Origin of the sequence: Caballeronia sp. AZ1_KS37, from assembly GCF_023631165.1 — a bacterium.
Lineage (GTDB): Bacteria > Pseudomonadota > Gammaproteobacteria > Burkholderiales > Burkholderiaceae > Caballeronia > Caballeronia zhejiangensis.
On record NZ_JALQDP010000015.1, the window covers coordinates 1 to 57,453 of the forward strand.

Below are 57,453 nucleotides of genomic sequence, written 5' to 3' on the forward strand. Positions count from 1 at the left end.
CGGAATCAGACGCTACATTCACTACTACAATCACCACCGCATCAAGCTGAAGCTGAAAGGGCTGAGTCCTGTGATGTACAGAACTCAGCCCTTAGCGGCCTAGCCCAAAACTGTCCAACTTTGCGGGGTCAGTTCATTCATCGGCGGGGATTTTTTTCGACTGTTCAGCCGGATCACGCCGTCTTGTACTGATTGCGCGCCTCGGGCGACCGATACAGCACGAGCGTCGCGATCAGACCGCACACCGCGGCAAGTCCCATCCACAGTCCGGGCGCGGCCTTGTTGCCGGTCGCGTGGATCAGATACGTCGAGATCGCGGGCGTGAAACCGCCGATGGTCGTCGCGAGGCTATAGGCCATCGAGAAGCCGGTCGTGCGTACATCGACGGGCATTACTTCGGTCAGCGCGACCACCATCGCGCCGTTGTAGCTGCCGTACAGGAACGAGAGCCACAGTTCGCACATCAGCAGACGCACGAACGACGGCTCCGCGACGAGCCATTGCACGACCGGATACGACGTCAGAATGGTGAGAATCGTAAAGACGAGCAGCACCGGGCGGCGGCCGACGCGATCCGAGACCGCGCCCATCAGCGGCAGCCAGACGAGATTCGAGATGCCGACGCATACGGTCACGACGAGCGCATCGATCGCGGAGAGCTTCAGCACTTCCTTGCCGAAGGTCGGCGTGTACGCGGTGATCATGTAGAACGACACCGTCGTCATGATGACCATGCCCATGCCGGCCAGCACGACGCCCCAGTTCTGCCCGATCGAGCGCGCGATCTCGCCCATGCTCGGACGATGCTTCCGCGCGAGGAACTCGTCTGTTTCACGCAGCGAGCGCCGCACGATGAAGAGAAACGGCACGATCAGGCAGCCGATCAAAAACGGCACGCGCCAGCCCCACGCGGTCATCTGCTCGGGCGGAAGGAGCCGGTTCATGATGACGCCGATCAGGGCGGCGAACACGACGGCGACCTGCTGGCTGCCCGACTGCCACGAACAATAGAAGCCCTTGTTGCCCTTGGTCGCGATTTCGGACAGATACACGGAGACGCCGCCCAGCTCCACGCCGGCCGAGAATCCTTGCAGCAGCCGCCCGCCTAGTACGATGACCGGCGCGAGCGCACCGATGGTCGCGTAGCCCGGCACGAGCGCGACGCACGCCGTCCCGACGGCCATTAGCCCGAGCGTGAGGATCAGGCCCTTGCGCCGGCCGTGATGATCGATATAGGCGCCGAGCACGATGGCGCCGACCGGCCGCATCAGAAAGCCCGCGCCGAAGACGGACAGCGCGAGCATCAGCGAGGCGAATTCGTTGCCGCTCGGAAAATAGGTTTTGGCGATCGCCGAGGCGTAATAGCCGTAGACCATGAAGTCATACATTTCGAGGAAGTTTCCGCTGACGACGCGAAACACCGTCTTGAACTTCGACTCGTTGGCGGGTGCTACGTGGGCTGTGGACATGAATTTCTCGAAAGAGCTGTGGGCGCACTTCAGTTTTTGGTTTCGGCGTGGCCGCAAGACCGTAGACGGTCGCCGTGCTCGGCCGGCCGCGACGACGGGACGACTTGTGCCATCTTTTGTAAGCGCAACGTCGACAATCTTAACGCCGCGCCGCTCGCGACTGTACACAACTTCGCGCAATATCGCCGAAATAAAGCTTAAAATACGATTACGTATGCCTAACTTTTAACTGACAGCACCTCAAAAGATGAACGCGAATATCAGGCTACGCACGGCGACCGCCGAAGACACCGCCCTCATCGCCTCGATGCACGCGTCGAGTTGGGCGTCGGCGTATCGGGGCATCCTGCCGGACGAGTATCTCGATCGCGATCTGAGCGCGGAGCGCGCCGAACACTGGATCGCGCGCATGAAGGATGTCGCGGCCGGCGCGGCGACCGTGTTCATCGCGGAGCACGAGGGCGAGCCGGTCGGCTTCATCTGTCTCGTCGAGCCGGATGCGGCGGGCAGCGTGCTCGTCGACAATCTGCACGCGCTGCCGGGACATCGCGGCCTCGGCACCGGCACCGCGATGCTCGAGGAAGCGGCGCGTTGGGCACGCGCGCGCGGGGCGCGGGAACTGTATCTTTCCGTGCTCGAACAGAACGCCGCGGCGATCGGCTTTTACGAATCGCGCGGCTGGCAACTCGCGGCGCGCGAAGCGGATCACATGGCGGGCGTCGCGCTTTTCTCTCTTCGATACGTGTATCCGCTCGACTGAGCACACGAGGATCGGCTCGGTCAATAAGCATTCCTGTCAAAAATCGACAATAGGAATCTTCTGGTCGTCGGGGACGTGACCGTTTCGTATGATCGCGGGTCGAATTTCGGCGATTCTCGCGTCGAACCCGCGGTGCTGTCTCCATACACCACGATGGTCCGGGTGAGTTGTCGCGTTGCCCACGCCCGGGCGCATGCATGTGGAATCTTCATGTCCGAACCCTTGATCGTAGTGGAAGGCAATCTGCGTCTGCCGGCGCTGCGCGTGCTGAAGGATCCGTCCTTGAAATTCGGTTGCGAGTGGACGCCCGCGTGCGCGCGACCTGTCCAGTCGGAATCCGAAGTCGCGCTGTTCGCCGCGCGCTTCGCCACGGCTTATGTGCCGGCGCTGAGCCTGTCCGACACCAGCTCGCCCTATCGCGCCACGAGCCTGTGGGGCGTGTTCGGCAAAGAGGACATTCCCCGCGCGATGCTGCGCCTCATGCAAGGCTCGAATGCCCCCAGCAACGCCAGCGACTCGCGCACCGATCCCATCCAACTGGCGGTCAACGCTCCGAAGACCGCGCGGACCTATCGCCTGAGCGCGCCGGTCGCGACTGCGATCGCGGCGGCTTGCGGCGTGTTCATCGTATGGCTCGTGCTCGGATATCCGTCGGACTCGAAGCGCGACGCCGCACCGGCCGCGCAGAGCGAGACGCGCACGCAGCAAGCCGAGCCCGCATCGGCTCCGGCGCCGGTCGCGGCGACCGCCGTATCGACGGCCGATCAACCCGCGACGGACGCGCAGCCTTCGGTCGCGGAGCCTCCCGCCTCGCTCCCGGCCGCAACCGCCAATGACTCCGTCGCGCCAGGAATCGTGACTGCTGACAATCCGAAGTCACCTGCGGCATCGACGGCAGGACCGGAAAAGAACGGCGGTCGTGTGCGAGCCGTACTGACGCCGCGAGGGAAGCCGGCCTTTTACCGCATCCCTGCGTCGGACGCGCGCGTCGTGAAGCAGGAATCGGCGCGACCGGCGCGGGCGACGCGGGTCGAAAAAATCGCGAGCCGGTCCGCCAAGCACGGACCCGCGCGGCGCACGCGCTCGACGCCGGCCGCAACAATCGCGAGCCAGTCGAAGGCGTCGGAATCGACGAATCCGGCCACGCTCTACGCGATGCTTCAGCACTCACCGACACTCGACAGCAACGCGGCCTCGTCCGGTCGCGCATCCGCGAACAGCGCGCGCTGAAGCGCGCAATACGCATCAGAACGATCAACCATTCCCGGCCACGACGCCAACATGAAGCAACTACGTCATCATCTCCGTTACGCGACGCTCGCCCTCGCCTTGTCCCTGTGTGGTTTCCTTGCGCCTTTCGGCAGCACGTTCGCGGCGCCCGCAACGGCGGCGAAATCCGCCGCAAGCGAGCCCGCGCAACCCGCGCCCGTAGACCTCTCCGACTTGACCGCCAACTCGAACGCGCCGCGCGTCGAGGGGAACATCGCCGAGTTGCAGAGTCTCGTGCAGGCGGGAAGCCTCACCGAGTTGCGCGCCACGCGCAACGGCAGTTACGGGGCGCGGCTCTACTTCCTCGCGCAGGAAATGCTGTATTACGTCGCGCTGTCGCAGGACGCGCGCTTGTGGCGCGTCGTAAAGACACAGGACGCGGCCCGCGCGGAAACGATCTACGCGCAGTTCTCACGCAAGAGCTTCGAGCTTGCCGATGGCGAAATCCGCCGCGCGCAATTGCAGGCGCAGAAAGCGCTGCTCGATCGCGTGATCGCGAAATCGGCGGATCGCGCCAACCGTCTCACCGCCGATCTCGAACTCGCGCAGCAGCAGGATTCGCAGGTGTCGCAACGTCAGCAGCAATTGCAGGCCGAATCGGCCGTGCTGCAGACGGACAAGCTCGAAGCCGAACGCAAGCTGCGCACGCTGCAGTTGCAGGTCGAGCAGCTTCAAAAGCAGACGGAAGCCGGACTCGCGCCGGTGAGCGCGTCGCCGTCGCGTTGATCTGCGCGATACGCATCTGAAAACGAAGAAGGCCCGCTCGATCCGAGCGGGCCTTCCTGCTTGGCGACGTCGAAAACGCGTCTCGCGTCAGAAGCGTGTTTCGCGCGCGACGCGCAGAAACGTATCGAGCAGCGGCGTGCAATCGAGCAGTTCCGCGCCGCCCGCGCGATGAAACTCCGGATGCCACTGCACGCCGACGACAAACGGCGCCTTCCGGTAGCGCACCGCCTCGATGATCCCATCGGAGGCCGACACCGCCTCGATGTTCAGATCGCGCCCGATCGTCTTCACCGCCTGATGGTGGATCGAGTTGACGATCGCCTCGCGCTGGTTGGGGAACATGTTGACGAGCGTGGAGCCTTCGGGGAAGCGGATCGAATGCCTATGCTGGTCGTACTGCTCGTTGACGTGGATGCCGGCCGTGGGCACATCGGTGGCGATGTCGCCGTAAAGCGTGCCGCCGAACGCCACGTTGATGAGCTGACAGCCGCGGCACACGCCGAGCACCGGCTTGCCCGACTCGACGAACTCATGCAGCAACTCCAGTTCGTACATATCGCGCACGCGGTCGCCCGGCCATTCGGGACGCGTCGTCGCTTCTTCGTACGACTGCGGCGAGACGTCCGCGCCGCCTTGCAGCAGCAGGCCGTCGAGATGCTTCGCGTAGTCGCGCAGACGGATATTGCTCGTGTGCAGCATGCCCTGATTGCCGACCGTCGGAATCATGAACACGAGCACGTCGCGCGACATCACCCAATGCGCGATGGATTCCTCGAGATATTGCAGCGTCTTGCCGCGCAACCCTTTCGCGCCCGGCTCCGGATGAAAGATCCGCGCCGACACGCCGATGCGCAACGTGCGCTGAGTCATGCGCTGTCCCGCGCGATCGAAAATCTGCCGCGCGCGCGCCGCGATCACGCGGCCAAAGACGGACCACGCCGAATCGGATTGCTTGAGATACGCGGGTTGAGGCTGCGCGGACGTCTGCTCGGTGGCGGGCAGCGGCGGCGGATTGAGCTTGCCGAAGTCCGGCGCCTCGGTGAATTCGGGCGGCAGAACGGTGGCGCGGCCAGTCGGGGAATCGGACGACGCGGATTGCGCGTTCGCGGTGCTGGCGGCTTCCGCATCGGTCGCGGCCTCGAAGTTTTCGGCGAGGCTCGCACGCGGTTTCGCCGATGCGCGCTGCTTCTCGCGCACCGCGGCTTCCTGCGCGGCGGTCGCGCTAGCCGCCGATGCGCGCGCCTCGCGAGCGTCCTGCAGCGCGTCGTCGCGGCGGGCTTGCGCCGTGTCGGCCGGCTCGACGTTCGACGCGCTCGAAGGCGCATCCGTCGATGCCCGTTCGGTCGCGCTCGCCTGCGGACCGGGCGCCGAGGCCGCGGCGGCGGCTTCGGGCGAGGCCGTCGGGTTCGCGCTGCGCGGGGCGGCTTGTGAATCGGCGCCGCTGCGGCGGGCGTCGGTGCTGCTTGCGTCGTTGGACGTTTTGTTATCGCTCATTCCTGATTCAGGCGCTCGAACGCCATAAGGAGAGTGGACAAACCCCGATTATCCGCCTGAGACCTGCACGGGGCAAACCAGCACACATTTGGTCACATTGGCTCACATTATCGCGGGAACCCGGTGCGGGCCGCTGTCGGGGCTATCCCGTGACGAAAACCCTCAATGGTCGCGCGGCTCCTCGAAGGTCTCGCGCAAGGCGATCTGCATCGTCGCGTGGATTTTCACGCACCAGCGCCACAACACGGTCAGCAACAGCGCGACGCACACGAGCACGCCGACCATCAATCCGAACGGCGGCAGGATCCCGCCCGACAGTGCCGCGACGAGCAGGAAGACGCCGAACATCGCGACGATCGGAATGAGCCCGGAAATCGCCGAACGGATCGCGCTCGTGAAGCGCCCCGCTTTCGCGGGCTGCACGCTCACTTCGGCGAGCAGCAGCGCGAGCGATCCGAGCTTGCGATACACCGCGACGAGAAACGGCAGCGCGATCACCAACGCGGCGCCCCACAGCACGACGCGCTGCGCGTTATCGGTGTCGAGCCAGCGCGCGAGATAGCCCGACGCGAACGGCGCCGCATACGACGCGCCGAGAAAAATCGCCGCGACGAGCGCGAGATTCACCGCGATCTGCATGACGATGCGCCGCGTCATCGAGAAAAGCGTCGGGCCGCCGGACGCGGGCGTCAGGCTCGCGAGCCACTGCGAATACAGGCCGAAGGTATGCGCGAGCGGCGCGGGCATCGCGCGGGAAAGGCGCATCGTGAGCGGATCGGCGGCGCGGATCAGATACGGCGTGAAGAGCGTCGTGAGCGCGGACACGGCCACCGCGATCGGATAGAGAAAGCTGCTCGTGACCTTCAGCGACAGGCCGAGCGACGCGATGATGAACGAGAACTCGCCGATCTGCGAGACGCTCATGCCGACGCGCATCGACGTGCGGCCGTCCTTGCCGGCGAGAAACGCGCCGAGCCCGCACGACACGATCTTGCCGAGCACGACGGCAATCGTGATGACGGCGATCGGCCACGCGTAGTCGACGAGCACCGTCGGGTTCAGCAGCAAACCGATGGTGACGAAGAAGATCGCCGAGAACATGTCGCGCACCGGCGCGATCAGATGCTCGATGCGCGCGAGATGCCGCGACTCCGCCATGATCGCGCCGATGAGAAACGCGCCGAGCGCGATCGAATAATCGAGCTTCACGACGAGCAGGCAGAAGCCGAAGCAGAAGCCGAGCACGGTGACGAGCAGCATCTCGTCGCTCTTCGCCTTCGCGACGTAGTTGAGCGCGCGCGGCACCGTGAGAATGCCGACGACCAGCGACACCGTCATGAAAAGCAGCAGCTTGCCGAGCGTGACGACCGCGACGCCAGCGCTTACGGACCCCGTCTGCGCGATGCCGGAGAGCAGCACGAGCATCGCGATCGCGAGTATGTCTTCGACGATCAGAATGCCGAACACGATCTGCGCGAAGTGCTCGCCCTTCATGCCGAGTTCGGAAAGCGCCTTCACGATGATGGTTGTCGACGAGATCGCGAGCATCGCGCCGAGAAAGAGCGAGTCCATCGAGCTCCAGCCGAACCATCGCCCGATCTCGTAGCCGACCCAGATCATCAGCACGATTTCCGAAAGCGCGGCGACGAAGGCGGTCGCACCGACCTTGAAGAGCTTGCGCAAGCTGAATTCGAGCCCGAGCGAAAACATCAGGAAGACGACGCCGAGTTCGCCGAGCGTCTGGATGGTCGCTTCGTCGTGGATCAGATTGAACGGCGGCGTGTACGGCCCGATGATCACGCCCGCCGCGATATAACCCAGCACGACCGGCTGCCGCAGACGGTGAAAGAGCACCGTCACCACGCCCGCGATGGCCATGATCACTGCGAGATCCTGAATGAAGCCGATCGCGTGATGCATCAACTATTTCCTTACAAAATGATAATGGGATAGCCGATGTTACCGCACGGACGCGGATTCCTGCCCTCCGGCAAGCGATCTTTTGGACGCGCATCGCGCTGGTGCAAGCGCAAAGAAAAGGCCCGCGCAAATGGCGGGCCTCGATGAAAACGAAAGAACAACGGCGCTCAGACTGCCGCTTCGTTTTCCTCGCCGGTGCGAATGCGGATCACGCGCTCGACATCGGCGACGAAGATCTTGCCGTCGCCGATCTTGCCCGTGCGCGCGGCGCCGATGATCGCGTCGATGACCTGATCGGTTTGATCGTTCGCGACGACGACTTCGATCTTCACCTTCGGCAGGAAGTCGACGACATACTCTGCACCACGATAAAGCTCGGTATGCCCCTTCTGACGGCCGAAGCCCTTCACTTCCGTGACCGTGAGACCGGTCAGGCCCACTTCGGCCAGCGCTTCGCGAACTTCGTCGAGCTTGAACGGTTTGATGATGGCGGTGATGCGTTTCATGGCGTGCCTCGCGTAAAGATCGATTCAAGGGGTTCGAAAAAAGGTCGTGTCCCGCGCGGGACAGATGTTTTCGATTCTAGCCGCGTTTCATCGAGCAGGCGGTCCGTATATTCGCGAGGACGTCGGATATCACTCCTTCGTCGGCACGCGTTCGAGGTCCGCGAGCCACACCGTCGCCTGGCCGTCGCTCGGCGCGCGCCAGTCGCCGCGCGGCGAAAGCGAGCCGCCCGAGCCGACCTTCGGCGCGTTCGGCACGCATGAGCGCTTGAACTGACTCGTGCGGAAGAACCGATCCAGGAAGATGCGCAGATTTTTGCGGATCGCGCCGATGTCGTATTGATTCCGCGTAACGGTCGGGCCTTCCGGCCACGCGCCCGCATCGCGATCGCGCCATGCATGCAACGCGAGAAACGCGACCTTCGTTGGTGCAAAGCCGAAGCGCAACGTGTAGTACAGATTGAAGTCCTGCAATTCGTACGGGCCGATCACGCTCTCCGTCTTCTGCTCCACCACGCCGCTCGTCTTGCCGGGGATGAGTTCCGGGCTGATATCGGTGGAGAGGATGTTTTCGAGCACATCGGTTCCGCTTCCGCCGATCTGTCCCGACTCGGCAACCCAGCGCACCAGATGCGTGATCAGCGTCTTCGGCACGCTCGCGTTCACGTTGTAGTGGGACATGTGATCGCCCACTCCGTAGGTGCACCAACCAAGTGCGAGCTCGCTCAGATCGCCCGTGCCGATGACGATCGCATGGTTGAAGTTCGCAAGCCGGAACAGATGGCTCGTGCGTTCGCCCGCCTGCACGTTCTCGTACGTGATGTCGTATTGTTCGGCGCCCGTGCTGTGCGGATGGCCGATGTCGGCGAGCATCTGCACGCAGCTCGGACGAATGTCGATCTCGCTCGCCGTGCAGCCGACGACTTCCATCAGCTCGCGCGCCTGCTTGAGCGTGCGGTCGCTGGTGGCGAAGCCGGGCATCGTATAGGCGAGGATGTTCGAGCGCGGCAGACCGAGGCGGTCCATCGCTTTCGCGCACACGAGCAGTGCATGCGTCGAGTCCAGCCCGCCCGATATGCCGATGACCACCTTCGACATCCCCGACGATTGCAGGCGTTGCAGCAACGCCTGCACCTGAATGTTGTAGACCTCGTTGCATCGTTCGTCGCGGCGCGCGGCATCGGCGGGCACGTACGGAAAGCGCGCGACCCGGCGTTCGAGCGGCAGCTTTTCATCGTCGGGAATCGATAGTGGAAATTCGATCACGTCGAATTGCGCGACTTCGCCGGCGTGGCGATGCGTCGAGCGGCCGAACGTGGTTTGCCGCATGCGTTCGCGCGAGAGGCGTTCGAGATCGATATCGGCGTAAATGAGGTGCGACTGGTCCGAGAAGCGCTCGGACTCCGCCAGCAGCTCGCCGTTTTCGTAGATGAGGCCTTGCCCGTCCCAGGCGAGATCGGTGGACGATTCGCCATTGCCCGCCGATGTGTACAGATACGCCGCGACGCAACGCGCAGACTGCTGCCCGACGAGCTGATGCCGATAAGCCGACTTGCCCACGACGATATTCGACGCCGACAGATTCACGAGCACGGTCGCGCCCGCAAGCGCCGCGAACGACGACGGCGGAATCGGCACCCACACGTCCTCGCAAATCTCGACGTGAAACCGGAAGAGCGGAAGATCCTCGATCTGAAACAGCAGCGACGCGCCGAACGGCACGTCCTGACCGCATAGCGTGACCGTGTTTTCGGCGGCGGCATCGGCGGGACTGAACTGGCGCGCCTCGTAGAACTCGCCGTAGTTCGGAAGATAGCTCTTCGGCACGACGCCGCGAATAAAGCCGCCGGCGATGACGATCGCGCAGTTGAAGAGCTTATGCTCGGCGCGCACCGGCGCGCCGACGATCATCGCGATATCGAGTTGCTTCGATGCGTCGAGAATGCTTTGCAGCGCGTCTTCGCACGCGTCGAGCAACGCGCGCTGATGGAAGAGATCGTCGCAGGTATACGCGGACACCCCGAGCTCGGGAAACGCGACGAGCACCGCGCCGTGCGCGGCGGCTTCTTTCGCGAGTTCGATCGTCTGCGCCGCGTTGAACGCGGGATCGGCGACCTTGCAGGACGGAACGCCGACCGCGACGCGCGCGAAATCGTGGCTGTACAGGTTGAAGAAATTTCTGCTCATGGCTGACATGGATGTGCGCGAGTTGCAGCGAAGGGGGTCGAATCGATTATCGCATCTCAGGTTTTCTTCCTGAACGGCGTGTGCGCTTCGAGTTCCTCGATGTGCTGATCCATCGCCTGCGTTTCGGCATCGAGAAATTCGGCGATCGCGTGCGCGAAACGCTGATCCGCGATCCAGTGCGCGGACCATGTCGGCGTCGGCAACAGTCCGCGCGACATCTTGTGCACACCCTGCGCGCCGCCCTCGAAACGCGCGAGCCTATGTTCGATGCAATACGCGATGCCCTGCATGTAGCACGTCTCGAAGTGCAGCCCGGAGACGAACTCCCGCGTGCCCCAATAGCGGCCGTACATCGTGTCGCCGCCGATCATGTTGAGCGCGCACGCGAGGCGCTCGCCGTCCACTTCGGCGATGACGAGCAGCATGCTGTCGGGCGCATCGGCGTGAATGCGGCCGAAGAACTCGCGCGTCAGATACGGCGCGTTCCAGTGCTCGCGATACGTGTTGTCGTAACAGTCGTAGAAGAAGTCGAGCGCGGCATCGTCGATTTCGCCACCGCGCAGCCACTTGTACGTGACGCCCGCATCCGCCACGCGCCGGCGATCCTGCTTCACTTTCTTGCGCTTGTCGTGGCTCATCGTCGCGAGGAAGGCGTCGAAGCTCGCGTAGCCATCGCCGGGCAGATTCTCCCAGTGGAACTGCACGCCTTCGCGCAGCATGTAGCCCGCGTCGGTGAGCGCCTCGACATCCTGCGCGTGTGGAAACAGCACGTGCAGCGACGACAGTTCGAGTCGCCGCGTCAATTCGATCGCGCCGCGCGCGAGCAGCACGCGATCCTCGTGATGCGCGGCGATGAGGCGCGGGCCCGTGACCGGCGAAAACGGCACCGCCGACAGCGCCTTCGGGTAGTAGCGCAGACCGTGGCGCTCGAAGGCATCGGCCCAGGCGTGATCGAACACGTATTCGCCGCGCGAATGCGACTTGATGTAGAGCGGCATCGCGCCGGCAAATTCGCCGCCGCGCTTCAGTATCAGATGATGCGCGCGCCAGCCGGTGCGCTTGACGGCGCACTCCGTCTCCTGCAACGCCGAGAGAAACGCGTGACGCACGAACGGGTTTTCGCCGGCGAGCCGGTTCCAGTCGTCGGCGGCGATGTCGGCGAGCGCATCGACCACATGAATTTCGACCTCGCGATTCAACAGGCTACCTCGCTGTGATTGACCGACGAGCACGCCCGAACCATCGCAGAGCGCGCCCGAAAGCGGCTATTCTCGCGCAAGTCGCAGCGGCGCGCCGATGCGGACAAAACGCCCCGGCGCGGTGCTTTCGGCGATAATGCGCGGCAAATCTTTCATCGTTCTCCCATGCCCTGGTTTCTGTACCTGATCGAATGCGCCGACGGCAGCCTCTACACGGGCATCGCGACGGACGTCGAGGCGCGCTTCACCGCGCACGCGAGCGGCAAGGGCGCGCGCTACACGCGGGCGCGAAAGCCGGTGCGCGTGCTGGCGTCGTTCGAACTGGCGGGGAAATCGGAGGCGCTGCGCGCGGAATATCGCGTGAAGCAACTGACCGCGCAGCAGAAGCGCGCGTTGATTGCGGGGGAAAGGACGCTGGAGTCGTTGTTGCCTCAGACCGAAGCAAGCGAAGAAGAAAAAAAAAACGCCGCCGCGTGGGTGACACGCGGCGGCGTTTTGTCGGAGAACGCGTTTACTTCTTGTAGTTCGCGACGCCTTCCGAGATTTCCTTGTGCGCGGCGTCGATGCCGGCCCAGCCTTCGACCTTCACCCACTTGCCCTTTTCGAGCGCCTTGTAGTTCTCGAAGAAGTGCTTGATCTGGTCTTTCAGATACTCGGGCACGTCGTCGATCGACTTGATGTTTGCCGTCATCGGGCAGACCTTGTCGTGCGCCACCGCGACGAGCTTCGCGTCCACGCCCGATTCATCGGTCATCTGCAGCATGCCGACCGCGCGCGCACGCACGACCGAGCCCGCCAGCAGCGGATACGGCGTGATGACGAGCACGTCGACCGGGTCGCCGTCGCCGGAGAGCGTCTGCGGAATGAAGCCGTAGTTCGCCGGATAGCGCATGCCGGTGCCGACGAAACGGTCGACGACGAGCAGGCCCATGTCCTTGTCCGCTTCGTATTTGACCGGATCGCTCTGCGCGGGAATTTCGATGATGACGTTGAAATCGTGCGGGAGATCTTTGCCGGGAGGTACGTTGTTGAAGCTCATGAGCGCTCTCTGGAGAAGTTGAGATCGGAGATGGAATCGCACGGGCGGACGGTGTCTTGCGGCCCGTCGCGCTTGTCTGCGCGTGATTTCGCCATTATAGCCAATCGACCCCGCACGCCCGACGCACGTTCCCGGTTGGCGCGATAATCGGTTTCCGGCTCCAGAACATCCGATTTCAGGAGACATGCATGGAAGACGCGAAGCATTTCATCGATAACCGCTGGATCGCGGCATCGGGCAACGAGACGATTCCGGTCGTCGATCCGTCCGATGGCCAGGTCTTCGCGCAGATCGCGCGGGGCACCGCGGCGGACATCGACCGCGCGGTCGCCGCCGCCCGCGCGGCCTTCGACGGCGGCTGGGGCGCGACGAGCGCGGCGGAACGCGGGCGCATCCTCGCGCGCCTGTCGATGCTGATCGGCGCGTGCCACGAGGAGATCGCGCAGGTCGAGGCGCGCGACACCGGCAAGCCGCTGAAGCAGGCACGCGCCGACGCCACCGGCATCGCGCGGTATTTCGAGTTTTACGCGGGCGCCGCCGACAAGCTCCACGGCGAAACCCTGCCCTATCAGCACGGCTACACCGTGCTCACGATCCGCGAGCCGCACGGCGTGACCGGGCATATCGTGCCGTGGAACTATCCGCTGCAGATTTTCGGGCGCAGCGTCGGCGCGGCGCTCGCCGCGGGCAACGCGTGCGTCGTGAAGCCGGCGGAGGACGCGTGCCTGTCGCTGTTGCGCATCGCGGAACTGGCGGCGGAAGCCGGCCTGCCGGATGGCGCGCTCAATATCGTCACCGGATACGGTCACGAAGCGGGCGCGGCGCTCGCGCGGCATCCGGGCATCGATCACATCTCGTTCACCGGCTCGCCCGCGACGGGCGCGGCCGTCACCAAGATGGCCGCCGACAATCACGTCCCCGTCACGCTGGAACTCGGCGGCAAGTCGCCGCAAATCGTATTCGCCGATGCCGATTTCGACGCCGCTCTCCCCGTGCTCGTCGCCGCGATCGTGCAGAACGCCGGACAGACGTGCTCGGCGGGCAGCCGCGTGCTGATCGAGCGCGCGGCGTACGAACCCTTGCTGGATCGTCTCTCGGAGGCGTTCGCGGCGCTGAAGGTCGGTCCGAGCAAGCTCGATCTCGACTGCGGCCCGCTCATCAGCGCGAAGCAGCAGCAGCGCGTGTGGGATTTTCTGTCCGATGCGCAGCACGACGGCATTCCGATGGCCGCGCACGGCGAAGTCGTCGGCGATGCGCCCGAAGCGGGCTTCTATCAGGCGCCGACGCTGTTGCGCGACGTCCCGCCGACGCATCGTCTCGCGCGCGAGGAAGTGTTCGGCCCGGTGCTCGCCGCGATACCCTTCGACGACGAAGCCGACGCGCTCCGACTCGCCAACGGCACCGACTACGGGCTCGTCGCCGGCATCTGGACCCGCGACGGCGCGCGTCAGATGCGGCTCGCGCGCCGCGTGCGTTCCGGACAGGTGTTCATCAACAACTACGGCGCGGGCGGCGGCATCGAATTGCCGTTCGGCGGCGTCAAGCATTCGGGACACGGACGCGAGAAAGGCTTCGAGGCGCTGTACGGCTTCACGACGCTCAAGACCATCGCCATCAAACACGGATAAGGAGACACGCATGCGACTGCAAGGCAAAACCGTCATCGTGACGGGCGGCGGCTCGGGATTCGGCGAAGGCATCGCGAAGACGTTCGCGCGTGAGGGCGCGAACGTCGTCGTCAACGATCTGAACGGGCCGGCCGCCGAGCGCGTCGCGAGCGAGATCGCGCTCGCATCGTCGCCGGAGGTGAAGCACGGCCGCGCGATCGCCGTTCAAGGCGATGTGACGAAGCGCGCCGACTGGCAAACGCTATTCGATGCCGCGATCGGGGACTTCGGCAGCGTGCAGATCGTCGTCAACAACGCGGGCACGACGCACCGTAACAAGCCCGTTCTCGACGTCACCGAGGCCGAATTCGACCGCGTCTACGCGGTGAACGTGAAGAGCATCTATTGGAGCGTCGAGCAGTTCGTGCCGTACTTTCGCGAACGGGGCGGCGGCGCGTTCATCAATATCGCGTCGACGGCGGGCGTGCGGCCGCGTCCGGGACTCGTCTGGTACAACGGCAGCAAGGCGGCGGTCATCATCGCGAGCAAGGCGCTCGCGGTCGAACTGGGCGCGGACCGCATCCGCGTGAACTGCATCAATCCGGTGATGGGCGAGACCGCCCTGCTCTCCGAGTTCATGGGCATGGAGGACACGCCCGAGAACCGCCGCAAGTTTCTCGCGACGATACCGCTCGGCCGGCTTTCGACGCCTCAGGACATCGCCAACGCGGCGCTTTATCTCGCATCCGACGATGCCGAGTTCATCACCGGCGTCGCGCTCGAAGTGGACGGCGGACGCTGCGTCTGACGCTTGCCCGCGCACGCCGCGCGCCGTGTGCGGCGAGTGCGGGCATCGGTGCTTTCCCTAGCAGAAACGGGCGTTTTGCGGTGCGGCCGACGGGCTAGAATCCTTACGCGCCTGTAATCGCGAGCGGGCCCGTCCGCTCGCCTGGCGCACACAAAAAATATTGGAGACAAGCATCATGGCCAGCACCGCCAAACCCATGCCGCGCCCCGGCGCGGGCACGCCTTCCGCGTTCGAGGAGGCCACTTACCGAAAGGTCGTCTGGCGTCTCGCGCCGCTTCTGCTGATCTGTTATGTGGTGGCGTATCTCGACCGCGTGAACGTCGGCTTCGCCAAGCTGCAGATGGCCGCCGATTTGCAACTGTCGGATGCCGTGTACGGCTTCGGCGCGGGCATTTTCTTCTTCGGCTACTTCATCTTCGAGATTCCGTCGAACATCATCTTGCATCGCGTCGGCGCGCGCGTGTGGATCGCGCGGATCATGATTACGTGGGGCGTCATTTCGGCGCTCACGATGTTCATCACCACGCCGACGATGTTCTACGTCATGCGCTTTCTGCTCGGCGCGGCGGAAGCGGGCTTCTTCCCCGGCATCATTCTTTATCTGACGTACTGGTTTCCGGCGCAGCGGCGCGGGCGCATCACGACGCTGTTCATGACGGCGATCGCGCTTTCGGGTCTGATCGGCGGGCCGATCAGCGGCTGGATCATGGATGCGTTCCACATGAAGAACGGCTGGCACGGCTGGCAATGGCTGCTGCTGCTCGAAGGCATTCCGTCGATCATCGTCGGCATCGTCGTGTTCCTGAAGCTCGACGATCGTATCTCGAAGGCTTCTTGGCTCACGCAGGAAGAACGCGAACTGCTCGAACGCAACATCGCGGCGGATAACGTCCAGAAGGAAGATCTGTCGCTGGGCAAGATCTTGTCGAGCCCGAAAGTGTGGCTGATGAGCATCATCTACTTCTCGTTCGTGATGGGACTGTATGGCGTGAGCTTCTGGCTGCCGACGATCATCAAGTCGATGGGGATCAAGGATGCGCTGCATGTCGGCCTGCTCTCCGCGATTCCTTATGGCGCGGCGGTGATCGGCATGCTGTACGCGGCGCGCAGCGCGGATCGTTCCGGCGAGCGTCGCTGGCATATCGCGATTCCGGCGTTGATCGGTGCGATCGGGCTGGTGCTGTCGGTGGTGTGGTTCAACAACACGACGCTCGCGATGCTCGGCCTCACGCTCGCCACGATGGGCATTCTCACGACGCTGCCGCTGTTCTGGAGTCTGCCGACGGCGTTTCTTGCCGGCACCGGGGCGGCTGCGGGTATTGCGATGATCAACTCGCTTGGGAATCTCGCCGGGTTTTTGAGTCCTTATCTCGTGGGGTGGTTGAAGCAGGTCACTGCTTCTAATTCGAGTGGGATGTATATGCTCGCGGGTTTTCTCGTTCTTGGGGCTGTGCTTGTGCTTAGTGTGCCGGCGCGGTTGGTTAATCGGTAAGGTTGCGTTCCGCTTTCTTTTTCGCGGCAGCCTGTGATCGCGTCGGTCTGTTGGCACTGCCCTTGTGCAGGGCAGTCCCAATAGACCGACGCGTAATCGCGAGCCGGCGGAAAAGAACGAAACCCGCACCGCAACGATGCACATCCCCCGTGCATGCACCAAAACCTCGCCCGCTAACCCCCATCCCCCGAAGTAAAACTTCCCTGCGATTCCCCGCAAACCCCCGCCATTAGGGCAAAAGACCCCAATTGGCATACCCCTTGCAGAACGCTCCGAGCAATCGTCATTGCTCAAACAACCACATCGGCAAGGGGAACACAGAAATGAAACGACGCAGTCTGCTGAAGTTCGGCTCCATGTCGGGCGCGCTCGCCCTTGCGGGCCAACTTCCGATCACGAAAGCCCACGCCGCCGATACCGGTCCGATCAAGGTCGGCATCCTCCATTCGCTGTCGGGCACGATGGCGATCTCCGAGACGTCGCTGAAAGACACGGCACTCATGACCATCGCCGATATCAACAAGAGCGGCGGCGTCATGGGCCGGCAGATTCAGCCCGTCGTCGTCGATCCCGCTTCGAACTGGCCGCTCTTCGCCGAGAAGGCGCGTCAGCTTCTCACGCAGGACAAGTGCGCGGTCGTGTTCGGCTGCTGGACCTCGGTGTCGCGCAAGTCCGTGCTGCCGGTGTTCGAGGAACTCAACGGCCTGCTCTTCTACCCCGTGCAGTACGAAGGCGAAGAGATGTCCCGCAACGTGTTCTATACGGGAGCCGCGCCGAATCAGCAGGCGATTCCCGCCGTCGAATATCTGATGGGACCGGAAGGCGGCAGCGCCAAGCGCTTCTTCCTGCTCGGCACCGACTACGTGTACCCGCGCACGACCAACAAGATCCTGCGCGCGTTCCTTCACTCCAAGGGCGTGAAAGATGCAGACATTCAGGAGGTCTACACACCGTTCGGACATAGCGACTATCAAACCATCGTCGCGAACATCAAGACCTTTGCCCAAGGGGGAAAGACGACTGTCATCTCTACGATCAACGGCGATTCGAACGTACCGTTCTACAAGGAACTCGGCAACCAGGGCCTGAAAGCGACGGACGTGCCTGTCGTCGCGTTCTCGGTCGGCGAAGAGGAACTGCGCGGCATCGACACGAAACCGCTCGTCGGCCATCTTGCCGCATGGAACTACTTCATGTCGGTGAAGAACCCGAACAACTCGAAGTTCGAGAAGGAATTCTTTGCGTACGCAAAGGCGCAGAACCTTCCGGGCGGCGACAAGCGCGTCACCAACGATCCGATGGAAGCGACCTTCGTCGGCATCCACATGTGGAAGCAGGCCGTCGAAAAGGCGAAGAGCGCCGATGTCGACAAGGTCCGCACCGCGATGGTCGGTCAGACCTTCGCCGCGCCTTCCGGCTTCACGCTGACGATGGACGGCAACCATCATCTGCATAAGCCCGTGATGATCGGCGAAATTCGCGGCGACGGTCAGTTCAACGTCGTCTGGAAGACGAAGACCGCCATACGCGCGCAGCCGTGGAGCCCGTATATCGCGGGCAACGAGGGCAAGCCGGATGTCGTCAGCTCGATTCCCGCGTTCCTGCGCCGTCAGCGTGTGCGTGTCGCGTAACGCGTGACGTCGATGCAGCGAGGCCGCGCGTTTCATGCGATGCGCGCGGCCTTTCGAGTTCTAACGGAAAGGCCCACATGACCGGCTCCCTCAAGCGCGCGCTCTTTGCGCTCATCCTCGCGATGACGTCGCTCGCGGCCCACGCGCTCACCAACGACGATCTCGCCCCGCTCGCCGGCGACGACTTCGAAGCCAAGACCGCCGCCATCGACAAGCTCATTGCCAATGCCGATGCGCCTTCCATCGCCGTGCTCGGCGCGCTGTCCGATGGCTCGCTCGTCGCGACCGATAACGGTCACGTCTACATTCAGACCGATGACGGCACGAAGGACGCGATCACCGGCAAGACCGCCGAAGCGCCTGATGCGCAACCGATCACGCTGAACAATCTGCTGCGCACGAAGGTCGCGGGCGCGTTGTCGGGGCTGCAGCTCGCATCGCCCGATACGGCCAAACGCCGCGACGCCATCGCTGCGTTGCTGAAGAACCCGGACGCATCGATGAAGCCGATGATCGACCGAGCCCGCGCCATCGAAAAGGATTCCGAATTAAAGAAGCGCCTCGACACGCTCTGGGCGATGACCGCGCTGCACGATCCCGACGTGAACAGGCGTCTCGAAGCCGCGCAACTCGTCGCGGCGCGCCATGACCTCGACATGTACGAACTGCTGCGCCCGATCGTCGCGAAGAAGGCCGACGGCACGTTCAACGAACCCGACGAACGCGTACGCAACGCGGCTCAGGAAGGCATCTACGCACTCGATTCGATTCAGCGCCGCAGCGAAATCTTCGGCACGATCTTCGCGGGCCTCTCGCTCGGCAGCGTGCTGCTGCTCGCGGCGCTCGGGCTTGCGATCACATATGGGCTGATCGGCGTCATCAACATGGCGCACGGCGAGTTCCTGATGATCGGCGCCTATGCGACCTATGTCGTGCAGAACCTCGTGCAGCATTACGCGCCCGCCGCGTTCAACTGGTATCCGCTCTTCGCGGTGCCTGCGTCGTTCATCGCCGCGGGGCTCGTCGGCATCGTGCTCGAAAGGCTCGTGCTGAAGCATCTCTACGGACGTCCGCTCGAAACGCTGCTGACGACCTTCGGCATCAGCCTGATCCTGATTCAGGCGACGCGCACGCTCTTCGGCGCGCAGAACGTGCAGGTGACGAATCCCTCGTGGATGAGCGGCGGCGTCACCGTGATGCAGAACCTCATCCTCCCGTACAACCGTCTGACGATCCTCGCGTTCTCGCTCGCCGTCGTCGCGATCGCGTGGGGCGTGCTCACGAAGACGCGCCTCGGCCTCTTCGTGCGCGCGGTGACGCAGAACCGCCGCATGGCCGCGTGCGTCGGCGTCAAGACAGCGCGTGTCGATTCGTACGCGTTCGCGTTCGGTGCGGGCATCGCGGGACTCGGCGGCTGCGCGCTCTCGCAGATCGGCAACGTCGGGCCCGATCTCGGACAGAGCTACATCATCGATTCGTTCATGGCGGTGGTGCTCGGCGGCGTCGGCCAGCTCGCGGGCACGGTGATCGGCGGCTTCGGGCTCGGGCTCGTCAGCAAGGCGGTCGAGCCGTTCTGGGGCGCGGTGCTCGCGAAGATCGCGGTGCTCGTGCTCATCGTGTTGTTCATCCAGAAGCGTCCGCAGGGCATGTTCGCCCTCAAGGGCCGCAGCGCGGAGGCTTGAGACATGACCGCCTCGACCAATGTCGGCACGAACCTCGACGTCACGCCGCAACCCGATCCGGGCGCCGCGCGCGCGGGCTTCGCGCTCGGCCTGCCGCCGCGCGCCGCGCTCTTGCCGAAGAAAGGCTGGCTCGCGTTGATCGCGCTCGTCATCGCGATGGTGATCTTCGTGCCCGTCAGCGCGCTCGTGCTGCCGGAAACGAGCACGTTCCATCTCTCGGCTTATGCGATGACGCTCGTCGGCAAGCTCATGTGCTACGCAATCGGCGCGCTCGCGCTCGACCTCGTATGGGGCTATTGCGGCATTCTGAGCTTGGGCCATGCGCTTTTCTTCGCGCTCGGCGGCTACGCGATGGGCATGTACCTGATGCGCTCGATCGGCCGCGAGGGGACGTATCAAAGCGATCTTCCCGACTTCATGGTGTTTCTCGACTGGCACAAGCTGCCGTGGTACTGGGAGGGCACGGAACATCTCTGGTATGCGCTGTTGCTCGTCGTCCTCGTGCCTGGCGTGCTTGCGTGGGTGTTCGGCTTCTTCACGTTCCGCTCGCGCGTGAAGGGCGTGTATCTGTCGATCATCACGCAGGCGATGACCTTCGCCGCGATGCTGCTTTTCTATCGCAACGAAACGGGCTTCGGCGGCAACAACGGCTTCACCGACTTCAAGCGCATCGCGGGCTTTCCAATCACGCATCCGGGCACGCGCACTGCCCTCTTTCTCACCACGTTCGCGGTGCTCGTGCTCGCGTTTCTCGCGGCGAGATGGATCGTCACGTCGAAGCTCGGGCGAGTCGTCACCGGCGTGCGCGACGGCGAAGCGCGCCTGATGTTCCTCGGCTATAGCCCGCTCGCGTACAAGCTCTTCATCTGGACGGTGTCGGCGGTGTTGTGCGGCATCGCGGGCGCGTTGTATGTGCCGCAGGTCGGCATCATCAATCCGAGCGAGATGTCGCCCGCGAACTCGATCGAAATGGCGATCTGGGTCGCGGTCGGCGGACGCGGCACGCTGATCGGACCGATCGTCGGCGCGTTCGCCGTCAACGGCGCGAAGAGCTTTTTCACCGCCTATTTCGCGGAGTATTGGCTGTTTTTCCTCGGCCTCATCTTCACGCTCGTGCCCTTGCTTCTGCCGAACGGCATCATGGGACTGATCGATCTCGCGCGCCGCAAGAAGGCGCATGGAGACGCTGCCGAATGACTGCACATAACGCATTGATCGTGGATTTGCCGCCGATTCCGGAGACGAGCCACAAGAACATCAACGTGTCGTCGGGCCTGGGGCATGTGCTCGCGCCCGGCGAGATCGATGTATCGCACGGCACGATCCTCTATCTCGAGGACGTCACCGTGAGCTTCGACGGCTTTCGCGCGCTGAACAAGCTGACGTTGTCGATCGATGTGGGCGAGTTGCGCTGCGTGATCGGCCCGAACGGCGCGGGCAAGACGACGATGATGGATGTCATCACCGGCAAGACACGTCCCGACGACGGCAAGGTTTTTCTCGGGCAGACGTTCGATCTCACGCGCATGTCGGAGCCGGTGATTGCGCGCACGGGCATCGGGCGCAAGTTTCAGAAGCCGACTGTGTTCGAGAATCATCCGGTGTGGGAGAACCTCGAACTCGCGATGAAGACGGACAAGCGCTGGTTCGCATCGTTGAGGGCGCGGCTGGATGGTGCCGCGCAGGCTCGCATCGAAGAGACGCTCGAGCTGATTCGCCTTCAGCATCAGGCGACGCGGCTTGCGGGCGAGTTGTCGCATGGGCAGAAGCAGCGGCTCGAAATCGGCATGTTGTTGATGCAGCAGCCTGCTCTCTTGCTGCTCGATGAGCCTGCGGCCGGCATGACCGATCATGAAACGATGGAACTCGCGGAGTTGCTCAACAAGCTGCGTGGGTCGTGTTCGATGATGGTCGTCGAGCATGATATGGAGTTTGTTGCTGCGCTTTCGGGGGATAGCGGGAAGGTTACTGTTATGGCTGAGGGGAGTGTTCTTGCCGAAGGCACGCTCGATGACGTCAAACGGGACGAGGCCGTTATTGAGTCTTATCTTGGGCGTTAGTGTTTTATGTCGGCGTGGGTCGTCGTGGAAGCCTGTTTTCTTAGTGGTCGATTAGCGTTGCCCCTGTGCGGGGCAGTGCTAATAGACCGACGCGATCACAGGATTCCACGCAAGCGTAAGCAAACAAGCGCAGACCAAGAGACAAAGCAAATGCTAGAAGTCGAAAACCTGAACCAATACTATGGCGGCAGCCACATCCTCCGCGATGTGAAACTCACCGTCCCCGATGGAAAACTCACCGTCCTGCTAGGCCGCAACGGCGTGGGCAAAACGACGCTCCTTCGCTGCCTGATGGGTGTCGTCCCGACAAAAAGCGGCACCATCGCCTGGCGCGGCAACAAGCTCTCCTCGATGCCCACCCACGCGCGCGTCGCAAACGGCCTCGCCTACGTGCCGCAAGGCCGCGACATCTTCGGCCGTCTCACCGTCGAAGAAAACCTGCTCGTCGGCGCAGCGAGCCGCAAAGCGCCATCGAAGATTCCCGATCACATCTACGCGCTGTTCCCCGTCCTCAAAGACATGAAGAACCGCCGAGGCGGCGATCTCTCCGGCGGTCAACAACAGCAACTCGCAATCGGCCGCGCGCTGATGAGCGAGCCGCAACTGCTCATCCTCGACGAGCCGACCGAAGGCATTCAGCCATCGATCATCCGCGATATCGGCCGAACGCTTCGGCAACTCGTCGACGAAATGGGCATGACGGTCCTGCTCGTCGAGCAGTATTACGACTTCGCGCGCGAACTCGCCGATCGATACTGGGTCATGAGCCGCGGCGAAATCGTCGCGGGCGGCGCGGGCTCGGAAATGGACGCGCATGGAGTGCGCGAGCTGATCGCCGTATGATCGAGGCTCCGCTCTAGAAAAACGCATCGCTCATGCACCACGAATCGCACGCAACACTCGCCGATCCGAACATCTGGCGCGGCTCGCTCGAACTCGGCTACGCGCGTCAGCACGGCCGCACCGTCTGCGTTCATCGCAAGCACGAAGGCCCATTGCGGCTGCAACGGCCGCTCTATCCCGAAGGCGATATCTGTCATTCGGTGATCGTGCACCCGCCCGGCGGCGTCGCGGGCGGCGATCGTCTTTCCATCGACGTTCGTCTGCACCAAGACACGCACGCCGTCATCACGACGCCCGGCGCGACCAAGTGGTACAAGGCCAACGGCAAGCTCGCGACGCAGCGCATCGATATCGATCTCGCCGCGCATGCGAAGCTCGACTGGCTGCCGCAAAACAACATCGTGTTCGAATCGTCGAACGTCGAACTCGAATTCAACCTGACACTCGATGAAGGCGCGAGCGCGATCGGCTGGGACGCAATGCTGCTCGGGCGCGCCGCCGCCGGCGAAAAGTGGACGCAAGGGCATATCAAGGCGACATCGCGTATCGCGCATCGCAATGGTTCGACGCTCTGGTTCGAACGCACGCTGCTCGATGCGCGCGATCCGCTGCGCGACTCCGCTCAAGGTCTCGCGGGCTTCCCCGCTTACGGCACGCTCTGGGCGATCGGCCCCGCATGCGACGATGCCCTCGCCGAGACCCTCGCCGCACATCTGCCCTTCGGCGATGAGCTCCGCGCAGGCGCATCGTGCGTCGCGCCGGGCGTGCTGATCGTGCGCGCGATCAGCCGCTCCATGGAACCGCTGCAAAACGCACTCACCGATTGCTGGTCGCGTCTTCGTCCGCTCGTGCATGGCGTCGATGCGCGACCTCTGCGTTTGTGGACTACCTAGTACGCACCAACGAAGCGCACGCGTCTGCACATCCGTTGTGCGCGGCGATATATGCGTAACCGGCAAACGCTGACAGCATAAGAAATAAGCATCGATGGCACGACTCTCGCTTTAAGCCTTCGCTCGAGAGCCGCGCATTCCAACGCGGCCGTTCAAGACCGAAGGATCATCGATGCTCACGACTTTTTCCCGCACGCGGCGCACCGCACTCGTCGCGCTGCTGCTTTCCCTCGCGCCTCTCGCCGCGCATGCCGACGCGCTCGACACCATCGCGAAGAACGGCACGCTGCGCGTCGCCGTGCCCGAAGACTATCCGCCCTTCGGCTCGGTCGGCGCCGACATGAAACCGCAAGGCTACGACGTCGACATGGCCGCGCTGCTCGCCAAGTCGATGAACGTGAAGCTCGAACTCGTGCCCGTCAACAGCGCGAACCGCATCCCGTATCTGACGACCAACAAGGTCGATCTCGTGATCTCGTCGCTCGGCAAGACGCCGGAACGCGAGAAGGTGCTCGACTTCTCGACGGCTTACGCGCCCTACTTTCAAGGCGTGTTCGGCCCCGCCGACATCAAGGTGACGAGCCCCGCCGATCTCACCGGCAAGACCGTCGGCGCCACGCGCGGCGCGCTCGAAGAGATCGCGCTCTCGCAGATGGCGCCCAACGCGACCATCAAGCGCTTCGAGGACAACAACGCGACCATCTCGGCCTTTCTCTCGGGACAGGTGCAACTGATCGCGGCGGGTAACATCGTCGCGGCGGCGATCCTGTCGAAGAATCCGCCGCGCCGGCCGGAAGCGAAGTTCATCATCAAGGATTCGCCGTGCTTCGTCGGCATGAACAAGAACGAGCCGCGCCTGATGTCGAAAGTGGACGACACCATCGCGCAGGCGAAGAAGGACGGCACGCTCAACACGATGTCGAAGAAGTGGTTCAACCAGCCGCTGCCCGCGACCCTTTGATCGGGAGCGCGGCATCGTATGGCCTATGAACTTCAATTCGCCGATCTAGCGCAGTACGCGGGCATGTTCGCGAGCGGCGCGGCGACCACGCTCGCGCTGACCGCCGTCTCGACGGCGCTCGGCGTGTCGGTCGGCGTGCTCGGCGCCGCCGCGCGCACCAGCCGGCATGCGTGGCTCGCGGCGATCGTCGGCGGCTATGTCGAAGCGGTCCGCAACACGCCGTTCATCGTGCAACTGTTCTTCGTATTCTTCGGCCTGCCCGCGCTCGGCATTCATCTCAGCGAATATGTCGCGGCCATTCTCGCGATGACGCTCAATCTCGGCGCGTACTCGATCGAGATCGTGCGCGCGGGCGTCGCCGCCGTGCCGAAGGGTCATCTCGAAGCGGCGGCATCGCTCGCGATGTCGCGTGGCGAGACGTTCCGTCATGTCGTGTTGCCGCAAGCGCTCGCCAAAGTGTTCCCCGCATTGACGAGCCAGATCGTCATTACGATGCTCGGCTCGGCGGTCGTCTCGCAGATATCGGTGCCCGATCTCACGTATGCCGCGAGCTATATCCAGTCGCGCAACTTCCGCGCGTTCGAGACGTGCTTCTTCATCACGGCCGCGTATCTCGTGATGGCGCTCGCTCTGCGCGCCGCATTGAACGCCATGGGCAAGCGCTTTCTGATGAACCACCGGAGCGCCGCGCGATGATCGAATTCACGCTCGCGCAGATCTTCGAGAACCTGCTGCTCGCGGCGCGCTGGACCGTCGTGCTGTCGATCGTGTCGTTCGTGTTGGGCGGCATCGTCGGCTTCGTGCTGCTCGTCATGCGCGTGTCGAAATCGCAAGTGCTGCGCATGCTCGTCAAAGGCTATATCCAGCTCTTTCAGGGCACGCCGCTTCTCATGCAGTTGTTCCTCGTGTTCTTCGGCCTGCCCTTGCTCGGCATCGACGTGTCGCCGTGGCTCGCGGCGAGCGTCGGTCTCACGCTCTTCACGAGCGCCTATCTCGCGGAGATCTGGCGCGGCGCGGTCGAAGCGGTGCCGAAGGGCCAGTGGGAAGCATCGTCGTCGCTCGCGATGAGTTACATGGAGCAACTTCGTCACGTGATCCTGCCGCAAGCGACGCGCATCGCGGTCGGCCCGACGGTCGGCTTCGCGGTGCAGGCGGTGAAGGACACGGCGCTCGTATCGATCATCGGCTTCACGGAACTGACGAAGGCCGGCACGATGATTTCGAACGCAACTTTCCGGCCGTTTCTCGTGTATGGGCTCGTCGCCGTTATCTACTTCTTGCTTTGCTATCCGCTGACGCGCTATGCGCGCACGCTCGAAAGGAAATGGAATGCCGCTCGTTGAAACCCGCAATCTTCAGAAGCAGTTCGGCGCGAATCAGGTGCTGAAGGGCATCGACTTCGCCGTCGAGCGCGGACAAGTCGTGTCGATCATCGGGCGCAGCGGCTCGGGCAAGAGCACGTTGCTGCGCACGCTCAACGGTCTGGAGAGCATCGACGAAGGCTCGATCGAAATCGAGGGCGAGCATATCGATGCGCGTCATGCCGACCTGCGCGCGCTGCGGCTGAAAGTCGGCATGGTGTTCCAGCAATACAACCTCTTTCCGCATCTCACCGCGGGCGAAAACGTGATGCTCGCGCAGACCGTCGTCAGGAAGATCCACAGGGCGAAGGCGCGCGCGACGGCGCATACCGTGCTCGAACGCGTCGGTCTCGGCGACAAGTTCGATGCTTATCCCGATCAGCTTTCGGGCGGTCAGCAGCAACGCGTCGCGATCGCGCGCGCACTTGCGATGAAGCCGACCGTGCTGCTCTGCGATGAGATCACATCGGCGCTCGATCCCGAACTCGTCGGCGAAGTGCTAGCGGTCGTCGAAGACCTCGCGCGCGACGGCATGACGCTCATCATGGTCACGCACGAAATGCGCTTCGCGCGCAAGGTGAGCGACAAGGTCGTGTTCATGCATCAGGGGCGCGTGTGGGAATCGGGCGCGCCGGACGCCATCTTCGAGCGGCCGTCGACCGTGGAGTTGCAGCGCTTCATCCAGTAAGCCGAAAACCGACCGAAAGCCCCTTAAAAGCGCATGAGACGCGGCATTCCGGTGCTAGCATTGCAAAGCCCGAAACACTTTTCTCCATAGAAGAAGCCCATGAAACTCACGCCCAGAGAAAAGGACAAGCTGCTGATCTTCACAGCGGCCCTGCTCGCCGAGCGTCGCCGCGCGCGCGGCCTCAAGCTCAATCATCCGGAAGCGGTCGCGTTCATATCGGCGGCATTGATGGAAGCGGCGCGCGACGGCAAGACCGTCGCCGAAGTCATGCACTACGGCACCACGCTGCTCACGCGCGACGACGTGATGGAAGGCGTGCCCGAGATGATTCCCGACATCCAGATCGAAGCGACCTTCCCCGACGGCACCAAGCTCGTCACCGTTCATCATCCGATTCCCTGACACCATGATCCCCGGCGAATATTTCATCGACGATGGCGAGCACGAGCTCAATGCGGGCCGCGAGACGGTTACGGTCGTCGTCGCGAATCATGGCGACCGGCCGGTGCAGGTCGGCTCGCACTTCCACTTCTACGAAGTCAACGCGGCGCTCAAATTCGAGCGCGAGAAGGCGCGCGGCTTCCGATTGAACATCGCGGCGGGCACGGCAGTCCGCTTCGAACCCGGTCAGGAACGCACCGTCGAACTCGTCGCGCTGGCCGGCGATCGCCATGTGTACGGCTTCAACGCGCTCGTCATGGGCCCGCTCTAAAAAAGGACAGATATGACGCTACGCATCGGCCGCCGCGCTTATGCGGAAATGTTCGGCCCGACCACCGGCGACCGCGTGCGCCTCGCCGACACCGATCTCATCATCGAAGTGGAACGCGACTTCACGACCTACGGCGAAGAAGTGAAGTTCGGCGGCGGCAAGGTGATTCGCGACGGCATGGGCCAGTCGCAGCGCCCCGCCGCCGACGTCGTCGATACCGTCGTGACCAATGCGCTGATCCTCGATCACTGGGGCATCGTGAAGGCCGATATCGGCATCAAGGGTGGACGCTTCTTCGCCATCGGCAAGGCGGGCAATCCGGACATTCAGCCGAACGTGAACATCGCGATCGGCGCGGCAACGGAAGTGATCGCGGGCGAAGGCATGATCGTGACGGCGGGCGGCGTCGATACGCACATTCACTTCATCAGCCCGCAACAGATCGACGAAGCGCTCGCGAGCGGCGTCACGACGATGCTCGGCGGCGGCACCGGCCCCGCGACCGGCACCAACGCGACAACCTGCACGCCGGGCCCGTGGCACATGGAGCGCATGCTGCAGGCCGCCGACGGCTGGCCCGTCAATCTCGGCTTTCTCGGCAAAGGGAACGCGAGCCTGCCGGAGCCGCTGATCGAGCAGGTGAAAGCGGGCGCGATCGGCCTGAAGCTGCACGAGGATTGGGGCACGACGCCCGCCGCGATCGACAATTGCTTGAGCGTCGCCGACGACACCGACACGCAAGTCGCCATCCACACCGACACGCTGAACGAAGCGGGCTTCGTCGAAACGACCATCGCCGCGTTCAAGGGCCGCACGATCCACACGTATCACACAGAAGGCGCGGGCGGCGGCCATGCGCCGGACATCATCAAGGTCGCGGGCGAATCGAACGTGCTGCCCTCTTCCACGAATCCGACGCGCCCCTACACCGTCAACACGCTCGATGAGCATCTCGACATGCTGATGGTGTGCCATCACCTCGATCCGTCGATCGCGGAAGACATCGCGTTCGCGGAATCGCGGATTCGTCGCGAGACCATCGCGGCCGAAGACATCCTTCACGATCTCGGCGCGCTGTCGATGCTTTCTTCGGATTCCCAAGCAATGGGCCGCGTCGGTGAAGTCATCATTCGCACATGGCAGACCGCGCACAAGATGAAGGTGCAGCGCGGCGCGTTGCCCGAAGACAGCGCGCGTAACGATAATTTCCGCGCGAAGCGCTATGTCGCCAAGTACACGATCAATCCGGCAATCACGCACGGCATCGCGCATGAAGTCGGCTCGATCGAGCCGGGCAAGTGGGCCGATCTCGTGTTCTGGGAACCCGCGTTCTTCGGCGTGAAGCCCGCGATGATCGTCAAGGGCGGCATGATCGCGGTCGCGCAAATGGGCGACCCGAACGCGTCCATTCCGACGCCGCAGCCGGTGCATTATCGCGAGATGTTCGCGACGCGCGGCGGCGCGCTTGGCAAGACGTCGCTGACATTCGTATCGCAGATGGCGATGGAGGCGCGCATCGCGGATCGTTATGGCTTGCAAAAGCAGATCGTCGCGGTCAGGAACTGCCGCAATGTGACGAAGGCCGACATGATTCACAATGCATGGCAGCCGTCCATCAGCGTCGATCCGCAGACCTATCAGGTGATCGCCGACGGACAATTGCTCACATGCGATCCCGCCACCGTTCTGCCGATGGCGCAGCGTTACTTCTTGTTCTGATATGCGTACCATCGACAAACGTCTGACCGCGAAGCTTGCCGACGTCCTCAAGAAACGCGCGCCCACGCTGACTCTTCCCTTCGATGCGCGCTGCAAGAGCCGCCTCGCCGCCACGCTCGACAACGGCGAGGAAGTCGCCCTCGTCATGCCGCGCGGCACCGTGCTCGCGGATGGCGACATGCTCGTCGCCGACGACGGCGGCTTCGTGCGCGTCGTCGCGGCGGCGGAGGACGTGCTCATCGTGCGTGCGCCGAGCGTGCGTCTCTTGACGCGTGCGGCCTATCACCTCGGCAACCGGCATACGCCGGTCGAAGTCGGCGCGGAGTATCTGAAGCTCGAAGCCGATCCCGTGCTCGAAGACATGCTGAAGCGCTTAGGCGTGCTCGTCGCGCACGAATCGCAGCCGTTCCAGCCCGAAACGGGCGCGTACGGCGGCGGACACAAGCACGGCCACGACGAGACGTTCAGCGAAGACTACGCGCTCGCGCAGAAGGTATTCGACGAGCATCACGGGCACGATCACGATCATTCGTCGTGCGGCCACGATCATAGTCATGATCACGATCACGGTCACGGTCATCATCACCACGGCCATGCGCATCGCTGAGCTCACCGCGCTGTTGCATCTCGCGTCGCCGGCATTGCCGATCGGCGCGTTCAGCTATTCGCAAGGGCTCGAAGCGGCGATCGAGCACGGCCTGATCCACGACGGCGACAGCGCGCGCGACTGGATCGCGAGCGGCCTTTCCAGCGTGCTCGCGCGCGGCGAATTGCCGATGCTCGCGCATCAGATCGAACACTGGCGTTCGCACGACGAAGCCGCGCTGAGCGCCGCGAACGATGAATACATCGCGAGCCGCGAATCGGCGGAATTGAGACGGGAAACGGAGCAGATGGGCTGGTCGCTGGCGCAGTTGTGCGTGTCGCTCGAATGGGGCGACAAAGCACGCCGCGCGACGCTCGCCGCGATCAAGCCGATCGCGCAGCCGACCGCCTTCGCCTTCGCCGCGTTCGCGCACGATGCGGCACCCGACGCCGCGCTCGCGGCCTACGCATTCAGCTGGGTCGAGAATCAGGCGGCCGCCGCGCTCAAGGCCGTGCCGCTCGGCCAGCTCGCGGGACAGCGCATCATCGTCGCGTTGCGCGAGCCGATCGATGCCGCCGTGCGCCGCGCGCTCGATACAGCGCCTCAACACATCAACACCTTCGCGCCGCAGCTCGGCGTTTTGTCCGCGCGGCACGAATCGCAATATTCGCGGCTTTTCCGCTCCTGAACCGACACTCCATGAACGCTCCCGCTTACTCTTCCGCCGCTCGCCGAACCAAGAAACTGCCGCCGTTGCGTGTCGGTGTCGGCGGGCCGGTCGGCTCCGGCAAGACCACGCTGCTCGAAATGCTCTGCAAGGCGATGCGCGAGAAATACGATCTCGTCGCCATCACGAACGATATCTACACGAAGGAAGATCAGCGCCTGCTGACCGTCGCGGGCGCGCTGCCGGCCGAGCGCATCATGGGCGTCGAGACGGGCGGCTGCCCGCATACGGCAATCCGCGAAGATGCGTCGATCAATCTCGAAGCCGTCGATCGCATGGTGTCGAAGTTTCCGGATGCGGATATCGTGTTCATCGAATCGGGCGGCGATAACCTCGCGGCGACTTTCAGCCCCGAACTCTCCGATCTGACTATCTACGTGATCGATGTCGCGGGCGGCGAGAAGATTCCGCGCAAAGGCGGGCCTGGCATCACGAAGTCGGATCTGCTCGTCATCAACAAGACCGATCTAGCGCCTCACGTCGGCGCGAATCTCGACATCATGGCGAGCGACGCGAAGAAGATGCGCGGCGAGCGGCCCTTCGTGATGTGCAATCTGAAGGCGCTCGATGGGCTCGACGAAGTCATCCGCTTCATCGAGAAGAAGGGTTTGCTGCTGGCTTGACGCGGAAAATCGCGTGACGACAACGCGTTACGGCAGCGCGATCGAATTCGATATCGAGACCGCGTTCTCGCCGACCTGCACGAAGTCGCGCTTCATCGCGACTTGCCATTGCAGGAAGTTGCGGCTGTTCGATTCGCCGGGAAGCATCCAGTCGTGCAGCTCGATGATGATGACCGGAAACATGTTCAGCGCATCGCAATGGCGCGAGAACAGGTCGGCCTCCGCGCCTTCGATGTCGATCTTCAGGATGAACGGCGTCGTGCCGGACGGCATCACGTCTTCGAGCGTGAGCGCATCGACGGCATAGCCTTTCTCGGTGGGCTGCTCCGCGGTGCGAAACGCCCACTCGCCGCCGCCCGGATCGTTCAGATAAAGCGTGCCGCGCTTGGCCGCGATCGCGGCGTTGAGCGGTTTGATCGACGGAAACGCCTGTGCATTCTTGTTGAGCAGCGCGAAATTCGATATGTCCGGCTCGATGGCGACGATCTTCGCTTTCGGATAAGTGAGCGCGTGCCACACTGCGGCGGCGCCGATATTGGCGCCCGCATCGACGATCAGCGGATTTTCGCAAGCCTCATAGAACGCGGCGATTTCCTTCGCGCGCATGAGATGATCCGTCGCGTATTCGCGAAGAAAGAAGATCTGCCGACAAACCGAGCGATCCGCCGGACAAGGCCGGTATTCGAAGCGCCGATTGCCGGGAAGAATCAGGCCATGCGCGCCGTAACGGACGGTTCCCCATGCGTCGGTCGGTCCTGGGGATGGCCGCAGCAGGCGCAACAGTCTTGGCGGCAACATGTCCTTGACGACGGACTTGATGAGATCTTGCATGCGCGTCCTCGAAGAAAATTGGAAGCACGTTCGCAGGCACCCGGCCGCTTGTTATTCGTTCGAAAGGATCGGCTCGAGGAAGTTCATTATCCTCCGAACTTACTTCGCAAGTTTCATCTGAGGAAAAGCGCAGTTGGCGGCAGAAAACAGCGAGATCGCGTCGGATCACTTCGCCGCTTCGCTGTCCTCTTCAAGCAGCGCGCTCAGCACGCTCACGGTACGCTCCGTCGCGCCGCGATGCCGCGCCGCGAACGCCGAAGCCGCCGCGCTCATCGCGAGACGCCGCGCCTTGTCGCCGAAAATCTCGCGCAGACCGCGCGCGAGCTCCTGCGGATCCTGCACGCGCAACGCCGCGCCCGCCGCGATCGCATCGTTGGTCGCCTGCGTGAAGTTGAACGTGTGCGGGCCGATCAGCACCGGCACACCTGCCGCGCACGCTTCGATCAGATTCTGCCCGCCGAGCGGCAACAGACTTCCACCGATGAACGCCAGATCCGCGGCCGCATAATACGCGCCGAGCTCGCCCATCGAATCGCCGAGCAAGACCTGCACGCTCGCCGGCAACGGCTCGGGCACGTCCGCGCCCGAGCCCGCCGCGACGGGCTTCGGCGCCCACACCGACCGGCGCGCGCTCGTCAGCCCGAGACTCGCGATCAGCGCGGACACTTCGTCGAAACGCTGCGGATGACGCGGCACGAGAATCAGCAACGCATCGGGCACGTTGAGGGCCGAGAATGCGCGCAGCACGAGCGTTTCCTCGCCCTCGCGCGTGCTCGCCGCGACCCACACGGGCCGCTCGCCGATCGCCGCGCGCCACGCGTGACCGCGCGCGACCAGTTCGGGCGGCGCGGTCATGTCGAACTTCAGATTGCCGAGCACGGCGACATTGCGCGCGCCGAGCGCGGTGAGCCGCTCGGCATCGGACGGCGTCTGCGCGAGCACACGCGAAAAGCCGCCGAACACCTCGCGCACCGCGCGCCCGAACTTCGCCGCGCGCCGGTACGAACGTTCCGACATGCGCGCGTTCGTCAAGACGAGCGGCACGTCGGCGCGTTTGCATTCGTCGATGAGCGTCGGCCAGACTTCCGTTTCCATCACGATGCCGAGCGACGGCCGCCACGCGCGCAGAAAGCGCCGCACGAGAATGGGCAGATCGTAGGGAAGATAGCTGCGCAACACGCGGTCGCCGAAAAGCTCGACGCCGGTCGCGCGGCCGCTCGGCGTCATGTGCGTGAGCAGCACGCGCGCTTCGGGATGCGCTTTCATCAGCGCGTCGATGAGCGGCTGCGCCGCGCGCGTCTCGCCCACGGACACCGCGTGCACCCAGATGAGCGGCGCGAGATCGTCGGCGCGGCGCGGCGCGATGTGGCCGAAACGCTCGCCGATATGCTCGCGATAACCGCGCTCCTTTCGCGAACGGATGTAGAGCCGCAGCACCGCGAGCGGCGCGACGATCCACCAGAGCGCGCGATAGACGAGCCGGAGCACGGAAGCCGATGCGCCCGGCGTAGCGGCGGACGAGGCGGCGCCGCTCAAACGAGCGCCCGGCCCTTCAGGCGTTCGAGAATGCCGAGCGGCGCGTGATCGGGGCGCGCCATCGCCTTGACGGGCAGGAAGAAGGTCTGCTCCATCATGAACTGGCCGGACATCACCGCATGCGAGGTGTGATCGGAGAAGCAGACCCACACCGAGCCGGGCGGAAACGGCATCGTCTCCTGCGGCGAATTTTTCTGATAGTCGAGATCGGCTTTCATCGCATCATGCAGATGCAGCATGAGATGGTCGTACTCGCTGCGCGGCGACTTCGTGATGTGCAGCAGATTCATCAGCCACGCCGAGCCGGGCGCCTGCGCCTTGATGCCGGGCAGGAAACGCTTCGCCATGTCCTCGAACGGCTCGCCGACGCGCCACACGCGCGGCGCGCCTTTCGGATTGATGTTCGTGAACACGCGCAAGATGCGCTCGCCGTGCGTTGGCCGCGACGGGAAGGCATCGACGTGAAGACGGGCATCGTCCTTTCGCCAGGATGTTTCGCGCGTCTCGACCTGACGCAGCCTGAGGCTCGTGGGCGCGACGCGCAGCTTGCCGTCGTATTCGGGAAAGAGCCCGTCGACGAGCGAACGCGCATGATCCTGATAGCGCTTGATGAGCGAGCGCACCGCCGACTGCATCACGCTGTCGCCGAGCACGCCGTTCAACGCGCCGCCGTTGGGCGCGAGGCTGATGTTCTTGCGCTTCGGATCCGCGATGCCCGGATCGAGCAGCGAAAGCTCGCCGCCTTCGATCGGAAAGCGCAGGTTGGGGAAATACAGCACTTTGCCGTTTTCGACGCCGGCGAGCAGCGTCTCGCGCGGCACGGACAGGTTCTTGCCTTGCCAATCGCCCGAGGCGACTTCGATGATTTGAGATTCCGTCATGTGTCTACGACCTTGAGTTGCCCGCACACAGCGCAGCGCGGTGAAAACTACAGCAGGCCGAAGCCCGCGAGCGCGGTCTTCACTTCGGAAAGCGTCGGATGCCGGCTCGCGTCGCCGAGATTGACGACGTTCGGCGACCAATAGCCGCCGGTGCGCCATGCGGTCGAGAAATTGTACAACTCGACGGTCGGGCGCTTCAGCGCCGCGGCAATATGCACCAAACCGGTATCGACGCCGACGGTCGCCGCGGCACCGTCGATCAGCCCGACGACCGCGGGCAGCGACATCTTCGGCGGCACGATCGCGGCCGCGCCGAATTCCTTCGCGAGCTTTTCGCTCGTTGCGCGTTCGGCCTCGCTGCCCCACGGCAGCACGATCGACGCGCCGCGCGTCACGAGCGCTTGGCCCAGTTCGATCCACGCGGCTTCGGGCCATTGCTTGTCGGCGCGCGAGGTGGCGTGCACGAACACGACGTAAGGCACGGGAAGATTCAGCCCGAGCGCGGAGACGGCGAGCGTCGCGCGTCGCGTGTCGAGGCCGAAGTCGATGTCGTCGGTCGTTTGCGGCTTCGGCAGGTCGAGCGCCGCCGCCACGAGTTGCCGCGTGCGCTCGACGACGTGCGTGCGCGGTTCGATCGGCACGCGCCGGTCGTAGAAGAAGCGCACCGGCCATTCGTAGCCCGCGCCGTCGGTGCGATTGCCGAGGCCGACGAGCGGCCCGCGCGCCCAGCTCGCGACCCACGCGGTCTTGATGAGACCCTGGCAGTCGATGACGAGATCGTATTTTTCGGCGGCGAGCTCGCGCTTGAACTTGCCGATCTCGCGCCAGTTCGCCGGCGACGTGAACGCCTTGCGCCAGCGCCTGAGCGAAAACGGAATCGCGCGGCGCACGCCGTGTACGAGTTCGACGAGACTCGCGAAGCTTTCCTCGACGAGCCAGTCGATTTGCGCATCGGGATAGCGGCGGCGGATGTCGGCGATGGCCGGCATGTTGTGGACGACGTCGCCAAGCGACGACACGCGGACGATCAGGATCTTTTGCACGCTGAGATGGAGAAGCGCGGACGGCGCGGCGCGGTGAGCAGGAAAACGGGGATTTTAGCGCGGCGCGTTCATCGGATAAGCAAAAAAAGCGGCGCAATCGATTCGATTGCGCCGCTTTTCACCGGGCATCGAGTGACGCCCGCAATACTTAAAACGGCAACTGCGCGTCCGGCTTCTCCGCCAGAATCACCCGACGAAAATCTTCCTGAATGCGCTTCAGCGCCGCGTCGTTGTCCGCTTCGAAACGCATCACGACGACCGGCGTCGTATTCGACGAACGCGCCAGTCCGAACCCATCCGGGTACTCGACACGCAGACCGTCGATCGTCAGCACGTCGTCCGCGCCAGTGAACTTCGCCGATTTCTGCAGACGCGCGATCAGCTCGAAATTCTCGCCCTCCTGCAACTTCAATTGCAGTTCAGGCGTGGAAAGCGAATTCGGCAGATCGTTGAGCAGCTTGCTCGGATCGGCCACGCGCGACAGGATTTCGAGCATACGCGCGCCGGTGTACAAACCGTCGTCGAAGCCGTACCAGCGATCCTTGAAGAACACGTGGCCGCTCATTTCGCCCGCGAGCGGCGCGCCCGTTTCACGCAGCTTCGCCTTCACAAGCGAATGGCCGGTCTTCCACATGACCGGCTCGCCGCCCTGCTCGCGCACCCACTTCGCGAGATTGCGCGTGCACTTCACGTCGTAAATGATCTGGCCGCCCTTGTTGCGCGACAGCACTTCCTGCGCGAACAGCATCAACTGGCGATCCGGATAGATGACCTGCCCGTCCTTCGTGACGACGCCGAGACGGTCGCCATCGCCATCGAACGCAAAGCCGACTTCCGCGTCCGTTTCCTTGAGCGCCTTGATGACGTCCTGCAGATTCTCCGGATGCGCCGGATCCGGATGATGATTCGGGAAGTTGCCGTCGATCTCCGTGAAGAGTTCGACCAGCTCGCAGCCGAGCGCCTTGAAAAGACGCGGCGCGAGACCGCCCGCGACGCCGTTGCCCGTATCGACGACGATCTTCATCGCGCGCACCGGCTTCACGTCCGACACGATGCGGTCGAGATACATCTGCGACACGTCGAATTCGGTGTACGTGCCTTCGCCCGTCGTGAAGTCGTTATCGACGATGCGCTTGTACAAGCCTTGGATCTGATCGCCGTAGATGGCCGCGCCGCGCAGCACCATCTTGAAGCCGTTGTAGTCCGGCGGATTGTGGCTGCCCGTCACGACGATGCACGAATCGACGCGACGCTCGCCCGAAGGCAACGGCAGCGGCACGCTCGCCGCGAAGTAGCCGACCGGAGTCGGCACCATGCCGATATCGACGACATCGACGCCCGCCGCGCGCAGGCCATCCGAGAGTGCGCCGACGAGTTCGGGACCGGAGAGACGACCGTCGCGCGCGACCACGACCGAATCGCCGCCCTGCTTTTTGATCTCGCTGCCGAACGACTGGCCTATGCTCCTAGCGACGTCCTTGTCGACCGTCTTGCCGACGATCCCGCGAATGTCGTAGGCCTTGAAAATGGATTGGGAAACTTGGCTCATGAGATGGCTACCTCCTCTCTATTAATTGATGGTTTCTCGGCGATGCAGCCATGAGGGCATGCAGGTCGTGACGGTTGGCGCGCCGCTGCAATGCACAGCGCGCGCGAACGACTGCCAGATGACGTATCGAATTCTGCCTATGCGTCTGGTAAACCAATACGAAAGAAACAATTCGAAGCAAATGGATGCAAAACCGGCGCAGCGGGCGGCCCACGGATCGCACTTATAATCGCTGTCTTTCGGCGCTCTGGTGGTTGCGCTCGCTCTGACGAAGCCGGTTGGAGCCTGCGCGTTCATTCTAATCCAATGCTCAAACGCTCTTTCGCCTCGATGCCTTCGAATGAGGCGCGTCTGCGTGCAAACACACAAAACTTGACCGATCGCTCGTTTGCGCGAGGCGGTCAGGCTTGGGTAGCACGCGCCGTGCCCGATTACGCCGAGCGCTTCACCGCATGAAGGCGCTCACGCGCTCCGGCAATCCGGACGTCGCCCGCGCGCTCGCCAACATCGTCTGGCTCGGGCTGGAGCGGCTCACGCAGATCGCGGTCGCCATCGTCATCTCCGGTTTGCTCGCGCGCTACCTCGGCCCGGACGACTTCGGCAAATGGCAATACGCGAACACGCTGCTGCTCGTCATCGCGCCGATCACGTGGGTGTGCGGCGCGGAGATTCTCGTGCCGACGATCGTCAACCGCAAGCCCGCCGATACCGGCGCCGTACTCGGCAGCGCGTTCGTGCTGCGCATGGGCGTGTCGGTCGTCGCACTCTGCGTAACGTGGATCTGGATCGCCGCCGGCGGCACGGACCCGATGGTCGGGCTGATGCTCGCCGGACTCGCCGTCACGATGCTCTTTCGCGAGCCGTTCATCGGCGTCGTCAATTCGTGGCTGCAAAGCCTCACCTACAGCAAGCCGCAGCTCATCGCGAGCATGGCGGCGGCCATCGTCAAGGCGGCGCTCGTCTTCGCGCTCGTGCGCATCGCGGCCGCGCCGTCGAGCTTCGGCTGGCTCTGGGCGCTCGAAGCCGCGGCGATCAGCGCCGCGCTCGTCGCGTACTACGTGCGCCGTCACGGCGGCACGCTCGGCTGGCGTTTCGACCGCGCACTGTTCAGACATTTCGCGAGCGCGGGCACGGTGTTCTGGCTCGGCCTCATCTGCATGTATCTGTTCCTGAAGCTCGACCGGCTGATGCTCGCGCATCGCGTGTCGTTCGCGGAACTCGGGCTTTACTCCGCCGCGCAGCAGTTGAACGAGAACTGGATCGCGCTCGCGCTGATGCTCTCGCAGACCATCGCGCCGGCGTTCGTGTATCGCGTGCAGGAAACCGCGCGCCTGAAGCGCAATCTCGTGCGCCTCTTCGCGATGACCGCCGCGCTGATGATCGCAGGCGCGGCCGTCCTCGATGCGCTCGCGGGCTTCATCATCGCGCGCGTGTTCGGACCGAACTACGCGGGCGCGGCGGACATCTTCCGCTGGGCCGTGTGGCTTTCGGTGCCCGCGGGCATCGAAGCGATCGGCAATCTCGTCGTGCTGAAATATCAGGCGAAGTATGTGCTGCTGTCGAAATGGCTTTTCGCGCTCGCGGTCGCGTTCGCGGTGAACTGGTTCGCGATACCGCGCATGGAAGGCTACGGCGCGCTGATCGGACTCGCGGCGGGTTATGTCGCGGCGGCGTCGGTGAATTTCTACTACATCCGTTTTCGGCTGCGCGCATGAACGAACTCCACGATGTCGCCGTGCTGATGCCCGCGTTCAACGGCCAGGCCGATGTCGAACGCACGCTCGCGTCGTTTGGCGAAACGTCGATGGTGAACGTGCTCATCGTCGACGATGGCAGCACGCCGCCTATCGTCGCGCCCGTCATCGACGGCATGAACATCGACATTCTGCGCATGCCGAAAAACGGCGGCATCGAGCGCGCGCTCGAAGCGGGCATCGCGGCGCTGTACGCGCGAGGCGTCCGTTACGCGGCGCGCATCGACGCAGGCGATCTCGCGACGCCCGCTCGCCTCGCGAAGCAACGCGCGTATATGGAGGCGCATCCGCGCGTCGCGGTGCTCGGCATGTGGACGCACGTCGTATCGACCGATGGCGCGCCGCTCTTCGATCTCACGCCGCCCGCCGATCCCGCCGCGATCCGCCGCATGATGCTCGCGCGCACATGCTTCACGCATCCGTCGCTGATGCTGCGCATCGACGCCGTGATCGAAGCGGGCAACTATCGCGCGCAGTATCGCGCCGCCGAGGATCTCGATCTGATCCTGCGTCTGCTACAACGGCACGACGGCGCGAATCTGCCGGAGTTCGGTCTCTTCTACGAACTGAACGAAAGCGGCATCAGCGCGACCAAACGGCGTGCGCAAATCATGTCGACACTGCGTCTGCAACTGCGCCATTTGCGCGTGACCAATCCGCTCGACTGGGCGGGCGTCGCGAAGAGCATCGCGCATCTCGTTTTGCCGTATCGCGCGTTGCGTGGATTGAAGGCGCGCTTGCTGAAGCGCGCATCCGCCGCGTGAACCTATTCCTGACTTCCGGATGACCAAAGAAAAGTCGAAGCTTCGTATCGCCCTCGTGTGCAACACGGCGTGGGCGATCTATACCTACCGGCAAGGCGTGCTGCGCATGCTGACCGCGCGCGGCGCGCAAGTCACAATCATCGCGCCGCGCGACCGCACCTTCGAGCCGCTCACCGAAATGGGCTGCCGCTGCGTCGAGTTGCCGGTCGCATCGAAAAGCACCGATCCGCGCGATGACCTCAGGACGCTCGCCGCGCTCTTTCGCGAATATCGTGCGACGCGTCCGCATATCGTGTTTCACTATACGATCAAGCCGAACATCTACGGCTCGCTTGCCGCGATGCTCGCGCGCGTGCCGTCGATCGCGGTGACGACGGGTCTCGGCTACGTCTTCATCCAGAAGAGCCGCACGGCGCAGGTCGCGAAGCGGCTGTACCGTTTCGCGTTCCGCTTTCCGCGCGAAGTGTGGTTCCTCAATCGCGACGATCACGAAGCCTTCCTGCACGAGAATCTGCTCGCGCATCCGGATCGCGCGCGGCGTCTGCATGGCGAAGGCGTCGATCTCGACGAATTCGCGTTCGAGCCGCTGCCCGCGCGCGAGGATTTCGTGTTCATCCTGATCGGCCGTCTGTTGTGGGATAAAGGCGTGGCGGAATATGTCGAAGCCGCACGCAGGATTCGCGCGAAGTTTCCGCACGCGCGTTTTCAGTTGCTCGGGCCGGTCGGCGTCGACAATCCGAGCGCGATCAGCCGCACCGACGTAGAAAAGTGGGAAGCGGAGCATATCGTCGAATATCTCGGCGAAGCGAACGACGTGCGGCCGCTCGTCGCCGCGGCGGATTGCGTCGTGCTGCCTTCGTATCGCGAAGGCGTGCCGCGCACGCTGATGGAAGCATCGGCGATGGGCCGCCCGATCGTCGCCACCGACGTTCCCGGCTGCCGCGAAGTGGTCGAGGACGGCGTGAACGGCCTGCTCTGCGAGGTCAAAAGCGCCGACAGCCTGACCGAAGCGCTCGAGCGCATGCTGACGCTCTCCGCCGACGAGCGCGCCGCCATGGCGCGGCGCGGCCGCGAAAAGGTCGCGAGCGAATTCGACGAAAAAAATGTCGTCGAACGCTACAAGGGCACAATACATGCCATTACCGGCATTTCACTTTGATTTCATGCAATCGGGAGAGCACAAGATGAATGGCAATCAGCCGACGAAGGGCACGATTCTCGTCACCGGCGGCGCGGGCTTCATCGGTTCGCATACGTGCGTCGAACTACTCGACGCGGACTATGGCGTCGTGGTCATCGACAATCTCGTCAACAGTCGCGCGGAGTCGTTGAAGCGCGTCGAGCGCATCACGGGCAAGAGCGTCACGTTTTATGAAGCCGATGCCCGCGACGAAGCCGCGCTCAACCGCATCTTCGACGCGCACGCGATCACCGGCGCGATCCACTTCGCGGCGTTGAAGGCCGTGGGCGAATCGGTCGCGAAGCCCATCGAGTACTACGAGAACAACATCGGCAGCCTGCTCGCGGTGCTCAAGGTCATGAAAGCGCGCGGCGTGCGCAACTTCGTGTTCAGCTCGTCCGCGACGGTATATGGCGTGCCGAAGAGCGTGCCGATCGACGAATCGTTTCCGCTTTCCGCGACGAACCCCTACGGCCAGAGCAAGCTCATCGCCGAGCAGGTCCTGCGCGATCTCGAAGTGTCCGATCCGTCGTGGCGCATCGCGACGCTGCGCTATTTCAATCCGGTCGGCGCGCACGAGAGCGGTTTGATCGGCGAAGATCCGGCGGGCATTCCGAACAACCTGATGCCGTATGTGGCGCAAGTGGCCGTCGGCAAGCTCGCGCAACTGCGCGTGTTCGGCAGCGATTACGATACGCACGACGGCACCGGCGTGCGCGATTACATTCACGTCGTGGATCTGGCGCGCGGGCATATCGCGGCCATCGATGCGCTCAAGAAGCTCGACCGCAGCTTCGTCGTGAATCTCGGCACCGGGCAAGGCTATAGCGTGCTCGATGTCGTGAAGGCGTTCGAGGCGGCGTCGGGCAAGCCGGTTCCGTATGAGCTCGTGCCGCGCCGTCCGGGCGATATCGCCGCCTGCTACGCCGATCCGGCCGCCGCGGCGGAACTGATCGGCTGGCGCGCGGAGCATGGCATCGAACGCATGTGCGCGGATCACTGGCGCTGGCAGTCGCAGAATCCGCAAGGGTTCGCTTAAAAGCGTCGAGGCGCTGCGCTTTGCGCGCGGCGCCGCTTTTTTCCATCGGTTCTATTTCATGCTCAGTTTCGCGCTTGCTTTTCTGGTCTCGCTCTTCGTGACCTTGTTGATCGTGCGCTTCGCACACCTGCAGGAAGGCGTGCTCGGCGACACCGATCTCGCCGGCGTGCAGAAGTTTCACGCGCGGCCCGTTCCGCGCATCGGCGGCGTGGGCATCATCTGCGGGCTCACGGCATCGGCCGTGCAGTTGCGATGGGGCTATCCGGCCGTATCGGGCGGCATTCTCGGCATCGTCGCGTGCGGCTTGCCGGCGTTTCTCTCCGGGCTGATCGAAGACCTGACCAAGCGCGTCTCGCCGCTCGCGCGCCTCGTCTGCACGATGGCCGCCGCGGGCCTCGCCTATGCGTTCCTGAACATCGCGGTCACGCGCATCAGCGTGCCGCCGCTCGATTTCCTGTTGTCCTACGCGGTCATTTCATGCGCGGTGACGGTGCTCGCCGTCGCGGCGCTCGCCAACGCGGTGAACATCATCGACGGCTTCAACGGCCTCGCATCGATGGTCAGCTTCATGATGTTCGCCTCGCTCGCCTATGTGGCGTTCCAGGTGCACGATCCGATCGTGCTTTCCGGCTCGCTCATCATGATGGGCGCGGTGATGGGCTTCTTCATCTGGAACTTCCCCGCCGGGCTGATCTTTCTCGGCGACGGCGGTGCGTACTTCGTCGGCTTCATGCTGGGCGAACTCTCGATCATGCTCGTGATGCGCAACCGCGATGTCTCCGCGTGGTATCCGGTGCTGCTCTTCATGTATCCGATCTTCGAGACGTGCTTCTCGATCTATCGCAAGAAGTTCATTCGCGGCATTTCGCCGGGCATTCCGGACGGCGTGCATCTGCATATGCTCGTCTACAAGCGTCTGATGCGCTGGGCCGTCGGCGTGAAGAACGCGCATGAGCTGACGCGGCGCAATTCGCTGACGTCGCCGTATCTGTGGCTGCTGTGTCTCGTCGCCGTGATTCCCGCGACGCTCTTCTGGCGGCATACGGTGCATCTGTTCTGCTTCGTCGTCGTGTTCGCGGCAACCTACGTGTGGCTCTACATGAGCATCGTGCGCTTCAAATCACCGCGCTGGCTCGTGTTTCGCCGGCCGCACACGGTGAAGAAATGAAGCGACGCCGCCTGAGTTCCAGGCGGCGTTTTTCATTCGAAGCCTTATTTCAGGTGCTTTGCGAAGAAATCCGCGGTGCGGCCGTTGGCGAGTTGCGCGGCCGCCGCGTCGTAATGCGCGCCCTGATTGCGCGCGAACGCGTGATGACAGCCGGGATACGTGTACACCTCGACATTCGGCTGCCCCTTCACCGCCGCCAGCACGCGGTTGCGCGCATCGGCGGGAATGAACTCGTCCTCTTCCGCGAGATGCAGCATGAGCGGCACCTTGATCTTCGGCAGTTCGGCGAGGTATTGATCCGTGCCGCCGCCGTAGTACGAAACCGATGCGTCGACATCCGTGCGCGCCGCCGTCAGGAACGAGAGCAAGCCGCCGAGACAAAAGCCGACGGAGCCGATCTTGCCCTGCACTTGTGAGAGTCCGCGCGCGAAACCGATCGTCGCCGCGATGTCCTCGACGCCCGTGTTCACGTCGAATGCGTTGTAGTACTTGAGCGCCTGCTGCCATTCGGCTTCGGTGCGATCGGTGAGCTCGACGTTCGGCTCCAGCCGCCAGAAGAGATCGGGGCATAGCGCGACGTATCCCTGGCGCGCGTATTCGTCACAGGTTTCGCGCATGTCGGCGTTGATGCCGAAAATTTCCTGAATCACGATCACGGCCGGCGCGGTCGTTTGCGCGGGATATGCGACGTAAGCGTCGAAATTGCCATCGGGGATGGAGATGCTGAGCGTCTCGGACATGGGAAGTCTCCTGGATGATGAAGCGAGCCCATCATATCCAAACTTTCCCGCGCCGCGCTCGAAGCGGACCACTCATCTCGGCGATGATCGCGAGTCCCCGGATGAATCGAGCGTATCGATCGATCGGGGCCTTGCATGCGTGTCGCGCCGAACCGCCCATGCCATTTCCCTTCTGCGAGGGTCGATTGTTATCGAGTGGCTCGCGCGGCCGGAACCGCGCGTCCTCGTGGGCCTGCTTCCCCGGTATCGCGGGGCACCTCGTTCCGGCGTGTAGCACGCACATCGCGCATATTGAGTGGTCTCAAGCCGGATCGGACCGCTTCCGGCCATTGCATCTTCGGTCCATCGAACGGCGGCGATCCGCCAGAATGCCGTGCTTTGCGGACATCGATTCGAAGCGTCCGATGAAGCGTGGTCCGGCGCACACGCGCATCCGTCGTTTCGCGCCGAAGACTAGTCGCAAGACGCCGCCGCAACCGCGCACGACAAGAGCCGCTGCTATATTCGACGCAAAAAATAGGGGTGCCGGGGCCGTCATGCGCAACAAGTTCGCCGTCGTCTGGATCTGGCTTTGCCTGCTTCCGCTCGCGTTCGACTTACGAAGCGTCGAGACGGCCAGCAAGGCCATCGATGTTCTGCTCACCGTGACATCGATGGGCGCCGCCTGCGCGATGCTGCTCATCGCGCCGCGCTTCGCGCGCCGCTCGCGCATGCGCGGGTTCGTCAGCGCGCTCTTTCTGCTCACGATCTTCGGCAGCGTCGCAACCCAATGGCTGCAAGGCAACGACGCCGGCAACTACGCGCGCGTCGTGCTGCCGTTCCTCTTGATGCTGCTCGGCTATTTCGTAGGCTGCCGTCCGTGGGATGCGCAGCGTCTTGCGCAGATCGAACGCGCGATGGTCTGGTCGATGATCGCATCGCTCGGGTTCGGCGGCGGTTTCGGCATGGCGATGCCCGGCGGCATCGACACCTTGAGCATTCGCGTCGTCCCGGTCACGTTCCTTTGCCTGCAAGGGCTGTTGCTGCACGAAATCGTCTTCGCGCAGCGCATCGGGAAGCTGGCCGGGCTGTTTTTTCTCGCGACGATCGTCATCGAGATTCTGTTCGGCACGCCGGGCCTCCTGGTCGGCACCGTGCTGCTGATCGCTTATGCGACGTGGCTCGCCGCGCCTTCGCTGCGCGCGTTCTTCGCCGCCGGTCTGCGCGCGGCCACGATCCTGACGCTGCTGATCGCGATGGCCACCGCGACGGCCACGTTCTTTCCGACGATCGGAGCCCCGTGGATGAAGCGTCTCTCGCTCGTGCAGGATGCGCCGCCCGCACGCGATCCGGTGCTGATCGCGCGTCTCGCGGAAATGAAGGATCAGGTCGATCAGACTACGTCGTCGGCGATGTCGACGATCGTCGGCATGGGCTACGGACACGACTATCGCTACGCGCCGTCGTATCTGCCGGATCTTGCCGGCGACATCAGCGAGCAGGACTTCTACGCCTTCAAAAAATGGGCGGCCGGCCGCGACTTCTGGGTCTATCAGTTCTTCGCAGGCGGCGTGCTGTTCGGGCTCGCGCTGCCGATCGCCATTCTGTGGGCGCTCTGGCGCGGTTCGCGGGCGTATCGCGCATGGCGGCACAGCACGCCCGATGCGCCCTGGCTGCCGGTGCTCGGCCGTGCGCTCTTCGTGCTCGCTGCGCTGCCCGCGACGTCGATCGGCGGTAATCCGCTCGGCGAGCGTTTTCCGGGGCTGATGTTCGGTGTCGCGCTGGGTCTCGTCGTCGCGTCGTATGCGCGCATCGCGCATGGCATCCACGCGCGCGCCGCCGAAGCGGCCGGTCGCACGCCGCAGCAAAGCGCGCCTTTTTACGGCGCGCCGCCCGACATGCATCCGCAAGACGGGCCGCTCACGGAGATACGTCCGGCGAATCCGCCGCGCGCGTCAGGTTCGCTGCCCGCGCAGTAAGATCCGTCCGCTCACTGCGCGCGCAGATGTGCCCGCAGATAAGGCGCGAAGCCGTTTTGAACGGAGATGATCTTCGTCGCGCAGTCGTCGAAATCCGAGCCTCGCGCGCGCTCGTCCTCGAACATGCCCTTGCATTGCGCGAAGAGCGAAATCGTCGCGCCGTCGCCGTTCGGGACGCGCGTCGCCGAGAACACCGGCTTGCCGGTGTCCGAAGGCACGTCGGTTTCGATCGCGGCATTGTCGGCGCGTGTCAGGCGTTCCTTCGAATTCTGCTCGACGTAAGTCTTCGTGAGCTTCCAGGCCGCATCGCACTGCGCCGCGTCGCGGCATGCGACGGTCGCGTTGCGTTGCGCCGTATCGAGCGATTGCTGCGAGAGCAGGAACGTGCGTTCCTTCGTCTGCTCCTTCTCGACGGACGAGCACGCGGTGAGGACGGTGGAAGCGACTGCGAGAGCGATGAGCTTTTTCACGGACGGAAAGCCAAAGAATCAGGTCGGACGGCGATTATAACGACGCCCGCTTTCGGCAACCATTTGCGTGCGGTATCGCGCGATCAGGAGGAGACACATGAAACACGCGCTTTTGTGGCTGGCCATCGCGGCCTTCGCGCCGTCGTTCGCGTATGCGGGCGATTCGGCCGATACCCCGTCGATGGACGCGCTGCTCGCGCAACAGAACGGCTATGTGGGCAATCCGGCGGGCGGCGCGCGGCTGCGTCCGGGCACGCGCAAGGCCGACGCAAAAGCGATGATGATGCCGCGAAGCGCGGCGGCGACGCTTTATCCGGCGCCTTCGGGTCTGAAGGCGCCGGCGTCGAATGCCGCGCGTGCGCGCGACATCTACAAGTCGCCGTATTGAACTGAGAAGACTTACTCCGCGATGCTCTCGTAGCTGTAATAGCCCGCGTAGGTGCTGCCCATCAGCACCTTCGATTGCGGCACATCGGTGAGGAGCACGCCCTTCATGTGCACGCCACCGTGATAGAGGCGCTTCATCGTTTCGCCGATTTCCTGCACCTGATTCTTGCCGTGCCGCACGACGAGCAGGCTCGTGCCCGCGTGCCGGCCGATCACGGTCGCGTCGGTGACGGCGAGCACGGGCGGCGTATCGATGACGACGAGATCGTAGAGCTGCTTCAGTTCGCCGAGGATTTCGCCGAGCCGATCGCTCGCGAGCAGTTCCGCCGGATGCGATGGCAGCGAGCCCTTCGGAATCAGATCGACGCCGGGCAACACGTCGTGAACGATGACGTCCATCGCGTTGGCGCCCATCAGCACGTCGGATAGACCCGGCGTGTGACGCACGCCGAAGTGCGAGTGGATGTCGCCGCGGCGCATGTCGCCGTCGATCAGCAACACCCGCTTTCTCGTCGATGCGACGAGCGTCGCGAGATTCGCCGACAGAAACGACTTGCCCGCTTCGGGCCGCGATCCGGTCAGCATCACGACGTTGTTGCGCGCTTCGCCGAGCTGCAGTTGCAGCGACGTGCGCAAGCTGCGAATGCCTTCGACGGCCGCATCCTCCGGCGCCTGCGCCGCGAGCACGTGCATGCCTTCGCGGCGCATGCCGACCTGACGTTGCAGACGAAGCTGCTGCGTGCTGCGCGGCACGATGGCGAAGACGCGCGTGCCCAGTTGCCGTTCGATGTCCTCTGGACGCTCGACGCCGCCCCACAGCGACTTGCGCACGAACGCCGCGATGATGCCGAGCACGAGGCCGATGCCCGCCGAGATCAGGATCACGAGCGCGCGCTTCGGACGCACGGGATCGTCGGCGGGTTGCGCGAGATCGACGATCCGCACGTTGCCGACCTGCCCCGCCTTCGCGATGCGCAATTGCTGCGCGCTGTTCTGGAGGTTCGCGTAAAGCTCGCTGTTCGAGCGCACGTCGCGCGTATAGCGCAGCGCGGTCTGCTCGGTATCGGGCAGCGTCGACACGTTCTTGCCGAGGCGCGTCTGCGCGGCGGTGAGCGATGCAATCTGCGCATCGAGCGCCTGCACCGACGGATGATTCGCCGTGAAGCGCAGCGACAGTTCCGCGCGCTGTTGCTGAAGATCGGAGAGCTTCGTCTTGTTGTCGACGATCTGCTGCAGGAGCAAGCGGCTCTCTTCGGAGAGATCGACGGAACCTTGCTTGTTGCGAAACGCGCTCAGGCGCTGCTCGGCTTCATCGAGCTGCTTCTTCACGAGCGGCAGTTGCTGCTCCAGAAACGCGAGCGTGTGCTCCGCTTCGGCCGAACGCTTCTGCGTGTCCTGCTCCACATAACGATTCGCGATGTTGTTGACGATCGCCGCGATTTGCTTCGGATTACTACCTTCCAGAGATACGCCGATGATGCCCGATTGCAGTGCGGTCTCCGCCACGGTCAGGCGCTGCTGAAGACGGTCGATGGTCGTGATCGTCGAGAAGCGTTGCAGTTCGAACTGCACGCCGGGCTTGCCGTCGAGCTTGTCGACCTTGAGCGTCACCGGGCCTTGCGGCGTCGCGCCCGACACTTCCTTGCCGACCTGCCCCGTCAGCACGATCAGTCCGTTCGGATCCCGCAGTTCGTAAGCGCCGCGCTCGAGCGCGACGAGTGTGAACTTCCTGTCGTAGAGCTCCTTCGGCGTGTCGAAGAGCGGCACGTCGATGGCTTCGCCGCCCCACGCGAAGCGCGACAGATAACCCTGCGGAATCGGCCGGTTCAGCATCGCGAACACGTTGCCGACGAGCTTGCCCACGACCGGCAACACGCGCGGCGAGGCATCGATATCCAGATGCAGACGCCGCACCGTATCGTCGATGACGAGTCGCGAGCGCAGCAGTTCGATCTGCGCGGCAGTCGAAGTCTTCGTTTCGGTGAGTTGCGGAACGGCGGCTTGCAGCGCCCTGGCGCCGGCGTTCGCGTTGTTCGTGTTGGCCGGCTCGTCGACCTGGATCATCGCGTCGGCCTTGTAGGTCGGCGTCGCGAGATACGCGTAAGAGGTGCCGAGCGCAATCACGGCGAGCATGACGAGCGTCACGAGCTTCCAGTTGAGCATCGCCGCGGCCAGGTAATCGGACAGGCGCAGTTCGTCACCCGTCGATACGTCCACGTATCGCGTATCAAAGTTCATCGACATGATCTCGCTCGCTTATATTTTTTAAGTCGAACCATGATGCTCCGGCGCGCCCCGCGCGCGCCGGTCAGACACTTGATGCCAGATGCTTACTTCGTCAACACGGCCGCCGTCAAACCAGCGTTGATCGCCGGCAGCAGCAGGTTGAGCACGCGCGAGAAGCGCACGAGCCCGTTGTTGTCGACATAGACGACGTCATGCGGCTGCAGCTCGAAGTTGTTCGCGAGCAGCATCGACACCGGCGACAGCGCGTCGAGCTTGTAGACCTCCGGCTGGTCCGTCGCGCCGTTGCGGATCACGTACAGCTCGCGCGGGTTCGACGTTTCCGGGTTGAAGCTGCCCGCCTGCGAGATCGCGTCCGACAGCGTGAGCTTGCCGTTGCGCATCGGGATGACGGTGGCCGGCTTGGTCACTTCGCCCATCACGTAGACGCCGTTTTCGTCGCGCGAATCGACACGCAGCGCATCGCCCGGCTTGAGCATGATGTCCGACGGGCTGCGGCCCTTCGACGTCATGCCGGCCATGTTGATGTGATACGTGACGCCATCGCGGATCAGCGTGACGCGGCTCTGATCCGCCGTCGTCGCGAAACCGCCCGCGCGGCCGATCGCCTCGGTGAGCGTCATCGGAATGTCGTTGATCTGCTGCGCGCCCGGCGTGCGGACATCGCCGTCGATATACACCTGCGACGCGCGGAACGACGCGACGCGCACCGTCACCTGCGGCTTCACGAACACCTTCGACAGCTCGGCATACAGCTCGCGCTGAACCTGCGTCTCGGTCTTGCCCGCGACGTGCAGCGGCTTGTTCACGTACGGGAATTGCAGATTGCCGTCGGCATCGACGACGAAGCCGGGCGCGGCATCCGACGTGCGCGTCTGGTTCGCCGGCTGGCCGAGCGCCGCGACGAGTTCCGGGTGATCCCAGACCGTGATCTGCAGCACGTCGCCGACGCCCAGCTTGTAAGGCGCGGGCTTGCCGTAGAGCGAGGCGTTCGGATCGCCCGTCACGGACGGCTGCGCGGCGCGCATCTTCTTCACGAGCGCGGCGTCGATCGTCGTGATCGGAATGTTGGTGGTCGTGGCCGGATCGCCCTGATCGTTCGACGTTTCGACGAGCTGGGCGGGCTTTTCCATGTGCATGCCCGGCGAGAGCCCGCAACCCGTCAGGATCACGGCGACGGAAGCTGCCGCAGCCAGGCTCGTGAGGCGGAAGATACGCGACACGTTGGTGTTGGCGGCCATGGAGGTGGTGCCCGGTTGTTGTTGGTTGTGCATGATGGTCGTCCCCTGCATCAGTAAGCGTTGGTGTGGCGTAGTCCCTTGAAGATCGTTGCGGCGATGATTCTCATATCGAGTCCGAACGACCAGTTACCCAGATAGTACAAATCGTGAGCGACGCGTCCTTCCATCTTTTCGATCCGATCCGTTTCCCCACGAAAACCGTTGACCTGGGCCCAGCCGGTGATGCCTGGCTTGATCCGGTAACGATGGATGTACCCCGATACGACCTTCTGATACAGGTCGTCATGTTCGAGCGCGTGTGGACGCGGGCCCACGACCGACATGTCGCCGCGCAGAACGTTGAAGAACTGCGGCAGCTCATCGAGGCTGGTGCGGCGCAGGAACGCTCCGACACGGGTCACGCGCGGATCGTTGCGCGTGGCCTGGCGAAGCACTCCGGCCTGTTCCGTGTGCAGGCGCATCGAACGGAACTTGTAGATGGTGAAGACGCGGCCATCCGCGCCTTTGCGGTTCTGCCGGAACAACACCGGCCCGCGCGAAGTGAGCTTGATTGCGAGCGCGATGCAGATGAGCGCCGGCGAGACCGCGATGATCGCGCCGAGCGCGAACAGGCGGTCGAAGATTTCCTTTTGCAGCTGCGCCGACGCCGACAACGGCGTCGCGACGAGATTGATCGCGGGCTGGCCGAGCAGATCGGTGACGCCGCTTTCGAACAGCGCGAGGCTGCGCACGTCGGGGATGAAGCGCACGTTGATGAGATCGTCGCGGAATTCGTTCACGAAGCGCAGGATCGTGGGCTCCTCCGACAGCGGCAGCGCGAGCCACACTTCATGGACGTTCTGCGCGCGCACGAAGGCGACGAACGCGTCGAAATCGTCATACACGGGCAGGCGCGTGTTCAGACGCGACTTGCCCGCCGCCGCGTTGAACGCCGCGCACATGCGAAAACCGGTGTCCTGCGAACGCTCGATCTTGCGCAGCATCGAATCGCAATGTCTGCCGCAGCCGACGATCGCCACTTGCTGCAGGTTCAGGCCCGCGTTGCGCATGTGCGCGAGAATCGCGTGCGTGATGAGACGGCCGGCGATCATGAGGCCGCCGGACATCGCGGTCCAGTAGGCGAACCAGAGGCGCGACACGTAGTCGAGCCGATGCAGCGAGAACATCAGCGCGAGCGCGCAGCCCTGCACGACGAGCCAGCCGAGCGAGACCTGACACGCAAGCTGAAGCTTGCTGCGGCCGCGCCACGACTGGTAGACGCCGAAGCCAGGAAAGAGCGCAAGCGAGAACGCCGCCGCGAACGCGACGAACGCCACCGAATAGGTGTGTGCCTCGATGTACTCGAACCTGATTTGCGACGCCACTGCCGCACCGCCGACGATCATCAAGACGTCGAACAGGCGCGCGAGCAATCCCTGTAAATCGCGCATGTTTTTTTCCCCGGAACGCAATCAGCCCTTTACCGCCCTTCAGTCTCCTCCTCGCGTTAGCCCCGTCTTCTTCTTGTGAACGGTTGCAAGAAAGTCTTCTGCCTTCGAACGCTCAACTGCGCCCGTAGGTGTCGTCGAAACGCACGATGTCGTCTTCGCCGAGATAGCTCCCCGACTGCACTTCAATGATTTCGAGCGGCACCTTGCCCGGGTTCTCCAGACGATGCCGCACGCCGAGCGGAATGAACGTCGATTCGTTCTCGGAGAGCAGAAACTGCTCTTCGCCGCGCGTGACGAGCGCCGTGCCGCATACGACGATCCAGTGTTCCGCGCGATGGTGATGCATCTGCAGCGACAGCTTCGAGCCCGGCGACACCACGATGCGCTTGACCTGGAAGCGCTCCCCGTGCTCGATCGAATCGTAGAAACCCCACGGGCGGCGCACCTTGCGATGCGTATCCGCTTCGGGCGCGTGCTGCTCGCGGATGCGCGCAACCAGCCCCTTGATGTCCTGCACGCGCGAACGGTCCGCGACGAGCACGGCGTCGTCCGTCTCGACGACGATCACGTTGGTCGTGCCGACACACGCGACGAGCCGTCCGCCTTCGGAGCGCGCATAGCTCGATGTCGCGCCTTCGAACACGACGCGGCCGCTCGCGACGTTGCCCGATTCGTCCTTGTCCATCGCGTCCCACACGGCGTCCCACGAACCGAGATCCGACCAGCCCGCGACGAGCGGCACGACCACGCCGTCGCACGGCTTCGTCGGCGTGCCGATGTGCTCCATCACCGCATAGTCGATCGAGTCGGACGGCGCGCGCCCGAACTGCGCCGCCTGCGGGCGGAAGAACTTGCCGTCGGCCTCGCCCTCCTGCGCGGCGGCCGAGCACGCCGCGTGCATGTCGGCATTGAGCTTTTGCAGCGCCGCGAGCCACACGCTCGCGCGCACGACGAAGATGCCGCTGTTCCACCAGTACGTGCCCGCCGCGACGTATTGCGCCGCGAGTTCCGCCGCCGGCTTTTCGACGAAGCGGTCGATCTCGTGCGCGCCGTCATCGAGCGCCGCGCCCAGACGGATGTAGCCGAAGCCGGTGTCGGGGCGCGTCGGCGGAATGCCGAGCGTCGCGATCACGCCGCGCTCCGCATGTTCCGCCGCGATCGCGATCGCGCGATGCAGCGCCGGAATATCGGCGATGGAGTGATCCGCCGGCATCGCGACCATGATCGCGTCCTCGCCGTCCTTCACCGCGGCAAGTGCCGCGAGCGTGAGCGCGGGCGCGGTGTCGCGGCGCGCCGGCTCGACGATGATGCGTGCATCGACGCCGGCTTCGCGCGTCTGTTCTTCCGTCGTGAACCGATGCTCTTCGCCGCACACGATGATCGGCTCGCCATCGACCTTGAAGTTGCCGGCAAAGCCTTTGAGCCGCGACACCGTCGCCTGGAGCAGCGAGTCACGTCCGACGACGCCGATCAGCTGCTTCGGGAATTGTTCACGCGACATCGGCCACAGGCGCGTGCCCGAGCCGCCGGCGAGGATCACAGGGACGAGGCGGCGGCACGGCCCGGCCGCCTTGGCCGGGCCCGCCTCCACACCTGCTGCTCCCTGCTTCACCCCACCTTCCGTGCGTGCTTCATTCGTCATAAAGAACTCCTGCCTGCCTGTTCGTCCGAACGGCGAACCGTTCGGGAAATGATTAAGTGCCGGACCGATCGGGTCCGGCCAAAGGTCCGACGTTTTACGCCATAGTCGGGCTCAGAGCGGCCCACGTCACATAAGCGCGCGGGTCAGCCGTTCGCCTCGCGTCTGCTCTGCATCCGGTACTCCGTCGGCGAGATCAGAAGGCGCTTGCGGAAAATCTTCGCGAGCCTGTCGCCGTTGCCCATGCCGCTTCTGCGCGCGATCTTGTCGACCGGCAGTTCCGAATCCGTCAGAAGCGCACAGGTCACGGCGAGGCGCGCCTGCAGCAAATAATCGGATGGCGTGATGCCCATCTCGATCTTGAAGCGGCGCAAGAAGTTGCGCTCGCTCATCGCGGCCACCTGCGCCGCATCGACGACCGAAATCGGCCGTTCGCAGTTGTCCTGCAGCCAGCGCGCCGCCGCGCGGATCTTGTCGCCCGCCGACGCCACGCCGCTGTCGCCGAGGATCGACACGAGCTTCGCGGCCGAACCGGGCATCAGACGTTCGGCGACGCTGCGCGACACGTCGATGCCGAGATCGCGCTTCACGATCAGAAGCGCGCCCTTCATCGACTCGTAGCGGTCGCCGGCGTCGCCCTGCTGCTCGTCGCGCACGAGTTGCATCGCGTTGCCGTAGCGCGCCTGCGCGTCCTGCGCCTGACCGATGCCCGCGGCGTCGAGCACCTTGCGGCCCTCGGAAATCGCGCGCACGACCGTGGTCTTGGTCTGCACGCGACGCAGCCATTCGATGATGCGATCGTCCTTCGCCGCTTCTTCCGCGCCACGGCCGCCGGCGACGAAAAGCGCGTCGAAGCCGCCGTAGTGGCGCGCATCGAGACCGTCCGTCCAGACGCGCACCGACGACGAGCACGCCACGTTGCCGCCTTCGACCGACAGGAACCGCACGTCGTACGTGCAATCCGGCCGCGACTTCGCCGACGACAGCTCGTTCGCCATGTGGAAGACCTCCGCGACGATTCCCGCGCCGAGCAGCGAAAAGCCGTCGAACAGCAGGATCGCGACCTGGCGCACCTCGGTCTGCGAGGCGTTCGACGCGGGAGGCGTCCAACCCATGACTGCGGGTTCAAGAGTGGCGTAAGGCATGGTCATCCTCTGCAGCTTGTTTCCTGGAAGGCGCGGAAGAGTTGTTCGGTCATTGCGGCGCATCAATGGACTTCCCGAACTTCGCCGGGTTGCCGTGACCGATTGGAACGAAGTGTTGGCGGAATCGATCCGCTGGCTTGAATAATAAGCAGACAATGTTTTTTGTGCTCTGGATTTTCGCGCTTAAACCACAGAATCTGTTCCGCTATGAGGGTGAGCGCACATTGAAATCCTTCCCCAAATTCCGGAAAGCCTGCATTCAATGCATGGAAAACAAATACGGATTTGTCATACAAGGGTTGATTCGGCGGTTTAGCTCAATCTGATTCCCGTGCCGCCAGATCGGACACAGCGTTGCTCACTAAGCTCCACAGGACGGCCCTGCGCGGTCCGCCGGATGCGATGGCCGCCAAGTCCGATCATTCGAATTGATTCATTTATGAAACATCGATGCGTGCGAAAGCGGACGTTCGTACCGCTGCAATCGGAAAATTTTGGTTTCGCCGTTACATTTAGGAACGATATGTAATGCGCATTTCAGACGCCGATTAAAATCCGCGAACGGCTTCGGCATTAATACTCAATGATTTTCTAATAACGCAATCGAGGTCCTCAACGTGATTTTTGATTAACCCGTTTTATTTTTATTCAAAGGCATAATGCGGTATTTTCATATGAACTTAGATGCTGCATTGCAGCGGACGCGAGATCGCGTCGAACCTGCATGCGCGCGGGACTCGGGCGCTGTCACCGTCCGCCATCGGCTAGTATTTTTGCGGCGGCGCACGCTTTGACACTATTTGCCGAATCGCCCAATTCTTGTTTTGCAATGATCGGCTGAATGCGGCCCGAATCGCGCGTACGTTCGCAATCGTCTTCACGCAAATTTTCGTACAGCGCGCGGACACGCAAATCGGTCAGGTTTGCCGCCCGCGCTGACAATGTGCTGAGCGTTGCTCGTCAGCCTTGCTTGTTTCAGTCGTGAAATTCCCTCGCGCGTGCGCGCACGCACGGTCATGCGGCGTCGCAGCGGGCATCGTTTGCGCGACGCACGACTCACCGAAGCCAACCCGGAGCAACGATGCTGAGCAACGCTGATTTCCTGACGGTCGTGCGGCTCGCGCCGCTCGTGGCGATCGATCTGATCGTCACTGATGGCAACCGGCGCATCCTCGTGGGGCATCGGCGCAACCGGCCCGCGCAGGGCACATGGTTCGTGCCGGGCGGCCGCATCAGAAAAGACGAATCGCTCGATGCCGCCTACAGGCGCATCGTCAGCAACGAGTTGGGCGTCGCGAGCGCGCAGCGTTCGGCCGCACGCTTCTTCGGCGTCTACGAGCATCTCTACGACGACAACTTCGCGGGCGCCGATGGCATCGGCACGCATTACATCGTGCTCGCCTACGCGCTGACGCTCTCGAGCAAGGTTCCGATCGGCCGCTTCGATCAGCACAGCGACTATCGATGGCTTATGCCCGACGAACTGCTCGCGCGCGACGACGTGCACGAAAACACCAAGGCCTACTTCCGCTGATCCGCGCGAAAAGGCGCGTACCGAGATCATCTGCCAACACTTCGTCAATTTCGGACTCGGCGCGCGGCGGCTGCCGGGCGCCGCGTATAGTGCGCCCATGTAAGCTCACTTTCCCGCTACTTACGTTCCTGCATCGATCGAACCCCGGCCGGACACGACGCCTGCCGCGGTTCGCACAGGGAGAAGTCGATGGTGTACGCCAATGGTACGGGCCGGCTTCAGGTCGTGCGCGCGGTCGCGCCCGACGTGCCGTCCGCCGATATGACCAGCGCGGCGAAGCGAATCGGCATTCTGATCTTCGAGGACTTTTCGCTCGTCGAAGTCAGCTCGATCTCCGAGGTCTTCTCGGTCGCGAATCAGGTGCATCTGCCCGCCGACGCCAACGCACGCGCGCAGGCGCCGAATTATTCGCTGATGTTTCTGTCGAGCGATGGCGGCAGCGTGGCGAGCAGTTGCTCGATGCGGATCTGGACCGAGAGTCTCGAAACGCGCTGGATGAACGAATGCGACGCGCTGTTCATCGCGGGCGGCGTGGGCGCGCGTCATGCGCGTAACGATGCCGCGCTGCGCAAGCGCCTCGCACGCGTGGCGCCGAAGATTCCGTTCATCAAGGCGATCGGCGAAGGCGCGCAGATTCTCGCCGCGGCCAATCTCGACGTGCAGAACCGCACGCTCGATTTCGCCGGCGAGCCGCAAGGCCGCGCGCTTGCGCCGGCGTTGTCGAATCCGCTTTTCATCGCGGAACAAACGCTCACGCTCGACGATCCCAAAGGGCCAATCGCGGCGGCGCTGTCGATCATCAAGCGCGATCACGGCGCGGCGCTCGCGCGTGAAGTATCGGAGCGCTCCATTCCGGGCGCGTGGCAGAAGCTCGCCACCGTGCTCGACGATACCGAAGCCGGCAGCGTGCGCCAGAAGATCGACGCCGCCGCGCGCTGGATCCGCGAGAACTACGTGCGGCCGATCTCGATCACCGATGCGGCGCGCGTCGCCGCGATGAGCGAGCGCAATTTCCTGCGCCGGTTCAAGGCGCAGATCGGGCTGACGCCGTCGGAATATCTGTTGCGCGCGCGGCTCGATGCGAGCTGCATGTTGTTGGCCGCGACCGATCTGCCGGTCGACAAGATCGCGCGGCGTTGCGGCGCGGGCAGCGGCGACGGCCTCGCGAAAATCTTCCGCAAGCGGCTCTCGATCTCGCCGACCGAATACCGGATGGCAGGCCGCCGAAAACAGGGCGACGGTTCGTAAACGTTCGGAGCCGGCCTAGAACAAATACGCATGGAATCAAAGGTACTCTGGACGCTTTCGAATCTCGGCGACGCGGCCTTTCTGCTGCCGCTCGCGCTCGTCTGCGCGCTGTGGCTGCGCACGGTCGACGTGCGCCTCGCGGTGCGCTGGGCTGTGCTGCTCGCGATCGGCATGGGGCTCGTCGGTCTGTCGAAGATTCTCTATGCCGGCTGCGGCGTCGAAATCGCCGCGATCCAGTTGCGCATGATCAGCGGACACACGATGCTCGCCGCGTCGATCTACACCGTCGCGGGCGGCTTGCTGTTCGGCGCATTCGGCGGAAGCTGGCATCGGCTGGGCGCGGCGGGCGGACTCGCGCTCGCGGCGGCCATCGGCGCGAGCCGCATCATGCAGGACGCGCACACGCCCGCCGAAGTCGTCGCGGGCTGGGTGCTCGGCGCGGTCATCGCCGCCCTCTTCCTCATGCGCGTCTTCGAAACGCCGCGCAAGATGCCGCGCGCGCTCGTCGCGGGTTGCGCGCTGCTGGCGGTTTCGTCGATCGCCTACGGCCATCACGCGCCGTTCCAGCGGATGATCGAGCACTATTCGTGGCGGCTCTGTCAGGGACTCGGGCTCTGACTTCGCGTCAGTTCACTCGCAGCGCATGGGCTGACGAACTTCAGTATGATCGCAGGCTCTTTTCTCTCGCGCGCCCATCGAGGCGCGCGATCACG

At 63.8% G+C, this 57,453-nt stretch carries 52 protein-coding genes and 1 pseudogene; 34 read left to right on the forward strand and 19 right to left on the reverse strand.

Translation table 11 applies throughout. The features are described 5' to 3' along the window. A partial coding sequence (locus NCS00_RS10685) for an IS3 family transposase (protein WP_250439142.1) occupies positions 1 to 103 on the forward strand: 103 nt, incomplete at its 5' end. Between the two features lie 70 nt (positions 104 to 173). Here NCS00_RS10685 and NCS00_RS10690 read toward each other — a convergent pair. Next, positions 174 to 1,469: an MFS transporter gene (locus NCS00_RS10690; RefSeq protein ID WP_250440051.1), complete on the reverse strand. Its 1,296-nt coding sequence runs from the start codon at positions 1,467 to 1,469 to the stop codon at positions 174 to 176. Positions 1,470 to 1,716: 247 nt separating this feature from the next. Between NCS00_RS10690 and NCS00_RS10695 the strand changes: the two genes are divergently transcribed. The 3 genes from NCS00_RS10695 (at position 1,717) to NCS00_RS10705 (ending at position 4,224) form a co-directional block, all read left to right on the forward strand. After that, complete coding sequence (locus NCS00_RS10695) at positions 1,717 to 2,229, forward strand: GNAT family N-acetyltransferase (protein WP_250435007.1); 513 nt, start codon at positions 1,717 to 1,719, stop codon at positions 2,227 to 2,229. Between the two features lie 210 nt (positions 2,230 to 2,439). Further along, positions 2,440 to 3,459 (forward strand): hypothetical protein, encoded by a 1,020-nt coding sequence (locus NCS00_RS10700; RefSeq protein ID WP_250440052.1) that lies wholly within the window; start codon positions 2,440 to 2,442, stop codon positions 3,457 to 3,459. A 51-nt stretch (positions 3,460 to 3,510) separates the two neighbouring features. Continuing rightward, positions 3,511 to 4,224: a DUF2968 domain-containing protein gene (locus NCS00_RS10705; protein ID WP_034472732.1), complete on the forward strand. Its 714-nt coding sequence runs from the start codon at positions 3,511 to 3,513 to the stop codon at positions 4,222 to 4,224. A gap of 87 nt (positions 4,225 to 4,311) precedes the next feature. On the opposite strand, the gene NCS00_RS10710 is transcribed toward NCS00_RS10705, so the two are convergent. The 5 genes from NCS00_RS10710 to NCS00_RS10730 form a co-directional block, all read right to left on the reverse strand. Next, positions 4,312 to 5,718 (reverse strand): gamma-glutamyl-gamma-aminobutyrate hydrolase family protein, encoded by a 1,407-nt coding sequence (locus tag NCS00_RS10710; RefSeq protein ID WP_008342450.1) that lies wholly within the window; start codon positions 5,716 to 5,718, stop codon positions 4,312 to 4,314. 162 nt (positions 5,719 to 5,880) lie between these two features. Beyond that, positions 5,881 to 7,638, reverse strand: coding sequence for a cation:proton antiporter (locus NCS00_RS10715; RefSeq protein ID WP_250440053.1), 1,758 nt, complete (start codon positions 7,636 to 7,638; stop codon positions 5,881 to 5,883). Between the two features lie 167 nt (positions 7,639 to 7,805). After that, complete coding sequence (gene glnK / locus NCS00_RS10720) at positions 7,806 to 8,144, reverse strand: P-II family nitrogen regulator (protein ID WP_008342452.1); 339 nt, start codon at positions 8,142 to 8,144, stop codon at positions 7,806 to 7,808. A 129-nt stretch (positions 8,145 to 8,273) separates the two neighbouring features. Continuing rightward, complete coding sequence (locus tag NCS00_RS10725) at positions 8,274 to 10,328, reverse strand: NAD(+) synthase (RefSeq protein WP_008342453.1); 2,055 nt, start codon at positions 10,326 to 10,328, stop codon at positions 8,274 to 8,276. A gap of 56 nt (positions 10,329 to 10,384) precedes the next feature. Beyond that, a complete protein-coding gene (locus tag NCS00_RS10730; protein WP_250440055.1) occupies positions 10,385 to 11,527 on the reverse strand; it encodes a GNAT family N-acetyltransferase in 1,143 nt (380 codons plus the stop codon). A gap of 165 nt (positions 11,528 to 11,692) precedes the next feature. Between NCS00_RS10730 and NCS00_RS10735 the strand changes: the two are divergent. Continuing rightward, positions 11,693 to 11,902 (forward strand): annotated as a pseudogene (locus NCS00_RS10735) (GIY-YIG nuclease family protein); the annotation flags it as partial. A gap of 136 nt (positions 11,903 to 12,038) precedes the next feature. On the opposite strand, the gene ppa reads toward NCS00_RS10735, so the two are convergent. Continuing rightward, positions 12,039 to 12,566, reverse strand: coding sequence for an inorganic diphosphatase (gene ppa, locus NCS00_RS10740; protein ID WP_008342456.1), 528 nt, complete (start codon positions 12,564 to 12,566; stop codon positions 12,039 to 12,041). A gap of 188 nt (positions 12,567 to 12,754) precedes the next feature. Here ppa and NCS00_RS10745 point away from each other — a divergent pair, with 188 nt between their 5' ends. The 19 genes from NCS00_RS10745 to ureG all read left to right on the forward strand — a co-directional run bounded on the left by NCS00_RS10745 (position 12,755) and on the right by ureG (position 30,959). Next, a complete protein-coding gene (locus NCS00_RS10745) occupies positions 12,755 to 14,194 on the forward strand; it encodes an aldehyde dehydrogenase family protein (RefSeq protein WP_250440057.1) in 1,440 nt (479 codons plus the stop codon). A 10-nt stretch (positions 14,195 to 14,204) separates the two neighbouring features. Continuing rightward, entirely contained in the window at positions 14,205 to 14,981 is a 777-nt protein-coding gene (locus NCS00_RS10750) for an SDR family oxidoreductase (protein ID WP_250440059.1), read from the forward strand. Between the two features lie 175 nt (positions 14,982 to 15,156). Beyond that, positions 15,157 to 16,473 carry an MFS transporter gene (locus tag NCS00_RS10755; protein ID WP_008342460.1) on the forward strand — a complete coding sequence of 439 codons (1,317 nt, stop codon included), beginning with the start codon at positions 15,157 to 15,159 and terminating at the stop codon, positions 16,471 to 16,473. Between the two features lie 323 nt (positions 16,474 to 16,796). Next, the gene (urtA, locus tag NCS00_RS10760; protein ID WP_008342462.1) at positions 16,797 to 18,104 is read left to right on the forward strand and encodes an urea ABC transporter substrate-binding protein; all 1,308 of its coding nucleotides are present in this window, start codon (positions 16,797 to 16,799) and stop codon (positions 18,102 to 18,104) included. Between the two features lie 77 nt (positions 18,105 to 18,181). Next, positions 18,182 to 19,786 carry an urea ABC transporter permease subunit UrtB gene (gene urtB, locus NCS00_RS10765; RefSeq protein ID WP_008342464.1) on the forward strand — a complete coding sequence of 535 codons (1,605 nt, stop codon included), beginning with the start codon at positions 18,182 to 18,184 and terminating at the stop codon, positions 19,784 to 19,786. Between the two features lie 3 nt (positions 19,787 to 19,789). Then, positions 19,790 to 20,983: an urea ABC transporter permease subunit UrtC gene (urtC, locus tag NCS00_RS10770; RefSeq protein WP_250440061.1), complete on the forward strand. Its 1,194-nt coding sequence runs from the start codon at positions 19,790 to 19,792 to the stop codon at positions 20,981 to 20,983. Continuing rightward, positions 20,980 to 21,846: an urea ABC transporter ATP-binding protein UrtD gene (gene urtD / locus NCS00_RS10775; RefSeq protein ID WP_008342468.1), complete on the forward strand. Its 867-nt coding sequence runs from the start codon at positions 20,980 to 20,982 to the stop codon at positions 21,844 to 21,846. Before urtC ends, urtD begins: the two co-directional genes overlap by 4 nt. 150 nt (positions 21,847 to 21,996) lie before the next feature. Then, on the forward strand, positions 21,997 to 22,689 hold the full coding sequence (gene urtE / locus NCS00_RS10780) for an urea ABC transporter ATP-binding subunit UrtE (protein WP_008342470.1): 693 nt from the start codon (positions 21,997 to 21,999) through the stop codon (positions 22,687 to 22,689). 32 nt (positions 22,690 to 22,721) lie between these two features. After that, positions 22,722 to 23,582, forward strand: a complete 861-nt coding sequence (locus NCS00_RS10785; protein WP_250440062.1) for an urease accessory protein UreD — start codon at positions 22,722 to 22,724, stop codon at positions 23,580 to 23,582. Between the two features lie 172 nt (positions 23,583 to 23,754). Continuing rightward, complete coding sequence (locus NCS00_RS10790) at positions 23,755 to 24,543, forward strand: transporter substrate-binding domain-containing protein (protein WP_008342474.1); 789 nt, start codon at positions 23,755 to 23,757, stop codon at positions 24,541 to 24,543. A gap of 18 nt (positions 24,544 to 24,561) precedes the next feature. Continuing rightward, the gene (locus tag NCS00_RS10795; RefSeq protein ID WP_250435014.1) at positions 24,562 to 25,239 is read left to right on the forward strand and encodes an amino acid ABC transporter permease; all 678 of its coding nucleotides are present in this window, start codon (positions 24,562 to 24,564) and stop codon (positions 25,237 to 25,239) included. Next, the gene (locus tag NCS00_RS10800; RefSeq protein WP_008342479.1) at positions 25,236 to 25,886 is read left to right on the forward strand and encodes an amino acid ABC transporter permease; all 651 of its coding nucleotides are present in this window, start codon (positions 25,236 to 25,238) and stop codon (positions 25,884 to 25,886) included. The genes NCS00_RS10795 and NCS00_RS10800 overlap by 4 nt, the downstream gene beginning before the upstream one ends. After that, positions 25,873 to 26,592 (forward strand): amino acid ABC transporter ATP-binding protein, encoded by a 720-nt coding sequence (locus NCS00_RS10805; RefSeq protein WP_250440063.1) that lies wholly within the window; start codon positions 25,873 to 25,875, stop codon positions 26,590 to 26,592. The genes NCS00_RS10800 and NCS00_RS10805 overlap by 14 nt, the downstream gene beginning before the upstream one ends. A 99-nt stretch (positions 26,593 to 26,691) precedes the next feature. Then, positions 26,692 to 26,994 carry an urease subunit gamma gene (locus tag NCS00_RS10810; protein ID WP_008342482.1) on the forward strand — a complete coding sequence of 101 codons (303 nt, stop codon included), beginning with the start codon at positions 26,692 to 26,694 and terminating at the stop codon, positions 26,992 to 26,994. Between the two features lie 4 nt (positions 26,995 to 26,998). Next, entirely contained in the window at positions 26,999 to 27,304 is a 306-nt protein-coding gene (locus NCS00_RS10815) for an urease subunit beta (protein WP_008342484.1), read from the forward strand. A gap of 12 nt (positions 27,305 to 27,316) precedes the next feature. Further along, positions 27,317 to 29,023: an urease subunit alpha gene (gene ureC / locus NCS00_RS10820; RefSeq protein WP_250440064.1), complete on the forward strand. Its 1,707-nt coding sequence runs from the start codon at positions 27,317 to 27,319 to the stop codon at positions 29,021 to 29,023. Between the two features lies 1 nt (position 29,024). Then, positions 29,025 to 29,630 (forward strand): urease accessory protein UreE, encoded by a 606-nt coding sequence (ureE, locus tag NCS00_RS10825; protein WP_250440065.1) that lies wholly within the window; start codon positions 29,025 to 29,027, stop codon positions 29,628 to 29,630. Beyond that, the gene (locus tag NCS00_RS10830) at positions 29,617 to 30,297 is read left to right on the forward strand and encodes an urease accessory protein UreF (RefSeq protein ID WP_250440082.1); all 681 of its coding nucleotides are present in this window, start codon (positions 29,617 to 29,619) and stop codon (positions 30,295 to 30,297) included. The genes ureE and NCS00_RS10830 overlap by 14 nt, the downstream gene beginning before the upstream one ends. 11 nt (positions 30,298 to 30,308) lie before the next feature. After that, a complete protein-coding gene (gene ureG / locus NCS00_RS10835; protein ID WP_034472760.1) occupies positions 30,309 to 30,959 on the forward strand; it encodes an urease accessory protein UreG in 651 nt (216 codons plus the stop codon). Positions 30,960 to 30,986: 27 nt separating this feature from the next. On the opposite strand, the gene NCS00_RS10840 is transcribed toward ureG, so the two are convergent. From NCS00_RS10840 to NCS00_RS10860, 5 genes are all read right to left on the reverse strand, one after another. Then, positions 30,987 to 31,790, reverse strand: coding sequence for an FkbM family methyltransferase (locus NCS00_RS10840; RefSeq protein WP_034472761.1), 804 nt, complete (start codon positions 31,788 to 31,790; stop codon positions 30,987 to 30,989). Positions 31,791 to 31,955: 165 nt separating this feature from the next. Beyond that, a complete protein-coding gene (gene waaA / locus NCS00_RS10845; RefSeq protein WP_250440083.1) occupies positions 31,956 to 33,278 on the reverse strand; it encodes a lipid IV(A) 3-deoxy-D-manno-octulosonic acid transferase in 1,323 nt (440 codons plus the stop codon). A gap of 44 nt (positions 33,279 to 33,322) precedes the next feature. Then, entirely contained in the window at positions 33,323 to 34,207 is an 885-nt protein-coding gene (gene kdoO, locus NCS00_RS10850) for a Kdo hydroxylase KdoO (protein ID WP_175980396.1), read from the reverse strand. 47 nt (positions 34,208 to 34,254) lie between these two features. Continuing rightward, positions 34,255 to 35,250: a lipopolysaccharide heptosyltransferase I gene (gene waaC / locus NCS00_RS10855; protein WP_034472764.1), complete on the reverse strand. Its 996-nt coding sequence runs from the start codon at positions 35,248 to 35,250 to the stop codon at positions 34,255 to 34,257. Positions 35,251 to 35,398: 148 nt separating this feature from the next. After that, positions 35,399 to 36,799, reverse strand: coding sequence for a phosphomannomutase/phosphoglucomutase (locus NCS00_RS10860; RefSeq protein ID WP_034472767.1), 1,401 nt, complete (start codon positions 36,797 to 36,799; stop codon positions 35,399 to 35,401). Between the two features lie 452 nt (positions 36,800 to 37,251). Here NCS00_RS10860 and NCS00_RS10865 point away from each other — a divergent pair, with 452 nt between their 5' ends. Genes NCS00_RS10865 through NCS00_RS10885 form a run of 5 tightly spaced genes read left to right on the forward strand, consistent with a single transcriptional unit; the run spans position 37,252 to position 42,704 of the window. Then, positions 37,252 to 38,514, forward strand: coding sequence for an oligosaccharide flippase family protein (locus NCS00_RS10865; protein WP_034472769.1), 1,263 nt, complete (start codon positions 37,252 to 37,254; stop codon positions 38,512 to 38,514). Beyond that, on the forward strand, positions 38,511 to 39,317 hold the full coding sequence (locus tag NCS00_RS10870) for a glycosyltransferase (RefSeq protein WP_250440066.1): 807 nt from the start codon (positions 38,511 to 38,513) through the stop codon (positions 39,315 to 39,317). The genes NCS00_RS10865 and NCS00_RS10870 overlap by 4 nt, the downstream gene beginning before the upstream one ends. A 19-nt stretch (positions 39,318 to 39,336) precedes the next feature. Then, positions 39,337 to 40,476: a glycosyltransferase family 4 protein gene (locus NCS00_RS10875; RefSeq protein WP_034472774.1), complete on the forward strand. Its 1,140-nt coding sequence runs from the start codon at positions 39,337 to 39,339 to the stop codon at positions 40,474 to 40,476. A gap of 25 nt (positions 40,477 to 40,501) precedes the next feature. Continuing rightward, positions 40,502 to 41,536, forward strand: coding sequence for a UDP-glucose 4-epimerase GalE (gene galE, locus NCS00_RS10880; protein ID WP_250440067.1), 1,035 nt, complete (start codon positions 40,502 to 40,504; stop codon positions 41,534 to 41,536). A gap of 58 nt (positions 41,537 to 41,594) precedes the next feature. Further along, positions 41,595 to 42,704 carry an MraY family glycosyltransferase gene (locus NCS00_RS10885; protein ID WP_033537192.1) on the forward strand — a complete coding sequence of 370 codons (1,110 nt, stop codon included), beginning with the start codon at positions 41,595 to 41,597 and terminating at the stop codon, positions 42,702 to 42,704. A 44-nt stretch (positions 42,705 to 42,748) separates the two neighbouring features. Here NCS00_RS10885 and NCS00_RS10890 read toward each other — a convergent pair whose 3' ends face one another. Continuing rightward, complete coding sequence (locus NCS00_RS10890) at positions 42,749 to 43,444, reverse strand: dienelactone hydrolase family protein (RefSeq protein WP_008342514.1); 696 nt, start codon at positions 43,442 to 43,444, stop codon at positions 42,749 to 42,751. Between the two features lie 536 nt (positions 43,445 to 43,980). Here NCS00_RS10890 and NCS00_RS10895 point away from each other — a divergent pair. Continuing rightward, positions 43,981 to 45,402 (forward strand): hypothetical protein, encoded by a 1,422-nt coding sequence (locus NCS00_RS10895; RefSeq protein WP_250440068.1) that lies wholly within the window; start codon positions 43,981 to 43,983, stop codon positions 45,400 to 45,402. An 11-nt stretch (positions 45,403 to 45,413) separates the two neighbouring features. Here the strand turns inward: NCS00_RS10895 and NCS00_RS10900 are convergent, their stop codons facing one another. Beyond that, on the reverse strand, positions 45,414 to 45,872 hold the full coding sequence (locus NCS00_RS10900) for a hypothetical protein (protein WP_244807495.1): 459 nt from the start codon (positions 45,870 to 45,872) through the stop codon (positions 45,414 to 45,416). A 97-nt stretch (positions 45,873 to 45,969) separates the two neighbouring features. Here NCS00_RS10900 and NCS00_RS10905 point away from each other — a divergent pair, with 97 nt between their 5' ends. After that, positions 45,970 to 46,260, forward strand: coding sequence for a hypothetical protein (locus tag NCS00_RS10905; RefSeq protein ID WP_008342521.1), 291 nt, complete (start codon positions 45,970 to 45,972; stop codon positions 46,258 to 46,260). Positions 46,261 to 46,271: 11 nt separating this feature from the next. On the opposite strand, the gene NCS00_RS10910 is transcribed toward NCS00_RS10905, so the two are convergent. From NCS00_RS10910 to NCS00_RS10930, 5 genes are all read right to left on the reverse strand, one after another. Then, positions 46,272 to 48,503: a polysaccharide biosynthesis tyrosine autokinase gene (locus NCS00_RS10910; protein ID WP_250440069.1), complete on the reverse strand. Its 2,232-nt coding sequence runs from the start codon at positions 48,501 to 48,503 to the stop codon at positions 46,272 to 46,274. A gap of 86 nt (positions 48,504 to 48,589) precedes the next feature. Beyond that, positions 48,590 to 49,744, reverse strand: a complete 1,155-nt coding sequence (locus NCS00_RS10915; RefSeq protein WP_008342525.1) for a polysaccharide biosynthesis/export family protein — start codon at positions 49,742 to 49,744, stop codon at positions 48,590 to 48,592. A gap of 50 nt (positions 49,745 to 49,794) precedes the next feature. Next, positions 49,795 to 51,174 (reverse strand): undecaprenyl-phosphate glucose phosphotransferase, encoded by a 1,380-nt coding sequence (locus tag NCS00_RS10920; RefSeq protein WP_008342527.1) that lies wholly within the window; start codon positions 51,172 to 51,174, stop codon positions 49,795 to 49,797. 112 nt (positions 51,175 to 51,286) lie between these two features. Then, entirely contained in the window at positions 51,287 to 52,816 is a 1,530-nt protein-coding gene (locus NCS00_RS10925) for a mannose-1-phosphate guanylyltransferase/mannose-6-phosphate isomerase (protein WP_239295211.1), read from the reverse strand. Between the two features lie 143 nt (positions 52,817 to 52,959). Continuing rightward, a complete protein-coding gene (locus tag NCS00_RS10930; protein WP_033537200.1) occupies positions 52,960 to 53,958 on the reverse strand; it encodes a GlxA family transcriptional regulator in 999 nt (332 codons plus the stop codon). A gap of 1,081 nt (positions 53,959 to 55,039) precedes the next feature. Between NCS00_RS10930 and NCS00_RS10935 the strand changes: the two genes are divergently transcribed. From NCS00_RS10935 to NCS00_RS10945, 3 genes are all read left to right on the forward strand, one after another. After that, positions 55,040 to 55,492 carry a GDP-mannose mannosyl hydrolase gene (locus NCS00_RS10935; RefSeq protein ID WP_034472787.1) on the forward strand — a complete coding sequence of 151 codons (453 nt, stop codon included), beginning with the start codon at positions 55,040 to 55,042 and terminating at the stop codon, positions 55,490 to 55,492. Positions 55,493 to 55,681: 189 nt separating this feature from the next. Next, on the forward strand, positions 55,682 to 56,740 hold the full coding sequence (locus tag NCS00_RS10940; RefSeq protein ID WP_034472789.1) for a GlxA family transcriptional regulator: 1,059 nt from the start codon (positions 55,682 to 55,684) through the stop codon (positions 56,738 to 56,740). A 30-nt stretch (positions 56,741 to 56,770) separates the two neighbouring features. Next, on the forward strand, positions 56,771 to 57,358 hold the full coding sequence (locus NCS00_RS10945; RefSeq protein WP_250435025.1) for a phosphatase PAP2 family protein: 588 nt from the start codon (positions 56,771 to 56,773) through the stop codon (positions 57,356 to 57,358). Positions 57,359 to 57,453 lie beyond the last annotated feature (95 nt).

Coding starts and splice junctions, on each gene's coding strand:
- NCS00_RS10690 (WP_250440051.1), bottom strand. CDS start 1,469: ATGTCCACAGCCCACGTAGCACCCGCCAACGAGTCGAAGTTCAAGACG.
- NCS00_RS10695 (WP_250435007.1), top strand. CDS start 1,717: ATGAACGCGAATATCAGGCTACGCACGGCGACCGCCGAAGACACCGCC.
- NCS00_RS10700 (WP_250440052.1), top strand. CDS start 2,440: ATGTCCGAACCCTTGATCGTAGTGGAAGGCAATCTGCGTCTGCCGGCG.
- NCS00_RS10705 (WP_034472732.1), top strand. CDS start 3,511: ATGAAGCAACTACGTCATCATCTCCGTTACGCGACGCTCGCCCTCGCC.
- NCS00_RS10710 (WP_008342450.1), bottom strand. CDS start 5,718: ATGAGCGATAACAAAACGTCCAACGACGCAAGCAGCACCGACGCCCGC.
- NCS00_RS10715 (WP_250440053.1), bottom strand. CDS start 7,638: ATGCATCACGCGATCGGCTTCATTCAGGATCTCGCAGTGATCATGGCC.
- glnK (WP_008342452.1), bottom strand. CDS start 8,144: ATGAAACGCATCACCGCCATCATCAAACCGTTCAAGCTCGACGAAGTT.
- NCS00_RS10725 (WP_008342453.1), bottom strand. CDS start 10,328: ATGAGCAGAAATTTCTTCAACCTGTACAGCCACGATTTCGCGCGCGTC.
- ppa (WP_008342456.1), bottom strand. CDS start 12,566: ATGAGCTTCAACAACGTACCTCCCGGCAAAGATCTCCCGCACGATTTC.
- NCS00_RS10745 (WP_250440057.1), top strand. CDS start 12,755: ATGGAAGACGCGAAGCATTTCATCGATAACCGCTGGATCGCGGCATCG.
- NCS00_RS10750 (WP_250440059.1), top strand. CDS start 14,205: ATGCGACTGCAAGGCAAAACCGTCATCGTGACGGGCGGCGGCTCGGGA.
- NCS00_RS10755 (WP_008342460.1), top strand. CDS start 15,157: ATGGCCAGCACCGCCAAACCCATGCCGCGCCCCGGCGCGGGCACGCCT.
- urtA (WP_008342462.1), top strand. CDS start 16,797: ATGAAACGACGCAGTCTGCTGAAGTTCGGCTCCATGTCGGGCGCGCTC.
- urtB (WP_008342464.1), top strand. CDS start 18,182: ATGACCGGCTCCCTCAAGCGCGCGCTCTTTGCGCTCATCCTCGCGATG.
- urtC (WP_250440061.1), top strand. CDS start 19,790: ATGACCGCCTCGACCAATGTCGGCACGAACCTCGACGTCACGCCGCAA.
- urtD (WP_008342468.1), top strand. CDS start 20,980: ATGACTGCACATAACGCATTGATCGTGGATTTGCCGCCGATTCCGGAG.
- urtE (WP_008342470.1), top strand. CDS start 21,997: ATGCTAGAAGTCGAAAACCTGAACCAATACTATGGCGGCAGCCACATC.
- NCS00_RS10785 (WP_250440062.1), top strand. CDS start 22,722: ATGCACCACGAATCGCACGCAACACTCGCCGATCCGAACATCTGGCGC.
- NCS00_RS10790 (WP_008342474.1), top strand. CDS start 23,755: ATGCTCACGACTTTTTCCCGCACGCGGCGCACCGCACTCGTCGCGCTG.
- NCS00_RS10795 (WP_250435014.1), top strand. CDS start 24,562: ATGGCCTATGAACTTCAATTCGCCGATCTAGCGCAGTACGCGGGCATG.
- NCS00_RS10800 (WP_008342479.1), top strand. CDS start 25,236: ATGATCGAATTCACGCTCGCGCAGATCTTCGAGAACCTGCTGCTCGCG.
- NCS00_RS10805 (WP_250440063.1), top strand. CDS start 25,873: ATGCCGCTCGTTGAAACCCGCAATCTTCAGAAGCAGTTCGGCGCGAAT.
- NCS00_RS10810 (WP_008342482.1), top strand. CDS start 26,692: ATGAAACTCACGCCCAGAGAAAAGGACAAGCTGCTGATCTTCACAGCG.
- NCS00_RS10815 (WP_008342484.1), top strand. CDS start 26,999: ATGATCCCCGGCGAATATTTCATCGACGATGGCGAGCACGAGCTCAAT.
- ureC (WP_250440064.1), top strand. CDS start 27,317: ATGACGCTACGCATCGGCCGCCGCGCTTATGCGGAAATGTTCGGCCCG.
- ureE (WP_250440065.1), top strand. CDS start 29,025: ATGCGTACCATCGACAAACGTCTGACCGCGAAGCTTGCCGACGTCCTC.
- NCS00_RS10830 (WP_250440082.1), top strand. CDS start 29,617: ATGCGCATCGCTGAGCTCACCGCGCTGTTGCATCTCGCGTCGCCGGCA.
- ureG (WP_034472760.1), top strand. CDS start 30,309: ATGAACGCTCCCGCTTACTCTTCCGCCGCTCGCCGAACCAAGAAACTG.
- NCS00_RS10840 (WP_034472761.1), bottom strand. CDS start 31,790: ATGCAAGATCTCATCAAGTCCGTCGTCAAGGACATGTTGCCGCCAAGA.
- kdoO (WP_175980396.1), bottom strand. CDS start 34,207: ATGACGGAATCTCAAATCATCGAAGTCGCCTCGGGCGATTGGCAAGGC.
- NCS00_RS10860 (WP_034472767.1), bottom strand. CDS start 36,799: ATGAGCCAAGTTTCCCAATCCATTTTCAAGGCCTACGACATTCGCGGG.
- NCS00_RS10865 (WP_034472769.1), top strand. CDS start 37,252: ATGAAGGCGCTCACGCGCTCCGGCAATCCGGACGTCGCCCGCGCGCTC.
- NCS00_RS10870 (WP_250440066.1), top strand. CDS start 38,511: ATGAACGAACTCCACGATGTCGCCGTGCTGATGCCCGCGTTCAACGGC.
- NCS00_RS10875 (WP_034472774.1), top strand. CDS start 39,337: ATGACCAAAGAAAAGTCGAAGCTTCGTATCGCCCTCGTGTGCAACACG.
- galE (WP_250440067.1), top strand. CDS start 40,502: ATGAATGGCAATCAGCCGACGAAGGGCACGATTCTCGTCACCGGCGGC.
- NCS00_RS10885 (WP_033537192.1), top strand. CDS start 41,595: ATGCTCAGTTTCGCGCTTGCTTTTCTGGTCTCGCTCTTCGTGACCTTG.
- NCS00_RS10890 (WP_008342514.1), bottom strand. CDS start 43,444: ATGTCCGAGACGCTCAGCATCTCCATCCCCGATGGCAATTTCGACGCT.
- NCS00_RS10895 (WP_250440068.1), top strand. CDS start 43,981: ATGCGCAACAAGTTCGCCGTCGTCTGGATCTGGCTTTGCCTGCTTCCG.
- NCS00_RS10905 (WP_008342521.1), top strand. CDS start 45,970: ATGAAACACGCGCTTTTGTGGCTGGCCATCGCGGCCTTCGCGCCGTCG.
- NCS00_RS10910 (WP_250440069.1), bottom strand. CDS start 48,503: ATGTCGATGAACTTTGATACGCGATACGTGGACGTATCGACGGGTGAC.
- NCS00_RS10915 (WP_008342525.1), bottom strand. CDS start 49,744: ATGGCCGCCAACACCAACGTGTCGCGTATCTTCCGCCTCACGAGCCTG.
- NCS00_RS10920 (WP_008342527.1), bottom strand. CDS start 51,174: ATGCGCGATTTACAGGGATTGCTCGCGCGCCTGTTCGACGTCTTGATG.
- NCS00_RS10925 (WP_239295211.1), bottom strand. CDS start 52,816: ATGACGAATGAAGCACGCACGGAAGGTGGGGTGAAGCAGGGAGCAGCA.
- NCS00_RS10930 (WP_033537200.1), bottom strand. CDS start 53,958: ATGCCTTACGCCACTCTTGAACCCGCAGTCATGGGTTGGACGCCTCCC.
- NCS00_RS10935 (WP_034472787.1), top strand. CDS start 55,040: ATGCTGAGCAACGCTGATTTCCTGACGGTCGTGCGGCTCGCGCCGCTC.
- NCS00_RS10940 (WP_034472789.1), top strand. CDS start 55,682: ATGGTGTACGCCAATGGTACGGGCCGGCTTCAGGTCGTGCGCGCGGTC.
- NCS00_RS10945 (WP_250435025.1), top strand. CDS start 56,771: ATGGAATCAAAGGTACTCTGGACGCTTTCGAATCTCGGCGACGCGGCC.